Source organism: Mesorhizobium sp. L2C066B000, from assembly GCF_000502335.1.
GTDB lineage: Bacteria > Pseudomonadota > Alphaproteobacteria > Rhizobiales > Rhizobiaceae > Mesorhizobium.
The window spans coordinates 170,852-227,544 of sequence record NZ_AYWZ01000004.1; the positions used below are offsets into that span (position 1 = coordinate 170,852).

55 protein-coding genes and 2 pseudogenes (2 of these 57 running past the window's edge) are annotated in these 56,693 nt (G+C 62.8%); 21 read left to right on the forward strand and 36 right to left on the reverse strand.

All coding sequences use genetic code 11. The features are described from left to right. The 3 genes from X733_RS153020 to X733_RS153010 form a co-directional block, all read right to left on the reverse strand. On the reverse strand, window positions 1–188 hold the beginning of the coding sequence (locus X733_RS153020; protein ID WP_023682726.1) for an ABC transporter substrate-binding protein. The gene continues 610 nt to the left of window position 1, outside the view; 188 of the gene's 798 nt are visible here — the first part of the coding sequence; its start codon is at window positions 186–188; the stop codon falls past the left edge of the window. 76 nt (window positions 189–264) lie between these two features. Continuing rightward, on the reverse strand, window positions 265–1,464 hold the full coding sequence (locus tag X733_RS153015) for a pyridoxal phosphate-dependent aminotransferase (protein WP_023667810.1): 1,200 nt from the start codon (window positions 1,462–1,464) through the stop codon (window positions 265–267). A 155-nt stretch (window positions 1,465–1,619) separates the two neighbouring features. Continuing rightward, a complete protein-coding gene (locus tag X733_RS153010) occupies window positions 1,620–2,381 on the reverse strand; it encodes an HpcH/HpaI aldolase/citrate lyase family protein (protein WP_023686922.1) in 762 nt (253 codons plus the stop codon). Between the two features lie 120 nt (window positions 2,382–2,501). On the opposite strand from X733_RS153010, the pseudogene X733_RS01000000166160 reads away from it, so the two are divergent. Continuing rightward, window positions 2,502–3,592: pseudogene (locus X733_RS01000000166160) on the forward strand (LLM class flavin-dependent oxidoreductase). 23 nt (window positions 3,593–3,615) lie between these two features. Here X733_RS01000000166160 and X733_RS153005 read toward each other — a convergent pair. From X733_RS153005 to X733_RS152945, 13 genes are all read right to left on the reverse strand, one after another. Continuing rightward, entirely contained in the window at window positions 3,616–4,011 is a 396-nt protein-coding gene (locus tag X733_RS153005) for a RidA family protein (protein ID WP_023667806.1), read from the reverse strand. A 54-nt stretch (window positions 4,012–4,065) separates the two neighbouring features. Then, entirely contained in the window at window positions 4,066–5,214 is a 1,149-nt protein-coding gene (locus X733_RS153000) for an acyl-CoA dehydrogenase family protein (protein WP_023818600.1), read from the reverse strand. Then, window positions 5,214–6,026 carry an enoyl-CoA hydratase family protein gene (locus X733_RS152995; protein ID WP_023818601.1) on the reverse strand — a complete coding sequence of 271 codons (813 nt, stop codon included), beginning with the start codon at window positions 6,024–6,026 and terminating at the stop codon, window positions 5,214–5,216. Before X733_RS152995 ends, X733_RS153000 begins: the two co-directional genes overlap by 1 nt. Next, entirely contained in the window at window positions 6,023–6,493 is a 471-nt protein-coding gene (locus X733_RS152990; RefSeq protein ID WP_023667803.1) for a MarR family transcriptional regulator, read from the reverse strand. Before X733_RS152990 ends, X733_RS152995 begins: the two co-directional genes overlap by 4 nt. Beyond that, window positions 6,487–7,260 (reverse strand): SDR family NAD(P)-dependent oxidoreductase, encoded by a 774-nt coding sequence (locus X733_RS152985; RefSeq protein ID WP_023818602.1) that lies wholly within the window; start codon window positions 7,258–7,260, stop codon window positions 6,487–6,489. The genes X733_RS152990 and X733_RS152985 overlap by 7 nt, the downstream gene beginning before the upstream one ends. Further along, window positions 7,257–9,551 (reverse strand): bifunctional salicylyl-CoA 5-hydroxylase/oxidoreductase, encoded by a 2,295-nt coding sequence (locus tag X733_RS152980; RefSeq protein WP_023818603.1) that lies wholly within the window; start codon window positions 9,549–9,551, stop codon window positions 7,257–7,259. Before X733_RS152980 ends, X733_RS152985 begins: the two co-directional genes overlap by 4 nt. A 141-nt stretch (window positions 9,552–9,692) precedes the next feature. Continuing rightward, complete coding sequence (locus X733_RS152975; protein WP_023732280.1) at window positions 9,693–10,292, reverse strand: VOC family protein; 600 nt, start codon at window positions 10,290–10,292, stop codon at window positions 9,693–9,695. Window positions 10,293–10,369: 77 nt separating this feature from the next. Beyond that, on the reverse strand, window positions 10,370–11,200 hold the full coding sequence (locus X733_RS152970; protein ID WP_023732281.1) for an ATP-binding cassette domain-containing protein: 831 nt from the start codon (window positions 11,198–11,200) through the stop codon (window positions 10,370–10,372). Next, on the reverse strand, window positions 11,193–12,071 hold the full coding sequence (locus X733_RS152965) for an ABC transporter ATP-binding protein (RefSeq protein WP_023695186.1): 879 nt from the start codon (window positions 12,069–12,071) through the stop codon (window positions 11,193–11,195). Before X733_RS152965 ends, X733_RS152970 begins: the two co-directional genes overlap by 8 nt. Beyond that, entirely contained in the window at window positions 12,068–12,916 is an 849-nt protein-coding gene (locus tag X733_RS152960; protein ID WP_023818604.1) for an ABC transporter permease, read from the reverse strand. The genes X733_RS152965 and X733_RS152960 overlap by 4 nt, the downstream gene beginning before the upstream one ends. Beyond that, a complete protein-coding gene (locus X733_RS152955; protein WP_023818605.1) occupies window positions 12,909–13,916 on the reverse strand; it encodes an ABC transporter permease in 1,008 nt (335 codons plus the stop codon). The genes X733_RS152960 and X733_RS152955 overlap by 8 nt, the downstream gene beginning before the upstream one ends. A gap of 188 nt (window positions 13,917–14,104) precedes the next feature. After that, window positions 14,105–15,634 carry an ABC transporter substrate-binding protein gene (locus tag X733_RS152950; RefSeq protein ID WP_023818606.1) on the reverse strand — a complete coding sequence of 510 codons (1,530 nt, stop codon included), beginning with the start codon at window positions 15,632–15,634 and terminating at the stop codon, window positions 14,105–14,107. Window positions 15,635–15,746: 112 nt separating this feature from the next. After that, the gene (locus X733_RS152945; protein WP_023748013.1) at window positions 15,747–17,321 is read right to left on the reverse strand and encodes an NAD(P)/FAD-dependent oxidoreductase; all 1,575 of its coding nucleotides are present in this window, start codon (window positions 17,319–17,321) and stop codon (window positions 15,747–15,749) included. 119 nt (window positions 17,322–17,440) lie between these two features. On the opposite strand from X733_RS152945, the gene X733_RS152940 reads away from it, so the two are divergent. Genes X733_RS152940 through X733_RS152920 form a run of 5 tightly spaced genes read left to right on the forward strand, consistent with a single transcriptional unit; the run spans window position 17,441 to window position 24,085 of the window. Next, entirely contained in the window at window positions 17,441–18,232 is a 792-nt protein-coding gene (locus tag X733_RS152940) for a cyclase family protein (protein ID WP_023818607.1), read from the forward strand. Window positions 18,233–18,248: 16 nt separating this feature from the next. After that, window positions 18,249–19,820 (forward strand): NAD(P)/FAD-dependent oxidoreductase, encoded by a 1,572-nt coding sequence (locus tag X733_RS152935; RefSeq protein WP_023699870.1) that lies wholly within the window; start codon window positions 18,249–18,251, stop codon window positions 19,818–19,820. Further along, on the forward strand, window positions 19,820–20,302 hold the full coding sequence (locus X733_RS152930) for a MarR family transcriptional regulator (RefSeq protein WP_023667791.1): 483 nt from the start codon (window positions 19,820–19,822) through the stop codon (window positions 20,300–20,302). The genes X733_RS152935 and X733_RS152930 overlap by 1 nt, the downstream gene beginning before the upstream one ends. A 44-nt stretch (window positions 20,303–20,346) precedes the next feature. Beyond that, window positions 20,347–22,500 carry an indolepyruvate ferredoxin oxidoreductase subunit alpha gene (locus X733_RS152925; protein WP_023699872.1) on the forward strand — a complete coding sequence of 718 codons (2,154 nt, stop codon included), beginning with the start codon at window positions 20,347–20,349 and terminating at the stop codon, window positions 22,498–22,500. Then, window positions 22,493–24,085, forward strand: coding sequence for an indolepyruvate oxidoreductase subunit beta family protein (locus X733_RS152920; RefSeq protein WP_023699873.1), 1,593 nt, complete (start codon window positions 22,493–22,495; stop codon window positions 24,083–24,085). The genes X733_RS152925 and X733_RS152920 overlap by 8 nt, the downstream gene beginning before the upstream one ends. A gap of 133 nt (window positions 24,086–24,218) precedes the next feature. On the opposite strand, the gene X733_RS152915 is transcribed toward X733_RS152920, so the two are convergent. Then, on the reverse strand, window positions 24,219–25,115 hold the full coding sequence (locus X733_RS152915) for a LysR family transcriptional regulator (RefSeq protein WP_023818608.1): 897 nt from the start codon (window positions 25,113–25,115) through the stop codon (window positions 24,219–24,221). A 229-nt stretch (window positions 25,116–25,344) separates the two neighbouring features. Here X733_RS152915 and X733_RS152910 point away from each other — a divergent pair, with 229 nt between their 5' ends. The 4 genes and pseudogenes from X733_RS152910 (at window position 25,345) to X733_RS152900 (ending at window position 28,262) form a co-directional block, all read left to right on the forward strand. Beyond that, window positions 25,345–26,079: an SDR family oxidoreductase gene (locus tag X733_RS152910; RefSeq protein WP_023699875.1), complete on the forward strand. Its 735-nt coding sequence runs from the start codon at window positions 25,345–25,347 to the stop codon at window positions 26,077–26,079. 50 nt (window positions 26,080–26,129) lie between these two features. Further along, window positions 26,130–26,868 (forward strand): annotated as a pseudogene (locus X733_RS01000000166165) (SDR family oxidoreductase). A 32-nt stretch (window positions 26,869–26,900) separates the two neighbouring features. Further along, window positions 26,901–27,500, forward strand: a complete 600-nt coding sequence (locus tag X733_RS152905) for an NADPH-dependent F420 reductase (protein ID WP_023818609.1) — start codon at window positions 26,901–26,903, stop codon at window positions 27,498–27,500. Between the two features lie 129 nt (window positions 27,501–27,629). Further along, window positions 27,630–28,262: a class I SAM-dependent methyltransferase gene (locus X733_RS152900; protein ID WP_023751775.1), complete on the forward strand. Its 633-nt coding sequence runs from the start codon at window positions 27,630–27,632 to the stop codon at window positions 28,260–28,262. A gap of 269 nt (window positions 28,263–28,531) precedes the next feature. Here X733_RS152900 and X733_RS152895 read toward each other — a convergent pair whose 3' ends face one another. Further along, window positions 28,532–29,125, reverse strand: a complete 594-nt coding sequence (locus tag X733_RS152895; protein ID WP_023686902.1) for a DJ-1/PfpI family protein — start codon at window positions 29,123–29,125, stop codon at window positions 28,532–28,534. A 162-nt stretch (window positions 29,126–29,287) separates the two neighbouring features. After that, complete coding sequence (locus X733_RS152890; RefSeq protein WP_023818610.1) at window positions 29,288–29,986, reverse strand: GntR family transcriptional regulator; 699 nt, start codon at window positions 29,984–29,986, stop codon at window positions 29,288–29,290. 175 nt (window positions 29,987–30,161) lie between these two features. Between X733_RS152890 and X733_RS152885 the strand changes: the two genes are divergently transcribed. Genes X733_RS152885 through X733_RS152875 form a run of 3 tightly spaced genes read left to right on the forward strand, consistent with a single transcriptional unit; the run spans window position 30,162 to window position 33,720 of the window. Then, window positions 30,162–31,388 carry an iron-containing alcohol dehydrogenase gene (locus tag X733_RS152885; RefSeq protein WP_023818611.1) on the forward strand — a complete coding sequence of 409 codons (1,227 nt, stop codon included), beginning with the start codon at window positions 30,162–30,164 and terminating at the stop codon, window positions 31,386–31,388. A gap of 59 nt (window positions 31,389–31,447) precedes the next feature. After that, the gene (locus tag X733_RS152880) at window positions 31,448–32,896 is read left to right on the forward strand and encodes an NAD-dependent succinate-semialdehyde dehydrogenase (protein WP_245274426.1); all 1,449 of its coding nucleotides are present in this window, start codon (window positions 31,448–31,450) and stop codon (window positions 32,894–32,896) included. 41 nt (window positions 32,897–32,937) lie between these two features. Next, window positions 32,938–33,720 carry an alpha/beta hydrolase gene (locus X733_RS152875; protein WP_348625861.1) on the forward strand — a complete coding sequence of 261 codons (783 nt, stop codon included), beginning with the start codon at window positions 32,938–32,940 and terminating at the stop codon, window positions 33,718–33,720. Window positions 33,721–34,053: 333 nt separating this feature from the next. Here X733_RS152875 and X733_RS152870 read toward each other — a convergent pair whose 3' ends face one another. Then, a complete protein-coding gene (locus tag X733_RS152870; protein WP_023667777.1) occupies window positions 34,054–34,950 on the reverse strand; it encodes an NAD(P)/FAD-dependent oxidoreductase in 897 nt (298 codons plus the stop codon). A gap of 129 nt (window positions 34,951–35,079) precedes the next feature. Here X733_RS152870 and X733_RS152865 point away from each other — a divergent pair, with 129 nt between their 5' ends. The 3 genes from X733_RS152865 (at window position 35,080) to X733_RS152855 (ending at window position 37,981) form a co-directional block, all read left to right on the forward strand. Next, on the forward strand, window positions 35,080–35,709 hold the full coding sequence (locus tag X733_RS152865; RefSeq protein ID WP_023714935.1) for a TetR/AcrR family transcriptional regulator: 630 nt from the start codon (window positions 35,080–35,082) through the stop codon (window positions 35,707–35,709). A gap of 537 nt (window positions 35,710–36,246) precedes the next feature. Continuing rightward, entirely contained in the window at window positions 36,247–37,422 is a 1,176-nt protein-coding gene (locus X733_RS152860; protein WP_023704688.1) for a zinc-dependent alcohol dehydrogenase, read from the forward strand. Between the two features lie 10 nt (window positions 37,423–37,432). Beyond that, the gene (locus X733_RS152855; protein ID WP_023667774.1) at window positions 37,433–37,981 is read left to right on the forward strand and encodes a hypothetical protein; all 549 of its coding nucleotides are present in this window, start codon (window positions 37,433–37,435) and stop codon (window positions 37,979–37,981) included. Window positions 37,982–38,236: 255 nt separating this feature from the next. On the opposite strand, the gene X733_RS152850 is transcribed toward X733_RS152855, so the two are convergent. Next, window positions 38,237–38,461 (reverse strand): hypothetical protein, encoded by a 225-nt coding sequence (locus X733_RS152850; RefSeq protein ID WP_155924188.1) that lies wholly within the window; start codon window positions 38,459–38,461, stop codon window positions 38,237–38,239. Between the two features lie 1,138 nt (window positions 38,462–39,599). Here X733_RS152850 and X733_RS152840 point away from each other — a divergent pair. Next, window positions 39,600–39,857: a hypothetical protein gene (locus X733_RS152840; protein WP_245260390.1), complete on the forward strand. Its 258-nt coding sequence runs from the start codon at window positions 39,600–39,602 to the stop codon at window positions 39,855–39,857. Between the two features lie 283 nt (window positions 39,858–40,140). On the opposite strand, the gene X733_RS152835 is transcribed toward X733_RS152840, so the two are convergent. Beyond that, window positions 40,141–40,608, reverse strand: a complete 468-nt coding sequence (locus X733_RS152835; RefSeq protein WP_023667769.1) for a hypothetical protein — start codon at window positions 40,606–40,608, stop codon at window positions 40,141–40,143. Window positions 40,609–41,008: 400 nt separating this feature from the next. Here X733_RS152835 and X733_RS0134605 point away from each other — a divergent pair, with 400 nt between their 5' ends. Next, on the forward strand, window positions 41,009–41,620 hold the full coding sequence (locus tag X733_RS0134605) for an EF-hand domain-containing protein (protein WP_245274417.1): 612 nt from the start codon (window positions 41,009–41,011) through the stop codon (window positions 41,618–41,620). Window positions 41,621–41,818: 198 nt separating this feature from the next. On the opposite strand, the gene X733_RS152830 is transcribed toward X733_RS0134605, so the two are convergent. Then, complete coding sequence (locus tag X733_RS152830; protein WP_023667766.1) at window positions 41,819–41,983, reverse strand: hypothetical protein; 165 nt, start codon at window positions 41,981–41,983, stop codon at window positions 41,819–41,821. 1,008 nt (window positions 41,984–42,991) lie between these two features. On the opposite strand from X733_RS152830, the gene X733_RS152825 reads away from it, so the two are divergent. Both X733_RS152825 and X733_RS152820 read left to right on the forward strand, forming a co-directional pair. Beyond that, window positions 42,992–43,651, forward strand: coding sequence for a L,D-transpeptidase (locus X733_RS152825; RefSeq protein WP_023818612.1), 660 nt, complete (start codon window positions 42,992–42,994; stop codon window positions 43,649–43,651). A 10-nt stretch (window positions 43,652–43,661) separates the two neighbouring features. Then, a complete protein-coding gene (locus tag X733_RS152820) occupies window positions 43,662–44,174 on the forward strand; it encodes an OmpA family protein (RefSeq protein ID WP_023714944.1) in 513 nt (170 codons plus the stop codon). Between the two features lie 306 nt (window positions 44,175–44,480). Here the strand turns inward: X733_RS152820 and X733_RS152815 are convergent, their stop codons facing one another. The 10 genes from X733_RS152815 to X733_RS152775 form a co-directional block, all read right to left on the reverse strand. Next, a complete protein-coding gene (locus X733_RS152815; RefSeq protein ID WP_023726223.1) occupies window positions 44,481–45,350 on the reverse strand; it encodes an SDR family oxidoreductase in 870 nt (289 codons plus the stop codon). A 1-nt stretch (window position 45,351) separates the two neighbouring features. Continuing rightward, window positions 45,352–45,516 (reverse strand): hypothetical protein, encoded by a 165-nt coding sequence (locus tag X733_RS1000000170185; protein WP_023695159.1) that lies wholly within the window; start codon window positions 45,514–45,516, stop codon window positions 45,352–45,354. 23 nt (window positions 45,517–45,539) lie between these two features. Beyond that, the gene (locus X733_RS152805) at window positions 45,540–47,306 is read right to left on the reverse strand and encodes a thiamine pyrophosphate-dependent enzyme (protein ID WP_023818613.1); all 1,767 of its coding nucleotides are present in this window, start codon (window positions 47,304–47,306) and stop codon (window positions 45,540–45,542) included. A 9-nt stretch (window positions 47,307–47,315) separates the two neighbouring features. Then, window positions 47,316–47,459 (reverse strand): hypothetical protein, encoded by a 144-nt coding sequence (locus X733_RS1000000170190; protein WP_023818614.1) that lies wholly within the window; start codon window positions 47,457–47,459, stop codon window positions 47,316–47,318. Between the two features lie 132 nt (window positions 47,460–47,591). Then, window positions 47,592–47,780, reverse strand: coding sequence for a hypothetical protein (locus X733_RS1000000169500; protein WP_023707234.1), 189 nt, complete (start codon window positions 47,778–47,780; stop codon window positions 47,592–47,594). Between the two features lie 172 nt (window positions 47,781–47,952). Next, a complete protein-coding gene (locus X733_RS152795; RefSeq protein WP_023699894.1) occupies window positions 47,953–48,198 on the reverse strand; it encodes a hypothetical protein in 246 nt (81 codons plus the stop codon). A 13-nt stretch (window positions 48,199–48,211) separates the two neighbouring features. Next, complete coding sequence (locus tag X733_RS152790; RefSeq protein ID WP_023818615.1) at window positions 48,212–48,427, reverse strand: hypothetical protein; 216 nt, start codon at window positions 48,425–48,427, stop codon at window positions 48,212–48,214. 187 nt (window positions 48,428–48,614) lie between these two features. Next, a complete protein-coding gene (locus tag X733_RS152785; protein WP_023695155.1) occupies window positions 48,615–49,742 on the reverse strand; it encodes an FAD-binding oxidoreductase in 1,128 nt (375 codons plus the stop codon). Window positions 49,743–49,802: 60 nt separating this feature from the next. Continuing rightward, the gene (locus X733_RS1000000171300) at window positions 49,803–51,344 is read right to left on the reverse strand and encodes an amino acid ABC transporter permease/ATP-binding protein (RefSeq protein ID WP_023695154.1); all 1,542 of its coding nucleotides are present in this window, start codon (window positions 51,342–51,344) and stop codon (window positions 49,803–49,805) included. A gap of 94 nt (window positions 51,345–51,438) precedes the next feature. Next, window positions 51,439–52,281: an ABC transporter substrate-binding protein gene (locus tag X733_RS152775; protein ID WP_023818616.1), complete on the reverse strand. Its 843-nt coding sequence runs from the start codon at window positions 52,279–52,281 to the stop codon at window positions 51,439–51,441. Between the two features lie 213 nt (window positions 52,282–52,494). On the opposite strand from X733_RS152775, the gene X733_RS152770 reads away from it, so the two are divergent. Further along, window positions 52,495–53,589 (forward strand): LacI family DNA-binding transcriptional regulator, encoded by a 1,095-nt coding sequence (locus X733_RS152770; protein ID WP_023707239.1) that lies wholly within the window; start codon window positions 52,495–52,497, stop codon window positions 53,587–53,589. Between the two features lie 177 nt (window positions 53,590–53,766). Here the strand turns inward: X733_RS152770 and X733_RS152765 are convergent, their stop codons facing one another. The 3 genes in view from X733_RS152765 to X733_RS152755 are tightly spaced (each overlapping or abutting the next) and all read right to left on the reverse strand, a layout consistent with a single transcriptional unit that may run on beyond the window. Next, on the reverse strand, window positions 53,767–55,185 hold the full coding sequence (locus tag X733_RS152765; RefSeq protein ID WP_023686874.1) for an FAD-binding oxidoreductase: 1,419 nt from the start codon (window positions 55,183–55,185) through the stop codon (window positions 53,767–53,769). After that, window positions 55,182–56,045, reverse strand: a complete 864-nt coding sequence (locus X733_RS152760) for a PfkB family carbohydrate kinase (protein ID WP_023818617.1) — start codon at window positions 56,043–56,045, stop codon at window positions 55,182–55,184. Before X733_RS152760 ends, X733_RS152765 begins: the two co-directional genes overlap by 4 nt. Then, a protein-coding gene (locus X733_RS152755; RefSeq protein WP_023818618.1) for a sugar phosphate isomerase/epimerase family protein crosses the window boundary here: on the reverse strand, window positions 56,042–56,693 show its 3' portion. Its footprint extends 203 nt past the window's final position; 652 of the gene's 855 nt are visible here — the last part of the coding sequence; its start codon lies beyond the right edge, outside the window; it ends in the stop codon at window positions 56,042–56,044. Before X733_RS152755 ends, X733_RS152760 begins: the two co-directional genes overlap by 4 nt.

Consider the following 56,693-nt stretch of genomic DNA (forward strand, 5'->3'; position numbering starts at 1 on the left):
TTGGCCGCTTCGTTGACGATGTCGACTTCAAAGCCCTCGAACGTGCCGCTCTCGTTCTTGTATTCGAAGGGCGGATTGGTCGGGTAGGCGCCGACATTGAGCACATCGGCGGCAAAGGCGGTGGCCGGGCCGGCAGCGATGCCGATCGTGGCGGCGAGAAGAAGCAGGTTGCGACGAGTGAAGCTCATTTTGTGTTCCCTCTGGTTGTGATCGGGCGGGTTTGCTCCCGCACGGTTTGTTGCCGTCCCACCTCCCAGCGGGGCGTCAATTCATGGCGGCGACCATGCGCTCGAGCGCGGTCGCTATCTGGTCGCGTTCACGGCACACGCACATCCGCAGGAAGGCCGCTGCCGAATTTCCAAAGAGGTGGCCGGGAGCCAGCCCGACGCGCGCCGTCTCCAGTATCCTGGCGCAGGCCTGCCGGGCGTCGCTTTCGCCGTCCATGGCAAAGAAGGCATACATGCCTCCGCGCGGTTTCGTCGGCAGGATGATGCCGGGAATCTGGGCCAGCCTGTCATAGGCAAGGTCGAGGCCGGTTTTGATCCGCTGCCTGATCTCCTCGACCAGCGGCTCGCCTTGGCGGATGGCGGCGACAGCGCCTGCCTGGATAGGCGCGGCGGTGCCGCTGTTGATGTACTGCGTCATGGCGCCAAGCTGGTCGGCCACCCCCGACGGATGCGTCAGCCAGCCGATGCGCCAGCCGGTCATCGCCCACGCCTTCGAAAAACTGTTGACCGACAGCACCCGGTCGCCATCCTCGGCGATCTGCAGGATGGAAGGAGCAACATTGCCGTCGAAATAGAGCCGGCCATAGACCTCGTCGGAGATGATCCAGATGCCGGTGCGCCGGCTGAAGTCGAGCAGCGCCTGCATCTCCTCGCGCGACGCGGTCCAGCCGGTCGGGTTGGACGGCGTCGACAGGAAGATCGCGCGTGTGCGCGCATCGCAAGTGGCGAACAGCCGGTCGAGATCGAGATGCCAGTCGCCCTTGAAGTCGAGCGAAAACGGCCTTGGCTCGCCGCCGATCAGATGGATGGCGTTGTGGATGTTGGGCCATTGCGGCGCGACATAGACGACGTTGCTGCCGGTATCGACCAGTAGTTCCAGCGCGAGGTACAGCGCCTGCATGCCGCCGGGCGTGACCGTGGTGCGCGCAATCGGGATCGTCCGGCCGTGAATGCGCGTTTGGTATTCCGACAGCGCCTCGTTCAGTAGGGGGTGCCCACGCATGTTAGGGACGTAGAACGTCTGGCCTTCATCGAAGGCGGCCTTCGCCGCGTCGCGGATGAAAGCGGGCGTCACCATGTCGCCTTCGCCGTACCAGAGCGCGATCACGTCGCCCAGTTCTCGGGCGCGCACGGCAAGGTTGGCAATGTTTTCGGTGTGCAGGTCACGGATCTGGGCACGTACGCCGTCGAAAGCATAACGCGCGCTGGACGATGACTGGGGCAGTATGAACGACAAGGACTGAAACCCCTCCCACCCGGAGCACCGCGACGGACTGCCCGGCAAGCCCCACCGGCACGACAGTCGCCATCGGGTTTGGATGCTATCCAATGTGCTGCGCTTTTCAAGGAAAAAGTTTTAAGCTTAAAAAGTTTTTGCCCGATCCCGCCCGTCTACCGCAGCTCGGCGCGCGCAGCGGTGCAGTTGGCCGCAGCGCCGGCGCCAAGAAACATCGTATCGCTGGCCAGCACGAAGAAGCTCGCGCCGATAGCGGCCCACTGGCTGATCGTCTGTGGGCTGGCGCAAAATATGCCCGATGTCCTGCCATGCGCGACGGTCGCGCGGATGATCCTTGTGATCGCCTCATTGAGCTTGTCCACGCCTTTCGGCCCGATCGCATCGATCGACACGGAGAGATCGCCGGGGCCGACGAAGACCACATCGATGCCGTCTATGGCCGCGATCGCCTCGATGTTGGCCAGCCCCTCCGATGTCTCGACCTGGACCGCGACGACCACCCTGTCATTGGCCGCGGCCAGATATTCGGGAATGCGATAGCCATAGCCTGCCGCGCGGCCAGGCCCGACGCCGCGCTCGCCCAGCGGCGGATAGCGCGAGGCTTTCACCGCCGCCTCGGCCTGAGCAGCGGTCGAGACGCGCGGCACGAGCACGCCTTGTGCGCCGCTGTCGAGCGCCGCCTGGATAGCTTCCGGCGCATGACCGGGAACACGCACCATGGCCGGCACGCGATGCACGTCGGCCGCGCGCACCATGGTTTCGATCGTGTCGCGCGCGATCTGGGCATGTTCCCAGTCGATGCAGACGAAGTCGAGGCCGGTGAGCGCCATCACTTCGACGGCGACGGGATGGGGAATAGCGGCGAAGGAGCCGACGAGATTGGTCTTGCCGATGCACTTCTGACGGAACGCGCTCATATCCATCCCCTTTTCCCCTCCAAATTCATATCCGCAATCGGCGGCGAGGCGAAGCTATTTCAGGCTTGAAATATTTTTGCGCGGGCCTAGCGTGTCGGTCTCCCGCCACGAGTTCCCATGATGATCAAAACGCATCCCCTGCACGGCTCGAACAAACTGAAGCTCGGCGTCTTTTCGACCAATGCCGATGGCGGTCTGGCCATCACCGATGTGCCGGAACGCTGGACGGCAAGCTGGCAGGACAATCTGACGGCGGCGCAGATCGCCGACCGCGCCGGGCTGGAATTTATGCTTCCGATCGCGCGCTGGCGTGGCTTTGGCGGCCGCAACAAGGTGCGCGAATGGTCGTTCGAGACCTTCACCTGGGCAGCAGCTCTGGCGGTGGCCACCGAGCAGATCGGCCTGTTCATGACCGTGCATGTGCCGCTGGTGCATCCGCTCTATGCCGCCAAGGCGCTGGCAACTGTCGACCATATCAGCCAGGGCCGCGCCGGCTTGAACATCGTCTGCGGCTGGAACCCGAAGGAATTCGGCATGTTCGGCACGCCTTTGGTCGAGAAGGGCTACGACCAGGCCGCCGAATGGATCGAAATCCTGGAAAAGCTCTACGCCTCGGACCAGCCTCTGGACTATGAAGGCACCTACTATCGCCTCAAGGAGGCGGTGAGCCGGCCGGCGAGCCTGCAGGTTCCACGCCCGGTGACCATGAACGCTGCTTTCGGTGGCCCGGGCCGGGATTTCGCCGCCGCCCGATGCGATTATCTGTTCACGACCTTTTCGGAAATGAGCGATGCCGGCAAGCATGTCGCCGACATCAGCGAGCGGGCCGACAAGGTTGGCCGCAACGTCGGCGTCTACACGGTGGCGCATGTCGTCTGCCGTCCAACCATGGAAGAGGCGCAGGCCTACTACACNGCTATGCCGTCGATCTGGTCGACCACGATGCGGTCGATGCTCATATGGCAGGCAAGAAGGAGTTCTCGCAGTCGCATGACCCGCATGCCTATGACCGCTACCGGCAGCGTTTCGCCGGCGGCGCCGGCACCTACCCGCTGGTTGGAACGCCGGAGACGATTGCCGCCGAGATGGCGGCAATAGCCGGGCATGGCTACCAGGGCATCGCGCTGTCGTTCGTCAACTACACCCAGGAACTGCCCTATTTCTGCGACCACGTATTTCCGCTGCTGAAGCGGGCGGGGCTGCGCTGCTGATCAATCCGGGAATAACGAATTCGTTAATCCGGAATGACGGCGGTTGCCTGAATTTCGATCTTGGCGCGATCTTCCACCAGCGCCACCACCTGCATGGCGGCCATCGCTGGGAAATGCCGGCCGATCACCTCGCGATAGGCCTCGCCTATACCCTTGAGATTGCCGAGATATTCGGCCTTGTCGGTGAAATACCAGGTCATCGCGGTGATGTGCCGTGGCTCCGCGCCGGCTTCCGCCAGCACGGCGACGATGTTTTGCAGCGTCTGCCGCACCTGGCCGGCGAAATCGTCGGTCTCGAACTGGCACTGCCCGTTCCAGCCGACCTGTCCGCCCACGAAGACGAGCCTGCCGCGCGCAGCAATGCCGTTGGCGTAGCCGACCGGCTTCGCCCAGCCCTCCGGCTGCAGGATCTCGTGCATTTTCAAGCCTCCCCGGTATTCTTAAAGATCAATCTCAAATCAAATACATCGCCGTCAGGCCGCGCCCATCACCTGCCGTGCGATCACCACCTTCTGCACATCGGATGCGCCCTCGTAGATGCGTAGCGCGCGGATCTCGCGATAGAGGCTCTCGACGATATGGCCCTTGCGGACGCCGTCCCCCCCATGCAGCTGCACAGCCTTGTCGATCACCTCTTGCGCCTTGTCGGTGGCGAACAGCTTGGCCATCGCCGCCTCGCGGGTGACACGAGCCGCGCCCATGTCCTTGGTCCAGGCAGCGCGGTAGACCAGCAGCGCTGCGGCATCGATGTCCAGCGCCATGTCGGCGATATGGCCTTGCACCATCTGCAGCTCTGCCATCGGAGCGCCGAAGAGTTTGCGCTCGGCCACTCTGCTGATGCTTTCTTCCAGCGCCCGGCGGGCAAAGCCGAGTGCCGCCGCGCCTACCGTCGAGCGGAACACGTCAAGCACCGACATGGCGATGCGGAAGCCGTCTCCCGGTTTGCCGATCAGCGCCGAAGCCGGCACCCGCACCTGATCGAAGGAAAGCCGCGCCAGCGGATGCGGCGCGATCACTTCAAGGCGCTCGGCAATGCCAAGCCCCTTGGTATCAGCGGGTACGAGAAAGGCGGAAAGTCCCTTGGCACCCGGTGCCTCGGCGGTGCGGGCAAAGACGACGTAGAGATCGGCAATGCCGCCATTGGAAATCCAGGTCTTCTCGCCGGTGAGGATATAGAAGTCGTCATTGCGGATCGCGGTCATTTCGGTGTTGGCGACATCCGACCCGGAGCGTGGCTCCGACAGCGCGAAGGCGGAAATCGTCTTGCCGGCCCTGGTCTTTGCCAGCCATTGCTGCTGGTCGGGTGTGCCGAACAGGCTGAGCGCGCCGGTGCCGAGCCCCTGCATGGCGAAGGCGAAGTCGGCCAACCCGTCATGGCGCGCCAGCGTCTCGCGCGTGATGCACAAGGTGCGGACATCGAGCGGTCCCGGATTGTCGGTATCGAGCGCCGTCGGCTTCAGCCAGCCGTCGCGGCCAAGTTTCGCCACCAGCTCGCGGCAGGCGGCATCGACGTCGTGGTGATCGACGGGAAGGTTTATCGCGCACCATGCTTCCAGCCTTTCGGCCAGTTCGCGGTGGCGATCTTCAAAGAACGGCCAGCGGAGGAAACTCCTGTCTGCCATCAATTCCCCTCGAACACCGGTTTTTCCTTGGCCACGAAGGCCTTGTAGGCGCGCTCGAAGTCACGCGTCTGCATGCAGATCGCCTGCGCCTGCGCTTCTGCTTCGATCGCCTGGTCGAGGCCCATCGACCACTCCTGGTTGAGCTGTGTCTTGGTGATGCCGTGCGCGAAGGTCGGGCCCGAGACGATTCGCGCCGCCATCTCGAGCGCGTCGGCCTCGAGCACTGCGGCATCGACAAGCCTGTTGTAGAAGCCCCAGCGCTCGCCTTCCGCTGCCGTCATCGTGCGGCCGGTGTAGAGCAATTCGGCGGCACGGCCCTGGCCGATGATGCGCGGCAGGATCGCGCACGCGCCCATATCGCAACCGGCAAGCCCGACGCGGGTGAACAGGAAAGCGGTCTTGGCCTCCGGCGTGGCGATGCGGATGTCGGCGCTCATGGCGATGATGGCGCCGGCGCCGACCGCGACACCGTCGACCGCCGCGATGATCGGCTTGCCGCAATTGAGCATCGCCTTGACGAAATCGCCGGTCATGCGGGTGAAGGCGAGCAATTCCTTCATGTCCATCTTGACCAAGGGGCCGATAATGTCGTGGACATCGCCGCCCGAGCAGAAATTGCCGCCATTGGGCAGGAACACCACGGCGTCGACGTCGTCGGCATAGACGAGATCGCGGAACGTGTCGCGCAGTTCCGCATAGCTGTCGAAGGTCAGCGGATTCTTGCGCTCCGGCCGGTCGAGCCGCACCTTGGCGATCCTGCCTTCGACTTCCCAAAGGAAGTGCTTCGGCTTGAGGCCGGCCATCGAACTCATTCGCGTCCCTCCCAGTTGCTGCGGAACGAGGTCAGCATGCCGGTCAGCCGGCGCGCATCCTCCTCGCTGACCTTGGCCAGCAATTCTCCGATCCAACCCTCATGCGCCGCGGCCATTGCGGCAAAAGATTTGGAACCCTCGTCGGTCAGTCGCACCATGGATGTGCGGCGATCGCCATTGCGGCGCGCGCGCGCGACCACCCCTTCCGAAACCAGCCGGTCGACAATGCCGGTGACATTGCCGTTGGATACCAGCAGGAAGCGCGACAGATCGCTCATCAGCATGCCTTCCGGCGCGCGGTAGAGGGCGGCCATGACGTCGAAACGCGGCAGTGTCGTATCGAATTCCTTCTTCAGGCGCTCGCGCAGCTCGGCCTCGATCGTGCGCGAGGCGCGCAGCAGCCTGATCCAGAGACGCAGCCGGTCCTTGCCGGGTCCCGACGGCGCGGGCAATGGGCCGGCTACCATGTTTCGCCTCCTGAGATCGAAATCGCTTGTCCGGTAATCGACGCAGCCGCATCGCCGCACAGCCAGAGCACCGTCGCGGCAACTTCCTGCGGCTGGATGAAACGGCCTTGCGGGTTGGTCGAGGCAAGGCTCGCCCGCGCCTGCTCGACTGAGCGGCCGGTCTTTTCGACGACGCGCTGAATGGAGTCCGCCAGCATGTCGGTCTCTACGAAGCCCGGGCAAACGGCGTTGACGGTCACGCCGGATTTCGCCGTCTCGGCCGCCAGTGCCCGCATCAGCCCGACCACCCCATGCTTGGCCGCCACGTAGGGCGCGACATAGGCGTAGCCTTTCAGCCCTGCGGTCGAGGCGACGAAGACGATCCGGCCCGCCTTGCGCGCGGCCATGCCGGCCAGCGCCGGCTTCACCGTCAGGAAGGCGCCGGTCAGATTGACGTCGAGCGTCCGCTGCCAGTCGGCAAGCGAGGTCCTGTGCGTCGGCGTGCTGCCGGCGATGCCGGCATTGGCGACGACAATGTCGAACGGGCCGCGCACGGCTTCCGCTTGCGCGTAGAGCGAAATCATCGCCGCCTCGTCGGTGACATCGGCTGACATGGCGTGGATGCGGTCGTTCTCGCCGGCCAACTTGGCGAGCTCGGCGTCGCGCCTCCCGCATATGGTCACCTCTATGCCGGCCTCGGCCAGCACGAGCGCGATGGCCCGGCCGACGCCGGAGCCGCCGCCAGTGACTAGCGCATGTTTGCCTGAAATCGCCCAGGCCGTCGTCATACTTTCAGCCCCGCCGCCGCATCGCGCTCGGCCAGCCGGTAGATCTGGTCGCGTCCGGGCAGATAGGGATCCGGCCATTTGACACCACGATCACCGAGCGTCACGGCCGCATGCAGCGTCCAGTAGGGATCGGCGAGATGCGGCCGTGCCAGGGCCACCAGGTCGGCGCGGCCGGCCATCAGGATCGAATTGACATGATCCGGCTCGTAGATGTTGCCGACCGCCATCGTCGCCATGCCGACCTCGTTGCGGATGCGGTCCGAGAGCGGCGTCTGGAACATTCGGCCATAGACAGGCTTGGCGGCAATCGAGGTCTGGCCTGCCGAGACGTCGCATATGTCGACGCCGGCTTCGTGCAGCATCCGCGCGATCTCCACCGCATCGGCCGGCGTCACACCTTCGATGCCGACCCAATCATTGGCCGAAATGCGCACCGAGATCGGCTTTCGCGTCGGCCAGGCGGCGCGCACCGCATGGAAGATTTCCAGGGGATAGCGCATGCGATTTTCCCGCGAACCGCCATACTCATCCGTGCGTTGGTTGGTGACCGGCGTGATGAAGGACGACAGCAAATAGCCATGCGCGGCATGGATCTCGAGCATGTCGAAACCGCAGCGATCTGCCATCTCGGTGGACGCGACGAACTGGTCACGCACCTCGTCCATGTCGGCGCGGTCCATGGCTTTCGGCACCTGATTCTCAGGCGACCATGCAATCGCCGAGGCCGCCATGACCGGCCAATTGCCCGAGGCGAGCGGCACGTCGGTGCCTTCCCACCCGACACGGGTCGAGCCCTTGGCCCCGGAATGGCCAATCTGGGCGCAGATTTTCGCCTCGGTCTCGGTGTGGACGAAATCGACCAGCCGCTTCCACGCCACCTCATGTTCGGACGCATAGAAGCCGGGACAACCGGGCGTGATGCGTCCTTCCGGGCTGACGCAGGTCATCTCGATATAGACAAGCCCGGCGCCGCCCTTGGCACGCTCGGCATAGTGGGCGAAATGCCAGTCGGTCGGGCAGCCATCGACTGCCTTGTACTGCGCCATCGGCGAAACGACGATGCGGTTGTTGAGCTGCATGTCGCGCAGTTTGAACGGCGCGAACATCGGTGCCCGGCGCTGCCTGTTGCCGCCTGCCCCTGCCTGGCGCTGGAACCATTCCTCGGCGCTTTCAAGCCATTTGGCATCGCGCAGCCGCAAATTCTCGTGGCTGATGCGTTGCGAGCGGGTCAGCAGCGAATAATTGAACTGCACCGGATCGAGGCCGAGATAGCGCTCGACCTCCTCGAACCACTCCAGCGAATTGCGCGCCGCCGACTGCAGCTTCAGCACCTCGGTGCGGCGCGCATCCTCATACTTGCGGAAGGCGGCGTCGAGGTCCGGTTCGGTTTTGACATATTCGGCCAGCGCCACCGCGCTTTCCAATGCGAGCTTGGTGCCGGAGCCGATCGAGAAATGTGCCGAGGCCGCCGCGTCGCCCATCAGCGCCAGGTTCTTGTAAGACCAGCGTTCGCACAGCACGCGCGGGAAATTGATCCAGGCCGAACCTCTGATGTGATTGGCATTGGTCATCAGCGCGTGGCCGCCGAGATGTTTCTCAAAGATGCGCTCGCAGACGGCGATGGATTCCTGCTGCGACATGGCGCCGAAGCCGAAGGCAGCCCAGGTCTGTTCGCTGCACTCGACAATGAAGGTCGCTGTCTCGCTGTCGAATTGATAGGCGTGCGCCCACACCCAGCCATGCTCGGTCCTCTCGAAGATGAAGGTGAAGGCGTCGTCGAATTTCTGGTTGGTGCCGAGCCAGACGAATTTGCATTTGCGGGTGTCGATGTCGGGCTTGAAGACTTCGACGAAGGTGTTGCGCGCCCTTGAGTTCAGCCCATCGGCGGCGACGACCAGATCATGCGTCTTCATATAGGGCTGAGGGTCGGCGATATCGCTCTCGAACATCAGCCTCACGCCAAGTTCGCGCGCGCGTCGCTGCAGCAGGATCAGAAGCCGCTTGCGGCCGATGCCACAGAAACCGTGGCCCGACGAGACCGTGCGCACGCCGTCATGGATGACGGCGATGTCGTCCCAATAGGCGAAATGCTTCTTGATCCAGACAGCGCTGACCGGGTCGTTTTTGGCAAGGTTGTCGAGTGTTTCGGCCGACAGCACGACGCCCCAGCCGAACGTATCGTCGGCGCGGTTGCGCTCGAACACCGTGACCTCGTGGGCGGCGTCCCGCAGCTTCATTGAAATGGCAAAGTAGAGGCCGGCTGGTCCGCCACCGAGAACCGCAACCTTCATCCGTGCGATCTCCTCTTCGCTTGCTGCATCTCAAGTATCGCGCCGGAGATAAACTATTTCAAGCTTAAAGTTTCATGTTGGAACGATTGCTGAACACGGGTGGCGCGCCTGCGGGTTGGCCCCGCAAGCGCGCTCTGGAAATTACTTGTCCGGGTTCTTCGGGCTCCACAGCACAGTCTCGGCACCTTTCTCATAGGCCATCCCGTCGGGATAGCTGATCGCCTCCAGCTGCAGCCCCCATGGCGCCTGGAAATAGAGAATGGTCTGGCCGGCCGCCGGACCTTCCTTGACCGGCAGCGGCCCCATCCGCGTCTTCACGCCCTTGCCGTCGAGATAGGCTTTGGCCGCGGCGACATCATCGACGTACAATGCAATGTGGAAGCCGCCGATATCGCTGTTCTTCGGCGTCAAATCCTTCTGGTCGGGCGCGGTGTATTTGAACAGCTCTATATTCGAGCCATAGCCGCAACGCACCATGGTGACCTGCTCGATGACAGCCTTCGGATCGACGCCCAGAAGATCCTGCATGAAGGTGCCCTTGTCATCGGCGAACGGACCGAACGACATCGCCTTCTTGCAGCCGACGACTTCGGTGAAGAAGTCGACTGCCTGCTTCATGTCGGGCACCGTGATGCCGGTGTGGTCGTGGCCGCGCATCCCCGGGATCGCATCGGCCGAAGCCGTTCCCATCGAGCAGAACAGGATCGCGGCAAGCATCGTGCCGCGGGCTGCGTAATTCATATTACCCTCCGTTCGCGGGCTGATTTTGCCCTCATGCACGTCCGAAGCCCGCTGTTCGGCGTGGTGGGTGAACAGTCCTATGCCGGCGCTTTCGTTGCTGGCCGCAACCAGTCCGCGTCGATCTCAGGCAGTGGGATGGCGGCAAGCAGGTCGCGCGTGTAGGTCTCCCTGGGATTGTCGAACAGCGCATCGGTGGCGCTCGCCTCGACGATCCTGCCCTCGCGCATGACGATCACTTGTTGGCACAGCCGCCGGATGACCGACAGGTCGTGGCTGATGAAGGCGACCGTCAGCCCCATCTCCGCGGCCAGTCTCTCCAAAAGGGTGAGGATCTGCGCCTGCGTCGATACGTCGAGGCCGGAGACGATCTCGTCGGCCAGCACGAATTTCGGCGACAGCGCCAACGCGCGCGCAATTCCGACGCGCTGGCGCTGCCCGCCCGACAGTTCATGACGATAGCGACTAGCGAAGCTTTGCGGCAGGCCGACGCGATGCAATGCCTCGGCGACGCGTTCCTTGAGCCTGTCGCCAAGCCCATTCTGCTTGAGCGGCGCGGCAATGATGCCGGCGATGGTGCGACGCGGGTTGAGCGACGACATCGGGTCCTGGAAGATCATCTGCAGGTCGCGGCGCAGAGGTCGCAGCTCCGCATCCGGCAGATGGGCGATATCGCGGCCCTCGAAATGGATGCTGCCGACGCTCGGCTCCAGAAGTCTGACAAGCGTGCGGCCGAGCGTCGATTTTCCGGACCCGGATTCACCGACGATGCCGGTCACCGAACCTCTCGGCAGATCGAAGTCCAGGCCTTTCAAAATCTCGGCCAGCGGCGCGCGGCCGATCAGCGGCTTGCGGGTCATGTCGGGCAGCGCCACCTTCAGCCCGCGCACGGAAAACAGCGGCTCAACCATGCGGCCGTCTCCACGCCTGGTCTGCCGCGCCGATCTCGGCGGCAAGCCCGGCCAGCACGGTCTCGTCCACCGGCTTCAGCGAGGCCAAGGGATGGGTGTAGCGTGGCGTGGCGGCTATCAATGCCCGCGTATAGGGATGCTCAGGCGCGGCGAAGAGAGCGGCTGTATCAGCCTCTTCCACCACCTTGCCGGCGTAGAGCACAGACACTTGCTGGCTGATCTTTGCAACGACGCCGAGATCGTGGGTGACGAACAGGATCGCGGTGCCATGCTCGCGTTGCAACTCGGCGATCAGGCGCAGGATCTGCTTTTGCACGGTCACGTCGAGCGCGGTTGTTGGCTCGTCGGCAACGATCAGCCGTGGCTCGGCGGCGAAGGCGGCGGCGATCAGCACACGCTGGCGCATGCCGCCGGACAGCTCGTGCGGATAGCATTTCAGCACCCGGTCGGGATCGCGGATCTGCACCTCATCCAACAATTGCCGGATACGCTTGTCCGCCTTGTCACCGTTCCAGCCGAGAATGCGCACCAGCCGGTCAGTCATCTGCGGACCGATGCGGCGCGACGGGTTGAGCGCAGTCAACGGATCTTGCGGGATCAGCGCCGTGCGAGCGCCGATCAGCGTGCGCCTTGCCTTGGGCTGCAGCCTGCCGAGGTCTTCGCCTTCGAGCTGCATGGCGCCTTCGACGATGCGCACGCTTGACGGCAGCACACCGAGCACCGCCTTGCCGATCATCGTCTTGCCGGCGCCGCTCTCGCCAACAAGAGCACGCACCTCACCCGGCTGCACGGAGAGCGACACCGACCGCAGCACGCGCTGGCCGTTCGGCAGCACGGCGCTCAGATTGGCAATATCCAGGCAAGCGCTCATCGCAGCACCGGATCGAAGCGTGTCTTCAGCGCCTCACCGAACTGGCTGAACGACAGCACGGTGAGGATCAGCGTGACAAGCGGAAACACCAGCACCCACCAGGCCTGATGGATCGACAGCCGGCCCTCGGCGATGATGCCGCCCCAGGTCGGATCGTCGGTCGAGATCGACAGATTGACGAAGGACAGGATGGCCTCCACGATGACGGCGATGCCCATCTCCAGCGACAGCAATGCCACGATCGACGGCACCACATTGGGCAGCACCTCGCGCAGCATGATGCCGATGCGGCCATAGCCGGCGATGCGGGCGTTCTCGACATAGTCCATGCGCGACTGGCCCATCGCTTCGGCGCGGATCACCCGGCAAAAGCGCGTCCAGTCGATTATGACGATGGCGAGGATGACGGAACTGAGGCCGGTGCCGAGCACCGCGACCAGCAGGATGGCGAACAGCACCGGCGGGAATGCCATCCAGACGTCGACGATGCGTGAAATGATGCGGTCGGCCCAGCCGCCGAAATAGCCGGCGACCAGTCCGAGCGTCGAGCCGACAAGGCAGGCGGCGATCGCCGCCGCGAAAGCGACGATGAAGGCGATACGGCCGCCGAAGATCAGCCGGGAGAGGAGATCGCGGCCGAGGCTGTCGGTGCCCAGCCAATAGCCGGATTCCGCACCACTCATCCAGAATGGCGGCAGCCGTTCCAGCATCAGGTCTTGCGCCAGCGGGTCCTGCGGTGCGACCAGCGGCGCGAAGATCGCGGCCAGCAGCGCCAGCAGCAGCCAGCCGCCGGCCAGCCACAGCCTCGGGCCGAGTCCGCGCCGGGCGATGCGTGTCTCATCCATGGCGCAGCCTCGGATTGAGCAGCGCGTACATCATGTCGACGCCAAGATTGATCAGTACGAACAGCAGCGCGAACACCAGCACGATGCCTTGGATCAGCGGCAGGTCGCGGTTGATGACGGCATCGATCGCCATGTTGCCGAGCCCTTCGTAGGAAAACAGCCGCTCGACGATGACCGTGCCGCCGACAAGGAAGGTGAACTGGACGCCGACGAGAGTCAGTGTCGGCAAGGCAGCGTTCTTCAGCGCCTCGCGCAGGATAACCTGCGTTTCCGAAAACCCCTTCACCCGGGCCAGCACGACATAGTCGAGGTCAAGCACTTCCTTCAGCGACTGTTTCAGCAACTGCGCGATGATTGCCGCCAGCGGCAATGCCAAGGCTACTGCCGGCATCAGCATGTGTTTCAGCAGATCCCAGGTCAGGTCGAAGCGCAGCCGAAGCAAGCTCTCGAAGAAATAGAACTGGGTGAGGAAGGGCAGATCGAGCTGCGGCGACACCCGGCCGGAAATGTCGAAGATCGGCACCAGCACGCCGAACAAAAGGATCAGCACGAGGCCCCACAGGAAATCGGGAATGGAAAGGACGGCGCCGCTGGCGATATCGATGCTGGCTTCGACCGCCGTGCCGCGCTCGCGCGCGCCGAGGACCGCCGTCGTGCCGCCTAGCGCCATCGCCATGATCAGCGCAACGATGGCGAGTTCCAGCGTTGCCGGCAAGCGGTTGAAGACGAGGCTGAGCACATCTTGCCGGAGCGAAATCGAGGTACCGAAATCGCCCCTGACAACACCGGAAAGCCAGATGAAGAATTGCTGCACGATGGTCTTGTCGAGCCCGTAAAGTGCACGCAGCCGGTCGATGTCGGCATTCGTCGCACCGGGCGGCAGCATCATGGCGATCGGGTCACCGGGCGCAACGCGGATCACGACGAAGACGACGACGGCCACGCCGAACAGCGTAATCAGCATCGTCAGCAGACGGATCAGGAATCGTTGCAGGAGCATTCTGGTGTAGGCCCAGTGCGTTTCTAACGAAGAGCCCCCTCATCCGTCCGCTTCGCGGCCACCTTCTCCCCGAGGGGAGAAGAGGTCACGGACGGCTGAGCTGGTCTCTTCTCCCCAGGGGGAGAAGGTGGCCCGAAGGGGCCGGATGAGGGGGCCGCTCAGCGAAGAGTGGCGCTCACAAGCCGATATCAGGCCGGGGTCATCAGCGCCGGCAGCAGCGCGCCGGACACATGCTGCACCACGTTGACGCCCTTGGCATGCACGATAGGTTGCGCATACTGAATCAGCGGCAGCACATAGGCCTGCTCGGCGATATACTTGTCGACAGCCTTCCAGCGGGCGATGCGCTTGGCCTCGTCCTTCTCGCCCCAGAGCGGATTGATCATGTCGATCAGGTCCTGGCTGTCCCACACCGAGTGCGGGCTCGGCCCATACATGGCAAAACCGGTCGACGTTGTCGGATCGCCGATGGCATTGCCCCAATTGTAGAAAGCGGCCGGCGCCAGCTTGTCGGCTGCTCTGAGTTCATAGTGTTTGGCGATCTCGTAGACCTCGATCGTCGCCTCGATACCGACCTTGCGCCACATGCCGACGATCGCCTGGACCATCTCATAATCCTTGGGCTTGAAGCCCTTGGTCGTCTGGATGGTGAACTTGACCGGTTTTTCCGGCGAATAGCCGGAGGCCGCGAGCAGTTCCTTGGCCTTTTCCGGATTGTGCTCGACCTTGATCGAGGCATCGAAGGCGGTGTACTCCGGGGTCTCCAGCGTCGCGATCGGCTGGCCATAACCGCGCAGCAGCCGCTTGACCAGAAGCTCCTTGTCCACCGCCATGACGGCGGCCTGGCGGACGTTCTTGTCCAGCATCGCTTCAATGTCATTGAAGAAGATCATGCCGATGTCGGAAACAGGCTTGCACGAGCCGGCAAGCCCGTCCTTGGCGATCAGCCGGTCATACTCTTCATAGGGGACCTCCAGCGTCACCTGCGAGGAACCGGATTCGATCTCGGCAACGCGGCTCGCCGCGTCGGTGACGAACTTGATCGTCACATTCTCGAAGGCCGGCTTGTCGCCCCAATAGTGCGGGTTGGCCTTCAGTCGGAGGAAAGCATTTCGCTCGAATTTTTCCACCATGTACGGGCCGGTGCCGAGCGGCGCCTTCTCGAAGCCTTCGGCGCCGACCTTCTCGTAATAGGCCTTCGGCAGGATGTAGCCGGTCAGGAACGACATCCACTTGAAGTAAACCGGATCGAACTGCACGACGTCCCCGGTGATCTTGTTGCCGTCGATCTTGAAATTGTTGACGTTCTTCCAGACGAACTGGATCGGATTGCCGGTCTTTTCGTCGCCCGCCCGCTGCAGCGACCAAACCACGTCCTCGGGCGTGAACGGCGAGCCGTCATGCCAGGTCACGCCTTCGCGCACCGCCATCGTCACCTTGGTGCGATCCTCGTTCCAGCCCCATTCGGTGAGCAGGCCAGGCGCAAAGGACAGGTCCGGCTTTTGCGGAATGAACTGGTCGAACACTGACTGGTAGAGGCCCTGGATCGTCGGGTTGACGGCCGAGGGTCCGGTGGTCGGATCCCAGGACGGCAGGTTGACGTTATAGGCGATGGTCAGCTCGCCCGCTGCCGCCTTGGCGATCTCAGGCAGGCCGATCGCCGCCACCCCAAGTGCCGCGGCACTGTATCCCAGCAATTCTCGTCTGTTGATTGTCATGGTCGTTGCCCTTGTTGGTTTTGTTGTCTTTGCGCGGCACTATCAGTTTATCGATCCGGGCTTCGTGGGCAGCAGCGCCTTGCCTCTCGTCGCCTTCATGAAATCTTGCGAGCTACCTCCCGCCAAGCTGTTGCGCGAGCATGAAGCCGGAGGCCGCGCCGGTGCCGGCGCCGGGCCATGTCGCGGCGCCTATGAGATGCAGATTGCCGACCGGCGTGTTCCAGCCGGCATAACCGCGCGCCGGGCGGAACAGGAAATTCTGTGCCAGATGGTGGCTGCCGCAGACCTGGTCGCCACCGCCGAGATTGGGGTTCTCACGCTCGAGGTCGATTGGCGAGAACACTGCACGGCCGAGGATTTTCGGGCGCAGTCCGGGTGCGTATATCTCGATGATGTCGAGCACGCGCTCGGCGTAGGCATCCTTGACCTGATCCCAATGCGCGGGCGCGATCCTGCCTGCCGCATCGCCCAGGATTTCGGCAGGCAGCATGCGCACCTGCACCCACAGCACATGCTTGCCCTGAGGCGCGCGCGACGGATCGATCGCGGTCGGCTGGCCGACGACCAGCACCGGTTCGTCCGGCAGCATGCCCGCCATCGCCTGCTGATAGGTGCGCGACATCGCGTCGAGCGACGGCGACAGATGCACATAAGCGAACTGCCGAAGCTCCGCGCCGGCGCGCCAATCGGGCAGGTCGTCGAGCGCCAGATGGATCATCATCGTGCCCGGCGCGTGCCGGAATTTCTGCATCGCCGTGTCGAAGCCGGCGTCGCCGGAACCGTTGGGCAGCAACTTGCCGGTCAGCGCCCTGGGCGCGACGCCGGCAATCACTGCCTTGGTGGCCGTATGTGTCTCACCTGAAGCGAGTCGCACGCCCGATGCCTTGCCGCCGGCAACGGTGATCTCGGCAACTTCCGCCCCGGTGACGATCGTGCCGCCCGCCGAGGTGACCATACCTGCCAGCGCCCGGATGATCGTGTCGGCGCCGCCCTTGCCTAGCACCATGCCAAAGCTCTGGTTGGCGATCGATTCCAGATAGGGGAACACGGCGCCGCCGGCGATGTCGGGTGCGAAATCGAGATGCATGCCCCAGGTGGCAAGCGTTGCCCGCACATAAGGCGACTCGAAGGTCTCCTCCAGCCAGGCGCGAGGTGACGACAGCAAAAGCCGGCCGGTATCGAGCGCGCCTGACATGCCCTTCTTGCGCCACAGGTTCCAGGCGGTGCCGGCAAGCGCGCGGGCACTCATCGGCGATCCCAGCAGCCGGAACAGATGCTCGGCCTCAGCAGGAAAGGCGGCAACGAGCTTGCGCCACGTCGCGGCATCGGCGGCGGAGAACGCGGCCAGCCGCGTGGCAGTCCTTTCCAAGTCATTGCTGACGCCGAACCAGCGTCCGTCCGGAAAGGCGCTGGCGAAACAGTCGGCGACCGGCGCGAACTCAAGACCCTGCGCTTTCAATTCATTTGCATATTTCCGGTGGAAGGCGGAGCCGGCAAACAGGCTCAGATTCATTGCACCGAAATCGTGCCGGAACCCTGGGAGGGTGTATTCGTGGGTCTGGACGGCACCGCCGATTGCTGCGCTGCGCTCGAAAATCCCGGTTTTCCAGCCTTTCAGCGCCAGATGCGCGGCGCATGCCAGACTGTTGTGGCCCGCCCCGACAAAGATGGCGTCGAACTCGCTCACGCCCCGTTCCCATTTCCTTTATGCTTAAAGATAATTGCAGATGCATATGTTTTCGTCTAGTAGGATATTAAGGGCCGAGACGAGCCTTGATCTTCACCAGAAAGAGGGAACTTCAGACCATGGACACGCAAAAACTCCTCGGCGAAGTCGCCGGCCAGCTGCTTTCAGGCGCCATCAGGGTGGTCGACCTCTCTGCGCAACTCGGACCCGACACGCCTCTTATCAAGCTGCCGCCGGAGCTTGCCGTCGACACGCCAAAGGTCGAGATCCATAACATCTCCCGTTATGACAAGAACGGCCCGTGGTGGGCATGGAACTGGCTGAAGCTTGGGGAGCATTCGGGCACGCATTTCGATGCGCCGCAGCATTGGATCAGCGGCAAGGACTATCCGGACGGCGCCACCGACACCATTCCGGCGCAGAATTTCATTGGTCCGGTCAATGTCATCGACTGCTCGAAGGAAGCCGCCGCTGACCACGACTTCCTGCTCACCGTCGACCACATCAAGGCGTGGGAAGCCAAGCATGGCGCCATCAACGCCGGGGAGTGGGTGGTGATGCGCACCGACTGGTATAAGCGCAATGGCTCGGAAGCCGAATTCCTCAACGCCGACGAAACCGGCCCACATACGCCAGGTCCGACAGCCGAAGCCATCCAGTTCCTGATCAGCAAGGATATCAAGGGCTGGGGCTCAGAGACGATCGGCACCGATGCCGGCAAGGCAGGCGGGATGGAGCCGCCATTTCCAGCCCACACGCTGATGCACAAGGCGAACCGCTATGGCCTCGCCAGCCTCTGCAACCTCGACCAGTTGCCTCCAAAGGGCGCCATCCTGATCGCCGCACCGCTCAAGATCGAGCATGGCACCGGCAGCCCTATCCGCGCGCTGGCGCTTGTATCCAACGGCTAGGTGAAAGCACGCCAAGGTGAGCCAGCCGGATCACATCATCGTTGGCAGCGGCATCAACGCGCTGGTCTGCGCGGCGATGCTCGGCGGCAAAGGGGCGCGTGTGCTCGTCCTCGAGCGCAATGACCGCATCGGCGGCTGCGTGCGTACCGAGGAGATCACCGCTCCCGGCTTTATCCATGACGTGATGGCAACCACCTTCGTGCTGTTCATCACCTCGCCGGCTTTTGCGGCGTTGGGCGGCGATCTCGCCAGGCACGGGCTGGAATTCTGCCACACCGGCACGCCAACTGGCGTGCTGCGGCCGGACGGCAGTCATGCAGTGCTCACCACCAACCGCGCCGCCAATGTCGCGGCAATCAATGCGATTGCCGCCGACGATGGCGACCGGCATGCGGACGATGTCAGCGGCATCGAGCGCAATGCCGGCCTGTTGTTCGGCCTGCTCGGCGGCAGCCTGTGGTCCTATCCGACGGCGAAACTGCTGGCCGGCGATGCCTGGCGGCGCAGCCCACGCGGCCTTGCCGCCTTTCTCGGCGAAGCACTGGTGCCGGCGCGCAGCTGGCTGGAAAGCACCTATCGGTCCGAGACAATCCGCGCGCTGTGGGCGCCCTGGGTGCTGCACGCCGGGCTCGGACCGGAAGACGCCTTCTCAGGGCAGATCGCCAAGGTCATTGCCTTCGCGCTGGAAGCGGCCGGGGCGCCGATCGTCAAGGGTGGAGCGAAGACCCTGCTCACCGCCTTCGAAGCTCTGATAAGGGAACGTGGTGGCGACATCCGTACCGTCGCCGATGTCGCCTCGATCGTCCAGAGCGGTGGCCGCGCGACCGGCGTACGGCTCGCCTCGGGCGAAACGATTACAGCAAACAAGAGCGTCATCTGTTCGGTCACGCCGACGCAGCTTTACCACCGGTTGCTCGGCAGCGAGGCTCCCAAGGCCGATGTCGAAGCGACACAGAAATATCGCTACGGCAAAGGCAATTTCCAGATTCACTATGCGCTGAACAAGCCGCCGGCATGGCGCGGTGCTGGCCTGGACCAGGTGGCATTGTTGCACCTGACGCCGGGGCTCGATGGCGTCTCGAAAGCCTGCAACGAGGCGGCGCGCGGCATGCTGCCCGAAGTGCCGACCATCTGCGTCGGCCAGCCGCATGCGCTCGATCCGTCGCGCTGCCCGGAGGGCAAGGCGATCCTGTGGCTGCAACTGCCCGAGGCGCCCAGGCACATCAAGGGCGACGCCGCAGGCACGCTGCATGCACCGGCTGACGGACAATGGACCGAGGCGCTGCGTGAAGCCTACGCCGACCGCGTCGAAACCATTCTCGCCAGCCACATCGATGGCTTCAAGGGCAGCGTGATTGCGCGCCGCGCCTATTCACCGGCCGATCTCGAAGCGATGAACATCAATCTGGTCGGCGGCGACCCGTATGGCGGGTCGTCCACCATCGACCAGTCGTTCCTGTGGCGGCCGTTCAAGACCAGCCGCAACCATCAGACCGGCATCAAAAACCTCTATCACATCGGCGCCTCCACCCATCCGGGTGCAGGGCTCGGCGGCGGCTCCGGCTTTCTTCTGGCGGGCAGGCTGTGATGGAGCAGAAGGTCGCAGAAAAACGCCAGCGCATTTCGACGCTTGGCCAGATCGGCCTGCAGCAATTCGCGCCCTATCTGATGAACCGCATCATGGGGCGCTACAACGCCACCTTGCGCGACGATTTCCGCAAGCAGGGCCTGACCATTCCGCAGGTCCGCACGCTCGCCGTGCTGTCGGTCACCGACGGTGTCACCGTCAACGACCTCTCGGTCTACACCGTCATCGAGCAGTCGACCTTGAGCCGCACGCTCGACACGCTGGAAGGGCAAGGCTTCGTGCGGCGCGAGCAAGGCGTCACAGACAGCCGCATCCGCCATGTCTTCCTGACCGATGACGGCCGCGCCGAGTTCGCGCGCGCCTGGCCGGCAATGCATGACGCGTTCGAGGCGATGTTCGACGATGTCGACGACGCCGAATACGCGGCGCTGATCGCCACATTGCAGAAGATGCTGAAGAACATTCGCAAGCACGACATCTAGACGTTAGGCGCCGGCCGCACCGCCGGCAACGGAAGGTTGGAAAAATGGCCGAACGCTCTTTTGCCAAGGAAGTCGAAAAACTCAGGCTCGGCGCCGGCGAGGAATTTGCGGGCGAAGGCATTCTCGCCATCACCAAGGCGCTGCTGCAATGCGGCGTCGGCTATGTCGGCGGATACCAGGGCGCGCCGATCAGCCATCTGATGGACGTGCTGGCCGACGCACAGGAGATTCTGGGCGAACTCGGGGTGCATTTCGAGGCGAGCGCCTCGGAAGCCACCGCCACCGCCATGCTGGCGGCCTCGGTGCATTACCCCATTCGCGGTGCGGCGACCTTCAAGTCGACCGTCGGCACCAATGTCGCGTCCGACGCACTGGCCAACCTCGCCTCCGGCGGCGTCACCGGCGGCGCGCTGATCATCGTCGGCGAAGACTATGGCGAAGGCTCCTCGATCATGCAGGAGCGCAGCCATGCCTTCGCCATGAAGAGCCAGGTCTGGCTACTCGACCCGCGCCCCAATTTGCCGTCGATCGTCAAGGCGGTGGAGGATGGTTTCGAGCTGTCCGAGGCATCCAACACGCCGGTGATGCTGCAGGTGCGCATCCGCTGCTGCCATGTGCATGGCCATTTCATCGCCAAGGACAACAAGCGCCCGCCGATGACGGTGGCCGATGCGCTCGACGCGCCGCGCCGCGACACCGGCCGCATCGTGTTGCCGCCCGCCTCCTTCCTGCACGAGAAGGAGAAGGTGCAGAAGCGCTGGCCGGCGGCGGTGGAGTTCATCGCCAAGAACAAGATCAACGAATTCTTCGGTTCGGACCATGGCTCGGTCGGCATCGTCATGCAGGGCGGCATGTACAATTCGGTCATCCGCGCCTTGCAGCGGCTCGGCCTTGCCGACACCTATGGCGAGACGGATGTGCCGCTCTACGTTCTCAACGCCGTCTATCCCCTGATCGATGACGAGTTCCTCACCTTCTGCGAAGGCAAGCAGACGGTGCTCGTGGTCGAGGAGGGCCAGCCCAACTACATCGAGCAGGCCTTTGCCGCCATGCTGCACAAGGCCGGGCGCGGCACCAGGCTGGTCGGCAAGGAGTATCTGCCGATGGCCGGCGAATATACCGGCCAGGTCATGCTGGACGGCATCGGCGCCTTCCTGCGCGCCGAGGCCCCGCATCTCTTGCCGGGTGAGGTGCGCGCGCCCAACAAGGTCGGCGACGGCGTTGACGCCGCGGACCTGATCAACGTCGTGCCGGGACGTCCGCCAGGCTTCTGCATCGGTTGCCCGGAGCGGCCGATTTTTGCCGCGACAAAGCTGGTCGAGCAGGAACTCGGGAACCACCACATCGCATCCGACATCGGCTGCCATTTGTTCTCGATCATGCCGCCTTTCGAGCTCGGCGCCACCACCATGGGCTACGGGCTGGGGCCGGCATCGGCATCGGCGTTCAATTCGCCCGACGCCAAACGGCGGTCGATCTCTTTCGTCGGCGATGGCGGCTTCTGGCACAATGGCCTGACCTCCTCGATCGGCAACGCGGTCTTCAACAAGAACGACGGCGTCATCGTCATCGTCGACAATTTTTACTCCGCCGCCACCGGTGGGCAGGACATCCTGTCGTCGCGTGCGGGCAACAAGACCAAGTCGACCAAGCATCCGATCACCGAGGCGGTGAAGGGCATGGGCGTCAAATGGCTGCGCCATGTCGACCGCACCTATGACATCACCAAGATGCAGGACACGTTACGTGAGGCGCTGACGACGGACGAAAAGGGTCCCAAGGTCATCGTTGCCTCGTCTGAATGCATGCTCAATCGCCAGCGCCGCGAAAAGCCGCTGGTCGACAAGGCGATCAAGGGTGGGACTCGCGTCGTCAAGCCGAAGTTCGGCGTCGATGAGGATATCTGCACCGGCGACCATGCCTGTATGCGGCTGTCCGGCTGCCCGTCGCTGTCGGTAAAGTCGCTCGACGATCCGTTGCGCGACGATCCGGTGGCATCGATCGACCAGAGCTGCGTCGGCTGCGGCAATTGCGGTGAAGTGGCGGATGCAGCGGTGCTGTGCCCTTCCTTCTACCGCGCCGATGTCGTGCACAATCCCCGCCGCTGGGATCGTTTTCTGGAAGGCACGCGCCGCGCCGTGATCGGCCTGCTGCAGCGGCGCCGTGAAAGCCGCAGGTTGACGTTCGCCGATGCTTGACCAGGCTTCGCCCTTGCGCCCGAAATCCGATGCCGCCGATACCGAGCCGGTGATCAAACTCGCTTTGCTCGCGGTCGGCGGCCAGGGCGGCGGCGTGCTCGCCGACTGGATCACCGATGTCGCCGAGCGCAATTCCTATGTCGCGCAATCGACCTCGGTCGCCGGCGTCGCCCAGCGCACCGGCGCTACGATCTATTACGTCGAGATGGCCCGCGACACCGGCCGGCTGCCGGTCTTTGCCCTTTCGCCTTCGCAAGGCGATGTCGACATATTGATCGCCGCCGAGCTGATGGAAGCCGGCCGCGCCATCATCAGGGGCTTCGTCACGCCCGATCGCACCACGCTGATCACCTCCTCGCACCGTATCGCCGCGGTGTCGGAAAAGATCGAGCCGGGTGACGGCCGGGCCTCGTCTTCCAAGGTACGCGCGACGGCGGAAGCTGCATCGAAACGCTTCATCGCCTTCGACATGGAAAAGATCGCCGCGGACAATGGCTCAATGATCTCGGCCAGTCTGCTTGGCGCGCTGGCCGGCTCCGACGCATTGCCGTTCACGCGTGAAAGCTATGAGCAAGCGATCGGCGCCGGCGGCCGGGGTGCGAAAGCCAGCCTTGCTGCCTTCGCCGTCGCCTACGACCGCGCGCGCGGTACGACGGCCCCCGCGCCACAGCCGGCAGAACCGGCCACGGTCGACCCCGCTCCGGGTTCAGGGCGTGTGAGCGGTCCGCCGAACCTGCTGCAGGGTTGGCAGGCGCTGGCCGCCCGCATCGACCTGATGCCCGCGGCGGTGCGCGACATGGCGCTCCGGGGCCTGAGAAAGGTCGTCGACTACCAGGACATCTCCTATGGCGGCGAGTATCTCGACCGGCTCGACCAGGCGGTCGCGCTGGATAGCGCTGAACATGCCCATGCATTGTCCATCGCTGCCGCCAAGCATCTGGCCAACGCGCTGTGCTACGACGACATGATCCGCGTCGCCGATCTCAAGACACGTTCGACGCGTGACCGGCGGGTGCGCAAGGAGGTGGGCGTCAAGGACGGCTCCATCCTGCAAGTGACCGAATATTTCCATCCGCGCATCGAGGAGTTCTGCGGCACCTTGCCGGCGGGGTTTGGCAGCTACATCGAGAACCGGCCGAAACTTGCCGGCTTTCTCGACCGGCGCATCAATCGCGGCCGGCGCATCCGCACCGACAGCTTTGCCGGCTTTGCGGTCCTCTGGTTGATTGGCGGCCTGCGCCGCTGGCGGCGGCGCCTGTTGCGCCACAAGGTCGAGACGGCGCATCTGGAGCGCTGGTATGCGCTGGCGCTCAGCCACGCGCCTCAGGACTACGCGCTCGCCGTCGAAATCTTGAACTGCCGCCGGCTGATCAAGGGCTACAGCGACACCCACCTCCGCGCCCAGTCCAAATTCGATCGCGTGCTGTCGGCGCTCGATCTGGTCAGGAGCCGCGATGACGCTGCCGACTGGATCAGGCGGTTGCGCGAAGCTGCGCTGAAAGACGAGAAAGGCGACATGCTCGATGGCGCGCTGAAGACGGTGGCATCGTTGTCTGATCATGGTGTGGGAAGAGGTCGAGCTTAGGCTGGTACCTCTACGCTACTGCCGCCGTTTCCCTACTCCCACTGGATTCGCGGATTGAACACGCCGCTTCAAGCGATCGCAGCTCGGCTTCCACCCGGATTGCGGGAAGCGTTGCCGGCGGATCTGCCGGGCGTCAGTCGCGCGATATGGACAGCCCCGAGAGAAGCGGAGCGTACGCGGCGAGCCTGCGGGATACGAACTCTGTGAAGAGCCGCACCCGCTTCGTCTTGCGTGTCTCGCCTTGCGTGAGAAGCCAGAGTGTCCCATGCATGGGCACGTCGATCCCCGGCACCCTCACCAGCAGGGGGTCGGTATCTCCGACGAAGCACGGCAGTTTCGTTATCCCAATCCCCTGGTGCGCCGCGATGATCTGCGTCTCGGCGTCAGGTGTCCTGAACGGTACTCCCGTGACGTGAACTTCTCCCTCGCGCGCCCAGTCCGGAATTCCATGATTGTCTATGCCTATCCATCGGATGGGATCAAGCGTGCCCGCACGCCACGCGGCTAGTCGATCGCGAGACATGTAGACGCCGCTGAACAGCTCCGGTCCCTTCAGGCCGTGAAGATTGAGCGGCAGGGTCTTGCGGTCGGCGACAATGCGGATCGCGACGTCGGCCTCTCGGTTGGTCAGATTTGCCAGCTCACCGGACGACAAGATTTCCATCTCGATGTCGCGATGCAAACGCGCGAAGTCGGCGAGATCCGGCATGAGCAGGTGTGTGGCGAGGAACGGTGGAAGCGTCACCCGCAAAAGCCCGCGCGCGCTCTGGTCACGACCGAAGACTCGCGTCTCCAGCTGGTGCGACGACGCTTCCATCTGGGTCGCGAGATCGAGGACCTCTTCGCCCGCAGCCGTCAGGCGGTAGCCGGAAGGCAGCTTTTCGAACATCTGCGCCCCGAGGCGTTCCTCGAGCTGAGCGATGCGTCGCAGCACGGTCGAGTGGTTCACACCGAGGTGTGCGGCGGCGGCACGCACCGAGCCTACGCGCGCGGCAGCAAGAAAGTAGCGAACGTCATCCCAGTCGATCATGGTGCATTCCTGCGCAGCGAAGTGCGGCTTGCAAAAGCGCATACTAACACGATCAGCCGTAAGTTCGTGCGGTCATCGTGGCGTTCAATCATCTACTGGATCGTTTTCGCACCAGCGATGTGCGCGATTGCGCACTCACCGCCCGACTTCGGCGAACCCATCTTGAGGCTCTCGCGGGACTTTCCCGTACAGCCAAAGACACGAGACGGCGAAACGAAGGATGCATGACATGAACAGACTGAATGGAAAGACCGCTGTGATAACCGGCGGCGCTACGGGCATCGGCCGCGCCGCAGCCAAGCGCTTTATCGAGGAGGGCGCCTTCGTCTTCATCTTCGGCCGCCGGCAGGAAGCGCTCGACGCCGCCGTGGCTGACCTTGGGCCTAATGCCCGCGCGGTTATGGGCTCGGTCTCGGATGAGGCCGACCTCGACCGACTCTACGCTGCGGTGAAGGCCGAGCGCGGAAGCCTCGACATCGTCTTCGCCAATGCCGGGGCGGGAAGCCCGCTTCCGCTCGGCCAGATCACCGCCAGGCACATTGACGAAACCTTCGACACCAATGTGAAGGGTACGATCTTCACGGTCCAGAAGGCGCTGCCGCTGATGAGCCAGGGCGGTTCGATCATCCTGACCGGGTCGAGCGCCGGCACCACGGGCGCTCCGGGGTTCACTGCCTATAGCGCGAGCAAGGCGGCAGTGCGCAACCTGGCGCGGACCTGGGCGGAAGACCTGAAGGGCACCGGCATCCGCGTAAACGTGCTGTCGCCCGGAGCGACGGCGACCGAACTCGCGAAGGAGGCGTTAGGCGAGGAAGGCCAGAAGGCCTACGGCGCGATGACCCCGCTCCAGCGCATGGCCGATCCGGCGGAGATCGGGGCCGTGGCCGCCTTTCTCGCGTCGCCGGACAGCAGCTTCATGACCGCCAGCGAGGTCGCCGTCGACGGCGGCCTGGCTCAACTCTGACCCCCAGCGCGGTCCGTACCTGGCCCGTGCGCAACGAAAGACAAAGAATTATGAAAAAACTCGAAGGCAAGATCGCAGTCATCACGGGCGGAAGCAGCGGGAGCCAAGCGCTTCGTAGAAGAAGGAGCGCGCGTCGTGATTACCGGGCGAAGAGAGAAAGAGCTGAACGAGGCCGCAGCCTTCATCATGAAAAGCGTTACGACGGTCGTGGGTGACGTGTCGCTCCTGGAAGATCTGGATCGCCTCTATGCCGTCGTGAAGGAGAAACATGGTCATATCGACATTCTCTTCGCCAACGCCGGCGCGGGGACGATCGCACCGCTCGCCGTCGCTACCGAGGCACATTTTGATCAGACCTTCGATGTGAACGTGAAGGGTCTGTTCTTTACCGTGCAGAAGGCCCTTCCCCTGTTCAAAGACGGCGGTTCGATCATCCTGAATTCTTCAGTGTCGAACGTGTTGGGGCTTCCAGGGTTTAGTACCTACGCCGCGAGCAAGGCGGCTGTACGCAACTTCGCGCGCGCTTGGACACTGGAATTCAAAGACCGCAAAATCCGCGTCAATGCAATGAGTCCGGGACCAATCGAGACGCCGGCCTTGGAGACAACGACTGGCCTTACTCCTGAGCAAGCCGAGCAAGCGGCCGCCCAGTTTGCGTCACAGATCCCAATGGGTTGCAGGGGCAAACCAGAGGAAATCGCTGCTGCCGTCACGTTCCTCGCCTCCGATGAAAGTTCTTTCGTCACCGGCGTGGATCTCGCCGTCGATGGGGGCATGGCGCAAGTCTGACCCCGGCATTAGCACCAGATCGGAGAAATACTATGAACTATGCAATCGTAGGATTCGGCAATATCGGACGGGCCCTTGCCAAGGCGTTTGCCCGAAACGGCATCGAAGTTTCCGTTGCAACCACACGCGACCCGGAAAGCTTTGCCGCCGATGCGGCCGCGATCGGACCCACCATCATCCCCAAAAAACTGGCGGAAGCCATCAAGGCGGACATCATCTTTTTGGCTGTCCGCTTCGAGGCGCACCCGAATGTTGCGAAGGCGCTCCCCACCTGGCAGGGGAAGACGATCATCGATGTGACCAATGCCTATGGCGTGCCCCCTGAGGAACTGGGAGGACAACCTTCTTCCAAGTTAATCGCGCAGGCCTTCTCTGGCGCAAAACTGGTCAAGGGCTTCAACCATCTGATCGCCCCGGTGCTTGATCAGGATCCGGCCGTACATGGTGGCCGGAGGGTCGTGTTCTTGGCAAGCGACGATGATGCTGCCGCAACACAGACTGGGGAGCTTGCGGAAAATCTCGGTTTCGCGCCGATTAAGCTTGGCGGGGTGTCGGAAGGTGGCCTGCTGGTCCAGGCGCGCGGAAACAGCTGGGGTCATCTGATCTTCAAGGACTTGGTCAAATTCGACTGACGAGCGCGACGTCCCCGGCAAAGAGACGACGCACGCGATCGGAACTCGGATCGGATCAAGCCCGATCCGATCCGAGCAAATGGAGAAATCAGTATGAGCACCCAGAAGAATATCCACTAGGAAATTTCGATGTACGACCAATCCAAGGTGTCCGATTTAATCCGGTTCGCACGAATCGAGGCGGGCTCCACCGTGATCGACGTTTACCCTGGCGACGGAGACTGGACGCGCCTCTTCTCCGACATCGTCGGATCAGAGGGGCGGGTCTACAGCTTCGTGCCGGCCGAAGTCGCCCACTTCAAGAACGATCCGGTCGGCCTCATGCGGACGCTCGCGAAGGAGCCGAGCCGAGAGAACGTCGAAGCCGCCTCGGCGGATCTCGTCGCGATGCCGAAGGTCACGCCGCCAGCCGATGTCCTATGGCTGCACCTGTTTTACCACGATCTTCACACCGCCCTGGTCCAGAAGAAGGGTGCGACGGCGGCCGACTTCAATCGAGCTGTCTACAAGCGGCTGAAACCCGGTGGGTCCTACGTTATCGTCGACCACGCCGCCGCCACTGGGTCGGGCACGAGCGACACCCGGTCGCTGCATCGGATCGACCCTGCATTCGTCCGCGAGGAGGTGGAGGCGGCCGGCTTCGTACTGGACGCGGAAAGCACCGTGCTCGCGAACAAGGATGACCCGCACTCGATCAAGGTGTTCGATCCCGCGATCAAGGGCGAGACCGATCGCTTCGCGTTTCGGTTCGTGAAGCCCTGACAGCTCCCGGGCGCCGACTTCATGTCGACCGCCCCATTGAGTCCACCAACTCGGGTTCGGACCCGTCAAGCTGGGAAAGGTCAACGAGGATGGCGCGCTGTGCACGCACGCGATGCGGCAGCGCCTTGAAGGCGTCCGAGGTGATGATGGCCACAGGTTCTGGAGCACACCTGCCGCAGGTTCCTGATCTGAACCTGATGAAATGACGGAAGTCGCCGCGCCGTTTAGGGAGCCGGCGCATCCCCTCAGGATGCGCCGGGACAAACGGTTCAAGAATGGTGGATTTCCGTTCCCAGCACCTTCAGGCATTCACGGATGAATGCCGCAAGCGCGGTCCAGCCTTTGGCTGAAACCATGGTCCCATCGACATAGGCGTCGGTGGGAGACAAATCGATATAAGTGCCGCCGGCAAGCGTCACCTCCGGCTCGCAAGCGGCGAGCGCCGCCACCTTCTTGCCGCGCACGACGCCGTCCACCGCGATCAGAATCTGGACGCCATGGCAGATCGTGAAGATCGGCTTTTTTGCCTCGTGGAAATGGCGCACCATCGCTTGTATCCGCTTGTCGGTGCGGATGTATTCGGGGCCACGACCGCCGGCGCAATAGACAGCGTCGTACTGGCTCAGCTGCCTCTCGGCGTCGGCGAAGGTCTTGTTGATCAGCGCATTGTGGCCGGGCTTTTCGGTGTAGGTCTGATCGCCCTCGAAATCGTGCAGCGACGTCTTGATCATGTCTCCGGCGCTTTTGTCGGGGCACACGACATGAACGGTGTGTCCCACCGCTTCCATCGCCTGCTGATAGACGAAGATTTCATACTCCTCGGTGAAATCACCGGTCAGCATCAGGATTTTTTTGGCTGGCATGTCTTTTCCTCTCGGCTTGTTTCAGGGGCGAGGTGCACTGCGCGCCTCCTTCCCGGTATCGAAATCGGCTCAGAACGGGGGGGGTAGAATTCGTAGGCGGCAGGCTGGGCGAACAGCGGCGCGCCGCGCTTGAGGGTGCCTCGGGCAAGCAGCATCGCCAGGCTACTCGAACGCAGGCAGGAGCCTGTCCCGCGAATTTTCGATGTGCGCACGCATGCCTTTTTCGGCGGCGTCCGGATCGCCCGCGGCAAAGGCAGCGAGAATAGCCTCGTGCTCGTCGAGCGCCTCTTCGGTCACCCTGGAGTGATACATCAGCCGGAAGATATGGAAGTGGGTATGCTGGTGATTCAGTGTCTCGCGAATGAGTTCGTTTTGGGCGAACTCGACGATCTTGTCGTGGAAGATCGCATCCTGACGGGCGAAGTTCGAATAGCGCAGGCGTTCGTCTTTCCCCACCCGCCGAGCCATGACGCCGGCCGCCTCCTGCAGCGCGGCAAGGCGCTCGCCGTCCATTGTTGCGGTGGCTTTGGCCGCGGCGGCAGGTTCAAGCAATAGACGCAGCTCGTAAAGCTCGTCGAAGCGCCGGCGGGTGATTTGTGGGGCGGCGCGATAGCCGATCAGGTGGGTTTTCAGAACCAGCCCTTCCCCCTCCAGCCTGCCAAGCGCTTCACGAATGGGGGTATGCGAGACGTTGAATTCCTTGACGAGATTGTCGACGGTGATGCGCGATCCCGGAGCAATCCTCAAAGACATGAGCTGCGCGAAGATTGCTTCGTAAACGTCGCCAGCCAGACTGTTGGCGCGCTGAATACGACCGGTCGCACGGGCTTCATTGTCAACCGTCAGGTCCGTGTTCTGCATCGTTTGCCTCTTGACAGAACCACCCACTAACATGATGCTCCGCGAAACTCAATCCTATATCCTATACGATTTTATTAGAGGGGTATCGCATGATCATGACCTGCAGCGCCGAGGTCGGCCTCTGGCACGAAGCCAAGCCTGTCGGCTTCCAATCCGTCTTCGCAGGATCTTGTGCATGAGCTTGTTTGCAGCGGCGCGCCTGCCGAGCGAGATTCTATTTGGCAAAGGCCAGCGCCATGTCCTGCCTGCCATTGCCGCCAAATATGGACGGCGTGCGTTCGTCTGTACCGATGAGCGCTTCGCGGCGACGTCGCAGTTCGCCGAGATTCTGGCTGGCTTGCACAAGGCGGTGATCGAGGCGCTGGTCTTCGACCGAACGCTGCCGGATGTGCCGCGCGACAGCGTCGCCACCTGCATTGCGCAGGCGAAGGATTTCAAGCCGGACATGGTGATCGGCATCGGGGGCGGCAGTTGCCTCGACATGGCCAAATGCGCTGCACTTCTGCTCAGCCACGGCGGCAAGCTCGAGGACTACTATGGCGAGTTCAAGGTACCCGGCCCTACCCTTCCGGTGATCGCAGTGCCGACGACGGCTGGAACAGGCTCCGAGGTGACCCCCGTCGCCGTGATCTCCGACCCGGATCGGACGCTGAAAGTGGGTATCGCCAGTCCGCATCTCATCGCAGCAGTGGCGCTTTGCGATCCGGATCTGACGGTGACCTGTCCACCATCCTTGACGGCGATCGCCGGCGCCGACGCGCTGACGCACGCAATCGAGGCCTTCACAGCGGCCAAACGCGGCGCCGACCCTCATTTGCCGCAACAGCACGTGTTCATCGGCAAGAGCGCTCTGACCGATCATTTCGCGCTTTTGGCCATCAGGCTGCTCGGCCGCAGTCTGGAAAAGGCATATCGCGACGGATCGGACGAGGATGCGCGCGCCGACGTGATGATGGGAGCGCTGGCCGCCGGTTGCGCTTTCGGCACGGCGGGAACGGCCGCCGCCCATGCGGTGCAGTATCCCGTCGGTGCGCTTACCCACACCCCGCATGGTCTGGGGGTCGCCACCATGCTGCCCTATGTGATGGCCTACAACCTGGCCGCAGCAGCCGCGGAGATTGCGGAAGTCGGCACTGCTCTTGGCCTTTCCCTTCAGGGCGGCGGCGCCGACGCCTTGGCGCACGCCACCATCCGGGAGGTGAGCCGGCTGTTTGGCGCCATCGGCATCACGCCGACATTGGCCGAACTGGGTCTTCCCGAAGACAAGATCGACTGGACGGCTGAGCAGGCGCTCGGCATCGACCGGTTGATCAAGAACAATCCGCGTCCGTTCGACCTCGCCGCGATGCGACAGCTGGTCAGGGCTGCCTATGACGGCGACATGTCCGCCACCATGATGTGATCGACCCAGGAGTTCATCCAATGAACATTGCCGCAGGCATATCCGACGAGGATCAAGATATGTTCGACTACGCCACGGTCTCGCACGGTCTCTACATTGGCGGACGCTGGCGCCCCTCATCGGAGGGCCGCGTGATCGAAGTGGTCGATCCCTCGACTGAAGCCGTGATCGCTGCGGTTCCCGATGCAACGCTCGCCGACGCCGCCGCCGCCGTCGACGCTGCTGCGAAGGCGGCGGCCGGCTGGCGCGAGACCCCGCCACGCAGGCGATCGGAAATCCTGCGGCGCTGCTTCGAACTGATGACCGAACGGATGGAGACGTTGGCCGCGCTGATCTCGCTGGAGAACGGCAAGGCGCTGCGCGATGCGCGCGGCGAAGTCGCCTATGCGGCGGAGTTCTTTCGCTGGAACGCCGAGGAGGCGGTCCGCATCAGCGGCGAGTTCGGCCTTGCACCCTCGGGCGCGAACCGGATCATTGTCGACTACCAGCCCATCGGCATTTGCGTGCTCATCACGCCATGGAATTTCCCAGCTGCCATGGCGACACGTAAAATCGCCCCGGCGCTGGCGGCCGGCTGTACGGTGATCCTGAAGCCCGCCAGCGAGACGCCGCTGACGGCCTATGCGCTTGCGGCGCTCTACGAGGAGGCCGGCGTGCCGCCCGGCGTCGTCAACGTGCTGACGACCTCGACCCCCGGGCCGGTGACGGCGGCCATGCTGGCCGATCCGCGCGTGCGAAAGCTGTCCTTCACCGGCTCGACCGGCGTCGGCCGCGTGCTGCTGGCCGAAGCCGCGAAACACGTCATCTCCTGTTCCATGGAGCTTGGCGGCAACGCACCCTTCATCGTCTTCGACGACGCCGACCTGGAAGCCGCCCTTGACGGTGCGATGGTTGCCAAGATGCGCAACGCCGGCGAAGCCTGCACGGCCGCCAACCGGCTTTACGTCCAGGCCGGCATCCATGATGCCTTCGCGGAAGGCTTGAGCAAACGCATGGCGGCACTCAACGTGGGCCCGGGCACAGACTCAGACACAGAATGCGGGCCGATGATCACCAGGAAGGCTGTGCACAAGATCGACCGGCTTGTGCAGGACGCCGTTGCCCGCGGCGCCAAAATCCTGTGTGGTGGCGGCGTATCTGAAGGAAGAGGCTTTTTCTATCCGCCAACGGTGCTCAAGGACGTGCCGGCCGACGTTGCCATGGCTCACGAGGAGATCTTCGGTCCCGTGGCGCCGATCAGTCGCTTCGAAAGCGAGGCGGATGTCATCTCCAAAGCCAATGACACCGAATACGGTCTCGCTGCCTACATCTATACGCGCGACCTGGGCCGGGGGATGCGCGTGGCATCGAAGATCGAGTCCGGCATGATCGCGCTCAACCGCGGCCTGATGTCGGATCCGGCGGCGCCCTTCGGCGGAGTAAAGCAAAGCGGGTTGGGGCGAGAAGGCGGCCAGAAGCATGGCGTTGCCGAGTTCATGGAGGCCAAGTACATCGCCGTGACCCTGTGAGCGGACATCACGCCAAAGATCCGTTTCGCATTCGCGATCATGTGGTCGAGTTCGACGACATGGTCGCCGAGATCGTTCGCAGAAGCGAGGAGACCAGGGCGAATGTTCCCATGGTCGCCGATGTCGCCTACGGGGCTGACGCCACCGAAACCGTGGATCTGTTCTTTCCCGAGGGCAAACGGGACCGCCTGCCGGTGCACATGTTCATCCACGGGGGCTATTGGCGCATGTTCTCCAAGCGCGACTATTCCTACGTCGCCGAGACCGTTACGAACGCAGGTGCGATCGCGGTCATTGTCGACTACGCGCTGATGCCGACCGTCAGGATGGCCAGGATCGTCGACCAGGTGCGCCGCGCCAAGCGATGGGTATTTGACAATGTCGCACACCATGGCGGCAATCCCGGCCTGCTGACCGTTAGCGGTCATTCCGCCGGTGCGCATCTGGCAACAATGCTTTTCGACGGTGACGAGCGGGCTTCCGGCATCAAAGCTGCGCTGCTGCTTGGCGGCCTTTACGACCTGAAGCCATTGCAGATGTCGTTCCTTGCCGCCGAGATCGCGATCACCGACGAGGAGGCCCGCCGATTCTCGCCCATCGATCACAGTTTCGATCCATCCGTGGACGTAGATATCTTGGTCGGCGCCGATGAAACGCCGCCGTTCCACAGCCAGGCCGCACTCTTCACGGACCACCTTGACACACAGGGACTGACTGTTTCGCGCACCACCCTTGGCGGGGCCAATCACATGAGCAGCGTCCGTGACCTTGGCTTGGCTGGTACCGAGGCCGCGTCACTGCTGGCCCGCGTCGTGGCCGCCTGAGAGTTCCGCCAGAAGCGCTGCTGGGCGCGACCGTTCTTCGCAGTAGCGTCGCAGCATCGAGGTGCCGACCGCGGTGGCGAATCTTCCGCCACCGGTCGCCATACCGTAAGCCCGCCGGCGATGTCGACGTCGACGTGGTTCATGCTTTCCAGCGTGATTGAGCTTGATAACCGATGTCGGCGATCGCCGTCATGCAGGCAGCCCAGTTGAGTTCTCAAGGCTGGCCGGCCAAAGACGCCCCTCAGGGGAGAGCGGGCCGACGTTCCGCAACACCGGCCCGCAACCTTCAGAATACGATAGCCCGCGGCACCCCGGAGAAGGGAATCTGCGCTCTCACACCAGCATCGACTGCTGGGCGAAGATGCCTGCCATCGCGCCGTGCGATATTGCCAGGGTGACCGATGGCGGCGTGAGGGGGTTGGCGAGGTCGCCCGCGGCGTAGATGCCGGGCATGCTGGTTTCGCGGCGCTCGTCGACCTTGAGGATTACGCCGAGGGGCGTATCGACCGTGGCGAGGCCCAGTGATTCATGCAGGCTTGCGGACGGCTTGTTGCGCGGATGCGCGAACAGGATGTCGACCGCGACCTTTGGGCCGGTATCGAGCTTGACGGTGGCGTTATGCCCCCCGTGATGGGCGATCTCGCTGATCCGGCCGTCGACGACAGGTATGTTGCGGCGCGCCAGACCGGCCCGGATATCGGGCGGAATGTCGTGACCATCAGCGAAGACCGTCAACCTGTCGGTCCAATCGTGGAACAGCCTGACCTGATTCATCGACTGTGGGCCGGACCAGACGAGGCCCCAATGCTGGCCGGCGACTTCAAAGCCGTCGCAATAGGGGCAGGGCACGATGGACGTGCCCCAACCTTCGGCAAAGCCCGGAACATCAGGCATCTGGTCGGCGACGCCATAGCTCAGGATCAGCCGGCGCGCGCCGAGGCTTCCGCCATCGCCAGTGAGGACGGAGAAATCGTCGATGGCCCCGGAGAGGCTGTCGGCCCGGGCATTGACCAGCTTGATCGTGGGATAGCGCGCCAGCTGCCGCCGCGCCTCGGCCAAGATGTCCAGCGGTGGCTTGTGATCGTGGCCGAGCAGGCCATGCGAGTGGCCGGCGAAGCGGTTGCGCGGCAGGCCGGTATCGAGAACGGTGACCTTGCGGCGGGCACGACCGAGTTGCAGGGCGCCGGCGAGACCGGCAAAGCTGCCGCCGATGATGATGACGTCATCCATGATGGGCTCCGTTTTGTGGATGAGGGGCTGGTTGGACCTGGTTGAAACCTACCCATCGGCTTGCGCATTTCAGAAACTACATGGTATCGTAATCCGAGAATTTGGATACTGTCAAGGACTGGAATTGTCGTGACCGAAAATAGCCAGGGCCGGCGCGGCCGGCCCGCCAACGAGGCGCTTGGCCAAACGATACTCGACGCTGCGTCCGAGCTCTTTGTGGAATTGGGTTTTCAAGCGACCACATTGGACAAGGTCGCCCAGCGGGCGAAGATATCCAAGCTCAGCATCTATCGGCATTTCGAGAACAAGGAGGCGCTGTTCAGCGCGGCCATCTCGGCCGGCTGCCATCAGTTGTTTGCGCCACTGGCCCTTCTTGAAGGCGTCGGCGGTTCGGTCGAAGATCAGCTCATGGCGGTGGGATCATCCCTGCTTCGGACGCTGTTGAGATCAGACGTCCGCAGTGTCGAAGCCATGGTCATGGCCGACCAGACGAATCCAAGGTCGTTAAGCGAGCTCCATTTCGAAGCCGGCCCCGCCCATGTCATCGCCCAAATCGAGGTCCTGTTGCGTCAGTTGCACGCGAAGGCGGTTCTGAACGTGCCCGATCCTCTCCGGTCCGCCCGCTTGTTTGCCGCGCTTTTCAAAGGATCCGATCTTTTGATTATCGCACGCTTCGATGAGGCGAGAGCGGCGGACGACAACGAAATCGAATCCTATTGCCGGTCGGCCGTCGCCATGTTCATGGCTGCGCACGCCTAGCAGTCTGCCCTGCCCGCTAATCATTGTATTCTGCGAATACTCCGCTAGAGCCGCCGTCGCGATGGCGCCCATCCACCTCGTGTCGATCGCGTCGGGGTCGGACTACGCGCCCGCCGGTGAGCGGCATCTCCGACCTGCTCCGGTCACACAGCGCTGACCCTTGAGCGCCTCGGCCGACTTGTGAGGGCGAGGAAGAGAATGCCGGTTATGGCCGCGAGAATCGAGCAGATGACGTGTCAGCCGCCGCGAAGGACACCTGCGGACGGAACGTTTTTTGGTACACTTGAGTACGTCCATTCGTGGGTCGGGCTCCAGCGGCTCGTGCCCGACGCGCCCCGGGGAAGGCCGCTGGTGCCCGCGACAGATCCTTCCAAGGTGCGGGTCTGGAATGGCCGAAAAATTCTCTCGAGCTCCCGGAACATCGGTCCGCCCCTGTGGTTCGACAAGCAGCGGCACAGTCGATCCAACCAGGCATCGGCCCGCTTAGGACAGGCGCGAGGTCCCTACCCACAGATCTTGCGAAAATAGGAGCAAGCTATGCGAGCGTTGGTCTGGCACGGCAAGGAAGACATACGCTGCGATCAGGTTTCGGACCCGGAAATTGAGGATGAACGTGACGCGATCATCAAGGTGACGAGTTGTGCCATATGCGGCTCCGACCTTCACCTCTACCACAACTATGTGCCAGCCATGCTGCCCGGCGACATCATGGGCCACGAGATGATGGGAGAGGTCGTCGAGGTCGGCAAGGGCGTCAACGGCGCTCTGAAGGAGGGAGACCGCATCGTCGTGCCGTTCACCATAATCTGCGGTGAGTGCGACCAGTGCAAGCGACAGAACTTTTCGGTTTGCGAACGCACAAACCGCAAGAAGAATCTCGGTGACAAGGTGTTCGGGCACACCACTGCGGGTCTGTTCGGCTACACTCATTTGACCGGCGGCTATCCCGGGGGACAGGCGGAATACATGCGTGTGCCGTTCGCCGATGCCACGCACGTAAAGGTGCCTGACAACCTTACCGACGAGCAGGTTCTCTTCCTCGGCGATATTTTTCCTACCGGCTGGCAGGCGGCGGCACAGTGCGACATTGAGCCCACCGATACGGTTGCGGTGTGGGGCTGTGGCCCAGTCGGGCAGATGGCCATACGCAGCGCCCTGCTGCTCGGCGCGAAACAGGTGGTGGCGATCGATTGCCTGCCGGAACGGCTTTCCATGGCCGCGGCCGGCGGCGCCATCGCCATCAATTTCGCCGAGGAAAGTGTCGTCGAACGACTGCGGGAACTCACCGGCGGAAAGGGCCCGGAGAAGTGCATCGATTGCGTCGGCATGGAAAGCCACGTCTCGCTGGCCCAGCCCGATACCGTCTACGATCGCGCAAAGCAGTTGATGCTGATGGAAAATGATCGACCGCACGTTTTGCGTGAGATGATCTATGTCTGCCGGCCGGCCGGCGTGATCTCGATCCCCGGCGTCTACAGCGGGCTGGTCGACAAGATTCCGATGGGACAGGCAATGAACAAGGGGCTCACCTTCCGAATGGGGCAGACCCATGTCAACCGTTGGACCGAGGATCTGTTGCGCCGCATCGAAGATGGCCAGATCGACCCATCCTTCGTCATCACCCATACCGTGGGGCTCGAGCAGGGACCGGAGATGTACAAGGTGTTTCGCGACAAGCAGGACAGCTGCATCAAGGTTGTACTGAAACCGTAGGGAAATCGTCATGAACGTGATTGCCAAACTTACCAACATCACCCGATCGCCTGGCGATCCCAAAGTGCTGAAGACTGGGCAGAGTGCGGTCGGGGCCTCCGATGGCCTTGCCCGCAAGCTCGGCTGGTTCAGCATCGCGCTTGGCGTCGCCGAGCTGGTTGGCGCCGAGCGGATTGCGGGCGCGCTCGGCATGCGCGGCAAGGAAGACCTGATCCGCGCTTATGGGGCGCGGGAAATAAGCAGCGGCATACTCTCGCTTTCAGTGGACAAGCAGGCCGGGCTTTGGAGCCGGGTGGCCGGCGACGGCCTGGATATCGCGACATTGCTGACAGCGTATCGGCCTGGCAACCCAAAGCGCGATAATGTGGGCCTTGCGCTTGCGATGGTCGCCGGCATCACATTGCTCGACATCATCGCTGCGAAAAGCGTGACCGCGCGCCACTCTCGGAGCGGGACCAAGCCACGCGACTACAGCGATCGAAGCGGCTTTCCCGGAGGCACTGCCGCAGCCCGCGACCGTGCCCGCTCGCAGCGCAGCCAGGAGGCCGGCGCAGCCTGATAGAGATTGCCGAACCCTGGCGCCATGCGACCTGGACAGGTGGCATCTCGTCAGGCCGTAACGCCAGAGGTGGTTGCTCTCGGCGAGCCGAGTTTGCTGGAACAGAGTGGACCGTCGAGTGGCCGTTCTCGCCGTCCCCTGGATCACCGCCGCGGATGGTTGTGTGGCCGGTGCGTTAAAGGCAGGAAGCAAGCAGCGATGCGACCATGCGTCTAACCTTCCATGTCTCTTACCTTGGCCAGGTTCCGGCGATCCTCAGGCCGAGCCGCGTTCGGGAAGCTCGGTCTCTTCCGCCACCCCTTTCCGCAGGTCTCGGCGCGAGCGTTCCGCTTCGTCGGAATTATTATCGTCGTCTGTCCGCTCGAGTTCGCGATCGATTGTCTCGCCCGACCCCTCTGCCGGATCCTGTTGCGGAGATGTGTTCGGGCCGGTTTCGATTTTGCCGTCGCCGGGAACGGTGCGGTCGCGAGACTTCGTCATCTTCAGCTTCCCTTTCATCTGTCATCTGTCTCGGCATCTCCGAAGGCATCAATTTCGGCCGCTTCCCTGCCGAACCGGATCGTCGACGCTTTGTTCCGGGAAAGCCCCCGCAGGTTCGTGCTGGTCCGCCCGGGGCATTGGTCGATGCCCTTGCCGGGAAGCATCCTATGCCAACGAGGTCGGCGGCAGCCTCATCGCTGTCGTTATCAACATGTGGGCTGTGAAGGCGTTTTCGGCCCGGACACGCGAGCACGCCAGGCTCGCGGCGAGTTTTCGAACCGAAGCAGATGCGCAGCGTAACAGCTGGATGTATACGGAAAAGGCTGCCTCATCCACGACATCGCGCTTTCGGTAATGGCCGGCGGCATGCTCGCCTGGGCGGTCCGGCAGCTGGTAGCGAACTGGTCATAGGCCTTTGCAAAGCCGCGTCGATGAAGCGGGTGCGGTAGCGCTGGTCGGTGTAGCGTCGAGGCATCTGTCAATCGGAGACAAGCGCGACCACTTTTGGGACCTCACTGTTTTTTCCACCGGGACTCGACATCTCACTATCATAGTTGATTGTGGCTGCCGGTGACCCTGCGTAATGGATAGCCATTCCAACTCTCCAACAGGAAAACGGTATGTTGTATCCGGGTCGGTTTTTGGGGCCAAGCGAGATTGAGATGCTCGCCCAGGTTTGTCACACGGTCTGCAAAGAGCGCGCCCTACCTCTTGCTTCGCAGAACGGAGAGCGCATAGCTGCCCATATACTCAGGCTGTTTATGAATGGCTTGATTGAGCAGAATGAACTGCTCGATGCTGAGAGGAACTGGGCTCTTCGGCTTGACCGTTCGGTCCAGCAGACGATGTCAACTACGCGCACATGAGAGGCCGCGGGACCCAGTTTGGTTCTTACAGCCGAACACCCGCCGCTATCTGAGATATGTTGCGGGGTTTTCTTCGCCGCGGAGTGATCCGATACAGTGCGCGGAAATCATGGCAATCCTGTTCGCAGTGATTCTATTGAGCGTAATCGCAGTCGCATTCTTGGTCGTCGGAAAGCCGCCAAGGCCAGTTGGGAACAAACCTGACGTTTAAGCGTTTGTAGAGCCCTTCCACCGGGCAACTCACCGAAATGCTTCTTGCCGTGCATGATGCGATGTCGACGGCCGTTTTGGCGGGCAGGAGCGCCAATGCGGAAATAGTAGGCGTGGTCGACCTCACCAACAAAGCTGAGGTCGACATCGGCATCACCAGCTTGGGAAGAGCCATCCAGTTCGTGGCCAACGCCTCGGTGCTTGGATACGACATTCGCGGCGCCATGGTCTTCTATGGCGCGCCCGGTACCCCGAGCCTAAGGGCGAGAGAGTGCGAGCGCTTGTGGGCGCAGTTTGGCGGCGCGCTTCTACAGCCGTAGCTCTATCAGGACGTTCGCCCCGCCCGTTCTTGGTATGAACGCGTACGGAACTGAGGCGCTACCCAGCCGCAGCGGGAATGGCTCAGTGGTAGCTCTAGCTGGCGACCGCACCAAGCAGCTTTTCGGTGATGGGCTTTGAGCGGCTGAGCCAGCGTGAGAACGTTCGGCCGCATATCTGCCGGTGCCTGCTTTCATGTGACTGGGCGGGGCTATTGGGGAGCCGGGTTGACCACTGGGCCCTTAGCCGAGGGAAGCACAGTACGGCAACCTCGCCTTTTGCTGGCTAACATCCTTCCGCTCTCAGGGACCGAACCATGCGCACAACAACAGGGTCATACGGTTTCTTTTCGGATTTCCGATAATTCATTGTGAAAAGCGCGGCACGCTGGTTGCAGACCATAATTGCACGGACGTAGCGAATCTCGCCATTCTTGACCCCGGAGTAGCTGGCCCATTTCGGGGCTAGGCGCCGATAGGTCAGTCGCCAACCGGCCTTTTCGTCCTCGATCATGCGATGTTCAATCTCGGCGCGAAAACTTGCTTTGCCCAGTCGCGCGCCCCAAACGACCAGAAACGCGTCTCTTGGGCCCTGAAAAGCCGCGCCCTGCTCCGAATTCTGGGTCAGGACGAAATTCGGAGGAATATCGAAACTAAAGCCAAGCTGTCGGACGCCGAAGGGCTGCCACGCCTCGGCCTGAAGCAACGTGGTCCAAAAGAGAAAAACTGTAAGTCCCAGCAGGAGGCGTCGCATTGCTCTGATTTAGCGCTGGCTAACATGGTGTCCAGACGGACAGAGGTCCGTGACATAAAAAATATGCTTCATGGCCGCGCAGCATATGGACGCGGGATTCGCGATTGACGGCGTGCGGTCGAAACGGCTTCCGTCCCACGAAAGGAGAGGACACAGAGGGAATTGGTGCGTCGGTATGATCGATTGGCAGAAAATTGGCGAGGCCGAATGTCCAACGTTCATTGCCCGCAAAAATGGGCGCCGGCTTCCTCTTGTGCCTAGGGAAGAAGAGCCGAATTATTCCCTGGCGAAGACCCTGATCTACCTCAGACGGGGCATGCCTCAGTAACTTCGCCGTGACCTGATCCCTTCGGGGAACAATCACATCGAGCTCCAGTTTGGCCTTCAAGCGAAAGCACTGATGGAGCATGCCATGAGATTTCCACACAGCAAGACGGCCGCGGCCGCCGTTTTCATTGCCCTGACCTCCCCCGCACTCGCCCAGACAAGCGGAACACCATCACCCTCGACACCTGCACCCGCTCCGGCAACCGAACCGCCGGCCGCCGGACAGTTGCCGGATGCGACCGGACAAGCGGATGGACCAACACGCGAAATGATCCGCCAGATGGTTGAGCAAGCTGTCCGTGACCGACTGCAGCAGGATCGCGGTTCCGAAGAGGGTTTCCGCGAGGAAGATAGTCGCAACTATCAAGGCGATCGCAACGAGGATGCTGACCGCCACGATGAAGATGGCGACCGTTGGCAGAACCACGGTGACCGCGATCGTGGACACAGAATGGCTGGACGCTGGCATCATCAGATGATGCGCGGTGCCGGCATGCGACTGATGTTCGGGCTGTTGGACACCGATGGCGACGGATCGGTGTCCGAGGACGAGGTTCAACGCGCGGTGGGCAGGATGTTCAGTAGCGTTGACGAGAATGGTGATGGCAAGATCGATGTGAACGAGATCCAGTCCTTCATGCATGGCTCCAGCATGCATGGCACTGATAGCGAGGACACGCCGTAGCTGGCTTCAAAGGGAATGCCCTCCCTCGGACAAAGCGGGCGCGTGGCGGCCGATCCCGAAGCGGTGTCTCTTGGCTGTTAGGCGCCCGGCCAGCACCCTTTAGGCTTGAGCTATTCCCGCAGTCCGCGAGACGCCAGCCGTGACAAAAAAGGCTTCGCATTGCTGATCGAGGAACGATCGCAGCCGACCAACGCAGGGTCACTCGGGCGCCCGGTCTTCCAGCAGAACGAAGGATGCGGCGATCAAGTCGTCGCCATTGATACGTCCTTGGCTGTCCTCCAACATAGTTGCAACCTTGTGGAAGGCCATCATTTCACCCGCGTCAATCTGCGCTTCACGCATCTTGGCTGTGAGATCAGCCACGCGATTTCCTAACGAATGTGATTTTGCAGTCTCGCAATTCGACATGATTAGTCATCCTTTGCCTTGGGTTTCACGCTGCCGAACGCAATGCTTCAGCGGATGTTCCGAATTTGGCCATCAGTCTTATGGGATAGGACTTGCGTCTGATTGCGGTTGGAAGAAGCCCGAACGGCGGAACAGGCAGCCGGACGCCGAATTGGAAACCGACCGTCGATCGAAGTCCCTTGTCGCCGGTTGAGATCCCGCCATCTTCACTGTCGAGAGGGTGGCGGGATCGCCTTCCGAGGAGCGAGCACATATGAGGTAATAGATATTTGGCAGATGTACTCACGGCCATCCTGCTCGCTTCTTTTGTCTGCGCATGTTCATTCTTTTCGGGAAACCCCATCTCTCCAACAACACGCAACACCGCGTTGCTACCCATGATGATGCGATGACAACTGCATCAATAAAGCAAAGCCTCTTCGCCTAAGGTGCGATTGCCGCGGGCTTTTTCGACTTGAAGGTCGTCCAACGCGCCCGGTGGTCAGGCCACGGTGTTCAGCGGGAGCCAGGTAGACTCATCGCGAAAATCCCGCAGCGAGGCACGTCGCAAGTCCTCCTCGCCGCGCGCGGATACTGGAATCCGCCTGGCTCGTTGTGACAGGCATGCGAAGATGAGTGTCGGCGCATGGACGCGGAAAAACCCGCCAGCGTGAGCCAGCGGGCCTTGTGATGGGATGGCCCGCGCGTGCGGTCAAGGCTGCGCGGGCCGACCATGATGAATGAGGGGACATCTTGGTCACCGGCACGACCGATGAAGAACGAGCCGGGTGTGACAGAACACCCTTGGAGCGAGGATGTTCCCGTCCGCACAAAAAAGCTCGCCGGCGTGAGCCGGCGGGTAGTCGCTATTTTGCCGTCAAGCGGACAGACCGCTTGCGGCCCACCCACTGCACCATTTTTCCACTTTGAGCCGAAATCATTCTCAACTATGGTTCGCCAGGCTTAAGGCATGGGGGATTGCCGATGGTTTTATCACGCAGGGGTGTCGTGCTCGGCGGTCTGGCGCTGGTCGCGGTCGGTGGAACCGGCAATATTGTTCAAGCCGCGGGGGCAAAATCCTTTTTCGCCGGTACCGCCAGCGATAACGATTTCGTCTATCGCAAGACCAACTTCGCCAAGATCGACAAGAGATGGCATCGCCAGATCGTCAAGTATTTCAGCAGCGAGCCGGTCGGCACCGTCGTGGTCGATACCCGCCACCACTTCCTCTACCTCATCATGGAAAACAAGACTGCCATCCGCTACGGCGTCGGCGTCGGCAAGGAAGGCTTCAAATGGTACGGCCGCGCGACGATCGATCGCCGCGCGCTGTGGCCGCAATGGGTCCCGCCGCCAGAAATGCGCAAGCGCAAGCCGGACCTGCCGCCCATGGTCGCAGGCGGCGCGTCCAACAATCCGCTCGGGCCGCGCGCGCTCTATCTGTACCGCGACGGCGCCGACATCGGCTACCGCCTGCATGGCACGCTCGAGCCGTGGAGCATCGGCACCGACGCTTCCAGCGGCTGCATCCGCATGTTTCCGGAAGACATCATCGACCTCTACCAGCGGTGCCCGATCGGCACCGCTGTGGAGGTCCTGCCGCACATCGCCGACCAGGCGCCCGCTTCCACCACTGTCGAATGATGGGCGCATCATGAACCGCATGATTGAAAACACGTGCCGGCTGCTCGCCGCCGGCCTGCTGGTTCTGACCGCATCCTGCTCGACCAGCAACACGCTGGCCCCGTCGACGCCTGACGTCACCAACGCCGAGATTGCCGGCTTCCAGAACGTGCAGCCGGGCAGCGAGGAGGATTTTATCCTCAATGTCGGCCGCCGCACCTACTTCACGAAAGGTTCGGCCGCGCTCGATTCTGTCGCCAAGGCCACCCTCGACACCCAGATCGCCTGGTTGACAAAGCATCCGCGCTGGCTGCTCAAGCTGCAGGGTTTCGCCGACGATCCAGGCGCAAGTGAAACGGCGCTGTCGCAGCAGCGCGCCGATGCGGTGATGGACTACCTCGCCGCCGGCGGCATAGACCGGAACCGCATGTGGGCCAAGGGCTACGGCAAGGACAGGCTGGTCCGCGACTGCCCCGACTCCGCCTGCAGGTCGCAGAACCGCCGCGTTGTGTCTAATTTGCGCGATGAGAGGGACGAGTCGTAGAGGCTGCTGTTTTGCTGGTCGCCAAATCAGTCTCACAACGCGACGGCGGCATGGCTGCAATGCGCCTATCGGGGACATTCACCCAGCGTTTGCCCCTCCCCGAAAGCTGACGCTCCGGTTGAACCCGGAGTGAAGTCAGCTTCCCGTCTACCAACCTCCGGTTCAGGGTCTGGTGGGAGGCTTCGGCATCCGCCTCGACCAGTTTGCGGACGTGGCGGTTGTCCGCGATCCTGATCGCGCATGAGCCTCGCCACATGTCGGTGTGCTACCGGGAGTGGGCGCCGTGGAGCTGGCAGGTACGCTCGCTCAAAGCATCGGCCGTCCACCGGTGACCTCGTAGAGTGCGCCGGTGGTGTAGCTCGATCCTTCCGAGGCAAGCAGCACATAGGTCGCTGCAAGCTCTGCCGGTTGCCCGGGACGCTTGAGCGGTGTGTTCTTCCCGAACTCCTTGACCTTCTCAGAGGGCATTGTCGACGGGATCAGCGGCGTCCAAATCGGCCCGGGAGCGACCGCGTTTACCCGAATGCCGCGTTCAGCTACCAGTCCTGCAAGTCCGGCGGTGAAGTTGGCGATCGCTCCTTTGGTAGTGGCGTAGGCAAGCAGTGCCGGCGATGGACTGGTCGCGTTGATCGAGGATGTGTTGATGATGGTCGAGCCGGGTTCCATGTGCTTCACTGCTTCCTGGGACAGATAGAACATCGCATAGACATTGGTGCGAAAGGTGAGATCCCATTCCTCCGCGCTGATGTCCTCAAGCTTCTCGAACGACGCCTGGTGGGCTGCATTGTTGACGAGGATGTCCAGGCGCCCGCATTCATCGATAGCTCGCTGCACAAGCGACCGCGCGAAGATTTCGTCCGAGATGTCGCCGCGTGCGAGCACCGCCTTGCGCCCCGCTTCCTCGACCAAGCGCGCCGTCTCCTGCGCATCTTCGTCCTCTTCAAGATAGGAGATCATGACGTCGGCGCCTTCGCGTGCAAACGCGATAGCCACCGCCCGGCCGATGCCCGAGTCCGCGCCGGTGATCAGCGCGACGCGGTCCATCAGCTTACCGCTGCCGCGATAGCTCTCCTCTCCGTGGTCGGGCCGTGGATCCATCTCGTCGGTGTAGCCGGGCATGTCCTGCTGCTGTTCGGGAAGCGGCGGCTGAGGATATTTCTGCTGGGCATCCTGCATGTCAGCTCCTTTTTTGGCTGGAGTTGCGGTTGTGTCGATCCGGTTCCGTGATCGGTCCCTTGGCGGCTTTCGAGCCACCGCCCCATTCCTCGGCCTTGCACGCTTGGTCGCCGCCCATGAGGTCCGGCGAACTGCGATTTGCGGTGCCGCTGTCGGTCTTGTTCAACTCGTGCTCCTTCTTGCGTGTCGTCAGTCTTTCTCGCCGGCGGTAATCATCGACCTCAGCGGCTCTTGCGCCACATTCGCCTCGATTTCCGCGCGTCCGGGAGTGTCCGATAGCGCCTTGCGGAAATTTTTCACATAATCCGGTGGCATCTTCGGTGGCATCATCGGTTCGTACGGGTCGACCACGGCCTCGATGACCACCGGACCCTCAGCAGCCAGGGCAGCGTCGAGAACACCTTCCACCTCCTCGGCGCGAGAGACGCTGTAACCAATGCCGCCCATGGCTTCGGCGGCCATGGCGAAGTCGATGGGCTGGAGTTCGCAGGCGAATTGCGGGTTACCGAGGAACATCATCTGCTCCCAGGCGATCTGATTGAGCATGCCGTTCTTGAGCACGAGCACCTTGAGTGGGACCCGGTACCGAACTGCCGTCGAGAACTCGCCGAGTTGCATCGCGAGACCGCCGTCGCCGACGACCGCGAAGACCGGCCGGCCGGGAAAGGCCAGGCCCGCGGCGATCGCATAGGGCAGTCCGCATGCCATCGAGGCCAGCGCGCCCGAGACGCCGAAGGCCTGCCCGTCACGCAGCTCGATATGGCGGGCCGCCATCTCGGTGTTCTGGCCGGAATCGGCAACCAGGATCGCATCATCGGGCAATCGTTTCCCAAATGCGCGTGTAACCACCTGGGGCTTGAGCGAAGTGGCGGCCTTTTGCTCCGACTGCGCCATCATCTCGCGCCAGCGTCGCATGCCCGCCTGCGCCTTCTCGAGGAAGCTGCGATCATCCTTGCGCTTCAGGCGCCTGTTCAGCAATCGCAGCGTCACGGCGGCATCGCCGGCAAGGCCGGCCTCAACGGGATAGCGCAGGCCGATGCGCTGCGGGTCGCGCTCGATCTGCACCCCGCGCGCCTGTCCCGGCTTCGGGTAGTATTCGATGTAGGGAAAGGTCGAGCCGACGACGAGCAGCGCGTCACATTCCTCCATGATTTCCTGCGACGGCAGCGTGCCGAGAATTCCGATGCCGCCAGTCGTCAGCGGGTGATCGTCGGGCAAGGCAGCCTTACCGAGCAAGGCCTTTGCGACGGGGGCACCAACCAGCTCCGCCGTCTCTTCCAACTCGTGCCTGGCACCAAGCGCGCCCCGACCGGCGAGGATCGCGACCTTCGTCGCGCCGTTCAGGATCTCGGCGGCTTTCGCAAGTTGTTCTTCGTCGGGAAGCCTGCTTCCTTCGAACCAACGATCCGGCGTATGCGACGGTTTGTTGCGCTTCGAGCGCTTGGCCTGGTCGAGCGTGTGCTCCTGCACATCGCTGGCGATCGACAGATGCGCAACACCGCGACTTGCCAGCGCCGACCTGCAGGCGAGACCGGCCAGGCTTTCCATATGCGCCGCGTCGGAGACCTGCGCGTTGAAGACGGCGACATCGCTGAAGACGCGCGTCAAGTCGACATCCTGCTGGGTGAAGGTCTCGATGAGGTCGTGGAACTGCATGCCGGTAATGGCGAGCACCGGCGCTTGGTCGAGCTTGGCATCGTAGAGTCCCGTCAGGAGGTGTGTGCCGCCAGGGCCGGAAGTTGCGAGGCAGACACCGAGCTTGCCTGTCCATTTTGAGTAGGCGCACGCCATGAACGCCGCGGATTCCTCGTGCCGCACCTGAATGAAGCGGATACGGTCCTGCCGCCTGCGCAGCGCCTCCATGATGCCATTGATGCCGTCGCCCGGCAGGCCAAAGATGATATCGACGTTCCAGTCGATCAGCGTCTCGATGAGGATGTCCGCGGCGGTCGGCATGTCTCAGTCCTACCGCGATGCGGATCCCGCCGCCTGGCTGCTCTTGTTCGCGGTCTTGTCAGTCTTACGCTGGTCCTTGTCGCCGCCGCGATTGCCGCCAAGCAAGTCGTCGGAAGACTGAGCGGTCTTGCCGTCTTCCAAATTAGTGGCCATGCGCAAAGCTCCCTTCATCCGGCCTGCCTAACCAGAAAGTCGGTGAGATGTTCCGTGCCCGAAGGCAAGGCCGCCTAGTCAGGTGCCGAAGGCAAAGGTCTCAGTACCACCCGATGAGGCGCTGTTCGGCAGTCAGCGGCTGAACAGGCGAGGTGCGATCGAACAGACGAAGGCATCGAACTGCTGCGAGGCCGAGGATTGCATGTAGTGGCCGAGGCTGTCTGATCGCCAAAAGCTCTCGCGGCAGAGCTGGCCGATGTTCAGGTCGCGTCTTCGCAGGTCCCTATAGCCAGAGCGCAACGCCGCCCGGACCGTCCCCATAGGCGAACTCCTCGCACCCCTCGTCGACGATTTCTCGCGCGGGATTCCGCCTCAGTGGCGAAAGGACTCGTTCGTCGCGCACACCGCGGCGGGCGATGTGCGCCTCGACCATGCGGTGCCTGGCGTGCCGGTAGTCTGGCATGGCTCCTCGATAGCCTTAAAGACGACAGGCTTAGTCGTCCTGCCTGCGCTTGTGGTGCTCGCTCTCCTGGTTTTCGCCGCGGATCATCTGGCGATCATCCTTGTCGGTCAATTCCACGCCCTCGTCGCGCAGATTGGCGCCGCCTTGCCGCGCCTCGCGCTCCTGCTTGGTTCTCTTCAGCTCATCCTCGGCATTGAAATCGTCGCCGGCATTGCTGGTGTTCTCGCGCTTTTCGATGATGCGCAGCTGCTGCTCGTGGGTCTTCCGGCCGGCCATGGCAAGGCGCCTCCTACTTGTTCGTGCGTCCGGTCTGGTCAGGATTGATGCCGCCCTGAGGCGTGACATCGTTCTCGACATCGCCTTCGAACGTATTGTCCCCATCGAGAGCATCGTTCTCGTCGAGCATATCGCCGCCCTTGACCGCGCCCTTCGAGGTGCCGATTCCCGGGTTGTCTCGCAGATCCTTGTCCGAGGGCTGTTTAGTCTTGGGGTGTTGGTTGGTCATGGAATTTCTCAGCGCTGGTTGAGCTTGGACGAACGACGGTCCTGGCGCTGTCCAACTTCAACGTGGAGAAAATGTTCCGGAACAAGTTGGCTTGTCAGGTGCGCGTAAGCGGCCAGGCGGCCGCCGTCTCGGCTAGCGAAACTCCAGGCATGCCACATTACATCCCATTCCGAGGCGAATTGGCAGGCTAAAGTGAAAATCGAGACGGTCGAAAGCTTGCAAGGAGTGGGTGCTCTGTTCCGGTGGCGATCTCGGTTGCAAGCAGTTCGCCGGCAATCAAGCCAAGTGTTGCGCCGCTGTGGCTGAAGGCGACGTAATACCCCTCGATCTCCCGCAACTGGCCGAAGACCGGCTCGCCGTCTCCGGGGATCGGCTTGGGCCCGACACCGTAGCTCTCCAATTCCAATTTCGGATGACCGTCGAGAACATTCGACGCTTCGTCGAGAAGCCCTTGGATGGTCGATGCTTTTACGCGATAAGTCCCGTCCGGATTGACTACCACCTCTTCTTCCGACCAGGCAGAATCGAGCGCGAGGGCGCCATCAGGCGTCGGCCGGATGGCGACGCGCGGCGTGTTGAGCACGGCGCGTAGAGGCAAGTCGACTGGCTTGGTCCTGACCAGCAGCGCGATTGGTGTCCCATCGGCAATACGCTGACCGGCCACGGCGACCATTCGCGGCACATCCGCACCGGTCGCCAGAAGCACCGCGTTGGCGGCGAAGCTGATCCCGCTGGTGGTGGTGACGCCGGTGGCGCGGCCGTTGGCGACGGTGACGGTAGCGCTTCCGGCCTCGGTGACCACCTGGCCGCCCCGCTCCACGAATTCCGCGATCAATATTTCGATCAGCGACGGCAGGTCGACCCAGCCCTCGCCCGCGTTGAAGATCGCGCCTTGAGGCGTGACAGCGCTTGCGCAGACACCCGGCGTGACCAACCTTATGGCGTCCGCGGACAGATGCTGCGCATCATAGCCGAGACGTTTTTCGTGAGCGAAGACATCGGCGATCTCGTTTGAGGCATCGTCCGCATCCCACGTCAGGCCACCGTCGAAACGCAGCCAGGCGGCATCCGGGCATCGCGCCGACAAACTGCGGTAGCGGTCGATACCGATCATGCGCAGGCGATGATATTCAGCCGAGCGCCTGCGCGCCGAATTGATCCAGGCGAGCGAGCGGCCGGAAGCTCCCTTGGCGAGCGGTCCATCATTGACCAGCACGGTCTCGATGCCGAGCCTTGCAAGATGAACGGCCGAGGAGACGCCAAAAATGCCGCCGCCGACAACAACGACCTTGGAAACCTGATGTGATGCAGCCATGAGATATCTTTCACTGGTGGAGGTTGGTTTGGGCGGCCGTCTTGAAGGGCTCATGCGTGATCAAAGCACTTCGGCAAGGAAGTGCTTCAGACGCGGGCTTTTCGGCGTGTCGAAAATCGCGGCAGGCGTGCCGGCCTCGATGATGCGGCCTTCATCCATGAAGACGACCTGATCGGCGACCTTGCGGGCGAAGCCCATTTCATGCGTCACCACGACCATTGTCATGCCGCGCCGGCCGAGATCCGCCATGAGGTTGAGCACACCCTTCACCAGTTCTGGATCGAGTGCGCTCGTTACCTCATCGAACAAGATGACCTCCGGGTCCATCGCCAATGCACGAGCGATTGCCACACGCTGCTGCTGGCCACCGGAAAGGCTCCCTGGACGATGGTGTTTGCGGGTCGCAAGCCCGACGTCGGCAAGGCGCGCCTCGGCGATGCGCTCAGCTTCCTGTACAGGGAGCCCCTTTACCTTGGTCAGCGACAGCATGACGTTTTCGAGCGCGGTGTGGTCGGGAAACAGATTGAACTGCTGGAAAACCATGCCGACACGCCGGCGCAGTTTTTCAGGCTTCATCGCCAGGATGCTCGCACCATCGAGCAACACCTCACCGCCCTTGGGCTCGACCAGGCGGTTGAGGCAGCGCAGCAGGGTCGACTTGCCCGAACCTGATGGGCCGATCACGCATGTGACCGTGCCAGGCTTGACTGCCAGGCTGACGCCTTTGAGAACATCGAGGTCGCCATAGGCCATGTCGAGATCGGTAATGGCGAGACTGCCGCCCTTGAAGCGGGGCAGCGCTGAGCGGGCATCAGAGCCGGCCTCCGAAAGTGCACTGCCGGTGGCGCCCTCCAGTTCGCTCACTTCGGCCAGGCCGCTGATGACGAGGCCTGCCTTTTGCTTTCCGACCCGCAGCGAGTTGTCGATGTAGTTGACCACATGGGTCAACGGCACGGTGATGACGAGATAGAACACGCCGGCCAGAAGCAATGGCGAGAGATTTCCGGTGACCACTGCCTGGTCCTGACCGACACGGAAGATCTCGCGCTCCGAGGCGAGCAGACCGAGGAAGTAGACAAGGCTTGAATCCTTGACGTTGCCGATGAACTGGTTGACGAGGGCCGGCAAGACGCGGCGGATGCCTTGCGGGATCACGATCAGGCGCATGCCTTGGCCGTAGCTCATGCTGAGCGCCCTGCAGGCCTCCATCTGCCCGCGCTCGACGCTCTGGATGCCCGAGCGGAAGATTTCGCCGATATAGGCGCCGGCGATCAGGCTCAGCGCAAGAATGCCGAGCGGAAAGGGCGAAGGGCCGAAGATTTCACGGCCGATGCGGGCAAAGCCCTGGCCTATCAGCAGGATGGTGACGATCGCCGGCAGCCCACGGAATATATCCGTGTAGACCCGCGCCGGAATGCGCAGCCAGCGCGATTGCGAGATGCCCATGACCGCCAGGATCATGCCGAGGATGACACCCAGCACCGTCGACGCGGCGGCGAGGATCAACGTGTTCTTCAATCCGATGGTGATCATGCTGGGCAGCACGTCCGCCATGGCCTGCCAGTCGAGGAAACTGCGCCGCAGGTTTTCGAGCCAGTTCATTCGCCCCCCTTTCGGTTGCGCTATTCACATCGTCCGCATCAAGGACGGCGGCGTAATCCGGCCGCCGGCATGAGAGCCAGCGGCCGGGTACGGTCTACTTCTTGGGAAGATACTGGTCGGGCATCGGCGAGCCGGGGAACCACTTTTCATAAAGCGTTTTCCAGGTGCCGTCCTGCATGGCCGCGTGAAGGGCGGTGTTCAGCGCATTGCGGAGCTTGTCGTTGCCCTTGCGCAGGACGAAGCCGGCCGGCGCGTCAAAGGAAGGAATATTGACCGCGATCTTCAGGTTCGGATAGCGAACGCCATAGTCCTTGGCAGCCTCGTAATCGAGGAAGTGGGCATCCACGGTTCCGTTGTTAAGCGCCGAAACGGCGGAGTTGTTGTCGGGGAATTTGACGAGATCGGTTCCGACAAAATTCTTCGCCGCGTAGATTTCCTGGAGCGTGCCTTGCACGACGCCGAGACGTTTGCCCTTGAGCCCGTCCGCCGACGTGATCGCCTTGTCGGCAGTAAGCACGGACAGATAGCCTGCGATATACCCGTCGGAAAAGTCGACGGTCTTCTTGCGTGCTTCCGTCGTGCCGATTGCCGCGACCGCGACATCGAAACGCTCGTTTGCAACCGAAGGCATCAGCGCCGAGAATTCCTGGCCGGTGAAGATCACCTGGTGGGGCTTGAAGCCAAGGCGGCTCGCGACGTTGCGGAACAATTCGATGTCGAAGCCGGTGAACGACCCATCGGCCTGGGTGAAAGCGTAGGGTTTGGCATCGCCCATGGTTCCGACGCTGATGACCTTCGCATCAATGAGGCCATAGGGATTGTCATCCGCGGCGGCCGCTCCTGAAACCAGCCCGGCGCCGACGCACATCGCCATAAGAGCCATTGCGCCGGTTCTGACCGGGCACATCAACGACTTGAGAATTTCTTTCCTGCTCATGTCTTTCTCCACTCTGAAGGTCTGTTCTTCTTGGTATTTCCGTCGAGCCGCCATCTGGCGCGCCGACATGCCCTTGCCGAAATCACGGTCCGTCATGCCTCTCGGCTCCACTCCTTTTAAAGAGACCGGTCTCATATTGCGTGAGACCGGTCTCTTTGTTAATCGTTATCGCCACGTTGACCTCCCGTCAACAACTCTTGTAGTCGTCATCCGATGAAAAGAACCGCCCCCAAGACCCCGTCGATAACGGTCAGCGACGTCGCCCGCGCGGCCAACGTTTCGAAAGCGACAGCCGCGCGCGTGCTCGGCGGATACGGCGTCGTCAGCGACATGATCCGCGCGGAAGTCATGGCCGCGGCCAAGGCCTTGGACTATCGTGCGAACGAGCTCGCCCGCAGCATGACGACCGGCCGCTCCGGCATCATCGGCGTGGTTGTCGGCGACATCGAGAACCCGTTCTTCAGCCTCGCGGTACGCGGCATCAGCGACGCGGCAAAGGCAGCCGGGTTCAACGTCATCCTGGCCAATTCCGGCGAGAAGATCGAGGCGGAAAAGGCGGCCGTGAAACTGCTCATCGGCAAGCGCGTCGACGGGCTGATCGTCACGCCGTCGGAATCGCGCGACATCGCGCACCTGCGCGATATCCACCGCTCGGGCCGACCGCTTGCCCTGCTGGATAGGGCGCTGGCAGATCTGGATGTCGATACGGTCACGACCGACGATCGCGGCATCGCCATGCTGGCGACCCGCTTTCTAGCCGATGCCGGCCACCGCAACATCGCCTATGTGACCGCGGTCGACGCCGAAGGGCACGAGTACCGCGATCTCGGGCAGATCTACACCTCGTCGGTCCGTGAGCGCATCGACGGTTTCCTCACCGTGTGCCGAGAGGCCGGACTTGATCGGCCAGAACGCTTTGTTCGCCTTGGCGCGACAAGCCCCACCGAAACGCGCAGGGTTGCCGGCGAGATGCTGTCGGCGCCGGATCGGCCAACGGCGATCCTCGCCTCCGACAGCGTCATTGCGCTGGAGATCTTCAAGGTGACCCGCGAGCGCGGCCTGCGGGTTCCCGACGACATTTCGCTCATCACTTTCCATGATGCGGACTGGACGAGCGTCACCACGCCGCCCATCACCGTTATCGACCAGCCCGTCTACGCGCTTGGCAAGAGCGTCGCGGAATTGCTCATCCGGCGATTGAAGGGAGATTCCCGCCCGGCGGAAAAGCTCATTTTGCCGACCGCCATCATTGCACGCGGATCCGTTGGCCCGCCCTCGAATGGAAAGCCGCAAGTGCGCCAAGCATAGGTGTGACGGCGATACGGCCCACATGAATACGTTAGAACAAGGTCGACGCACTCCGCTTTAAGAATGTACGTCGATCAACCCAGCAAGCACCCTGATCGCAATGCCGCGTCCACCGTCATCGGGACGGCACGTGCCGGCTCATGGTTTGAAGAGCGTGACGATGAGCCAGATGCCCGGCTACTTCTTGGGCCTGCCTGGCTTCAGGGCTGCCAGAAGATTGGTGATCCTGCCCGCCTTTCGGTTGCGGATCTCGGCCTCGTTCTTGCGGCGGACCGCGGCGCGGACAAGCCTGGCGCCGAGATAACGCAAAGGCTCGGGCGGCAGCGACATGCGCCGCTCGATGCCGACCAGACCACTTTCGCTCCAGCGATCCTTTCGCTCGAGCACCAGGCTCGCCAGAATGCGTCCGGCTATCGGCGTCTGCGCGATGCCGGTGCCGTTAAATCCCATGCCGTAGAAGATATTGGGATGATCGCGCAGGTGGTCGAAGACAGGAACGTGTTCAGGCACGCAGTCGATCGGCCCCGACCAGTCATATTCGATCGCCACACCGCGCAGCGAGGGGTAGACCCGATGCAGCTCTCGCATATTGTCGCGACCGTGCTCCGGGCTGCGGTTGAAGCTGGCGCCGAAATTTCCACTGAAGGCGACGTTGCCGCTGCCACGACCGAAGACCACCCTGCCCCCGATGGTGCGCTGGTAGTAGAGCACCTGGGCCTGGGAATCGCAGATCGAGGCACCGTCGCGCCAACCGATGCTGTCGAGCAGTTCGGGAACGGCGGCAGTGGCAATCACCTCGCTGCCGACGACATAAAGATGTCGCCGCAGTTCCGGCAGCGCGGAAAGCCAGGCGTTGGCGGCAAGCACGATTTTGTCAGCCCGTACCGCGCCATGCGCCGTGCGCACCGTGCATGTCATGCCGGGTTCGATGGCGAGGACCGGGCTGCGCTCATGGATGATGACGCCGCGTGCCAGTGCCAGCTTGCGCAATCCGATGGCAAGTTTGGCGGGATGGACCGTGCCGGCAGTGGTCTCGACGACGCCGACATAGGAGGCCGATGAACCGGTGCGGCGTTGAATGTCCTCGGCTTTCAGCGGGCTGAAACGGTTTTCTCCAACAACCGCCGTCAAGGCCACGGCGGTCTCCCAGGCGCCTTCCTGCGCAATGGAGCTTGCTGTCCACAACCATCCGTCCAGCCTCAGGTCCATGTCTATGGTGCCGTTTTGCTGCAGCGTCTTCAGCTCCGCGATCGATGCCACCGTGTCGGCGCACAGCAGGCGCGCTTCCTCGAGACCGACGACCGCACTGATCTGGTCGATTTCGGCGAACCATGAATGGACCTGACCGCCGTTGCGCCCCGAGGCCCCCGATCCGCACAGATCGGCTTCAAGGATCACCACCCGCGTTTGCGGCGCAAGTTCAAGGATCCGCAGCGCCGTCCACAGACCGGTATAGCCGCCACCGACGATCACCACGTCGGCGCGCTCGTCGCCTCGCAATGGCTCGGTCGCAGGGGCGGCGGCAATGTCCTGCAGCCAAAACGACCGGTCAGATGCAAGCGCGACCGCAGGCTGCCGCAAACGAATTGTACTCACGCTTGGGCTCCCTGCGCATCGACAATGAAGCTGGCATATTTGGCTGGCAGCCAATCGGGTATCGGACGCGGTCTCTGGGGAAACCCGCCAAGATGGGTGCAGGTCTGCGCCGCCGCGATCGACGCCCTGTGCAATGCCTCCAGGGCGCCGAGGCCGCCGAAATGGAAGCCGGCGAGGAAAGTGGCAATGAAACTGTCGCCGGCGCCACACGTATCCACGACATCGACAAGCGTCGCCGGCGCATGCACGACATTCGTGCCATCGTCGAAGTAGGAGCCGCGTCGACCACAGGTCAAAACTACCTGCCTTGCGCCGGCCGCCCTGAGCGCGCCCAGCGATGGCTCGATGGGAACATCGACATCGTCCGGTCCGGACGCAAACAAAAGCGGGACACCGTCGAGCGGCAGCGCCATATGGGCGGTCGATAGATCGATGCTGAACGGCACATGGTCCGTCACCAATCGTTGAACAAGGTGCTTGTTGGCGTTGGTGCCGAGATGCACCCAGTCGGCCGCGGCGATGACCGCATAATGCGCGGGCGCCGGCATGTAGTTTTCGCCCACACCGAAGGATTCGTGCAGGAACTTCCGGTCGCCGGATTCATCGCGCAGCAAGGTGACGGCCGTATCGCCGGGACGCCGTTCGACGTCGTCCGGAGATAGGCCGGCACCTTGCAGTTCGGCAAGCACCACGTCGCCTTCGGGATCGTTCCCGACGGCGCCGAAATAGCGCGCGGACCAGCCGTTGCGCCGCCATTGCGCCGCGACATTCAAGGCATTGCCGCCCACCGTCATCAAGTTGTTGGTCAAATAGGCATCAAGGCAATTGTCCCCGACCGCGATAAGCGTTTTCGACCTCATGCCGGCACCGTTGCGCGATCGATATACGGCGCGATGGCGCCAAGGCAGCGTGTCCAGGCTTTTACCGGATCGAGCGCGTAGGAGCCGTTGCCGAACGGCTCGAAGGTGAACTTACCGGCATAGCCGAGGCGCGCGAGTTCGCTGACATAGTGGTCGAGCGGCAGCGTGCCCTCCCCCCACACCAGATGCCCGCCTGGCGTGCCGTCGACCAGATGAACATGCGCCAGCCGCGAGCCGAACAGGTCGACATAGCCGGCCACGGTGTCGCCGGCCGTGGCCATGGCGACAGTGTCGAGCACGATATCGATATTGCCGGCGCCCACCTCATCCAGCATTTGGCGCAGGCCTGCCGCATTATTGACGAGGTTGCTCTCGAACCGCTGCAACGGCTCGAGCAGGCAGCGCACCCCGTTTGCGGCGGCGCGCCGGGCGATCTCGCCGATCGAACCGACCGCGCGGTCCCATGCCGGTTGCCGGGGTTCGCTCTCGTAGCCCCGGCCGGGCGTCAGGAAGAGATAGCGGGCGCCAAGCGCCGCGCAGATGTCGGCTGCACGCCGAAACCGCTCGATGCTGTCCTGGCGCAGTGCGGCGTCGCCGGAGGCAATGTTGATTGGATACAACACCTGCTCAGGCGTAAAGCACCAGGCC

Coding starts and splice junctions, on each gene's coding strand:
- X733_RS1000000169500 (WP_023707234.1), bottom strand. CDS start 47,780: ATGGGGACGGTCCGGGCGGCGTTGCGCTCTGGCTATAGGGACCTGCGA.
- X733_RS152885 (WP_023818611.1), top strand. CDS start 30,162: ATGAGCTTGTTTGCAGCGGCGCGCCTGCCGAGCGAGATTCTATTTGGC.
- X733_RS152775 (WP_023818616.1), bottom strand. CDS start 52,281: ATGAGCAGGAAAGAAATTCTCAAGTCGTTGATGTGCCCGGTCAGAACC.
- X733_RS152870 (WP_023667777.1), bottom strand. CDS start 34,950: ATGGATGACGTCATCATCATCGGCGGCAGCTTTGCCGGTCTCGCCGGC.
- X733_RS152980 (WP_023818603.1), bottom strand. CDS start 9,551: ATGAAGGTTGCGGTTCTCGGTGGCGGACCAGCCGGCCTCTACTTTGCC.
- X733_RS152920 (WP_023699873.1), top strand. CDS start 22,493: ATGCTTGACCAGGCTTCGCCCTTGCGCCCGAAATCCGATGCCGCCGAT.
- X733_RS152985 (WP_023818602.1), bottom strand. CDS start 7,260: ATGACGACGGCCTGGGCGATTTCAGGCAAACATGCGCTAGTCACTGGC.
- X733_RS1000000171300 (WP_023695154.1), bottom strand. CDS start 51,344: ATGAACTGGCTCGAAAACCTGCGGCGCAGTTTCCTCGACTGGCAGGCC.
- X733_RS152795 (WP_023699894.1), bottom strand. CDS start 48,198: ATGGCCGGCCGGAAGACCCACGAGCAGCAGCTGCGCATCATCGAAAAG.
- X733_RS152950 (WP_023818606.1), bottom strand. CDS start 15,634: ATGACAATCAACAGACGAGAATTGCTGGGATACAGTGCCGCGGCACTT.
- X733_RS152880 (WP_245274426.1), top strand. CDS start 31,448: ATGTTCGACTACGCCACGGTCTCGCACGGTCTCTACATTGGCGGACGC.
- X733_RS1000000170190 (WP_023818614.1), bottom strand. CDS start 47,459: ATGGCCACTAATTTGGAAGACGGCAAGACCGCTCAGTCTTCCGACGAC.
- X733_RS152905 (WP_023818609.1), top strand. CDS start 26,901: ATGAACTATGCAATCGTAGGATTCGGCAATATCGGACGGGCCCTTGCC.
- X733_RS152910 (WP_023699875.1), top strand. CDS start 25,345: ATGAACAGACTGAATGGAAAGACCGCTGTGATAACCGGCGGCGCTACG.
- X733_RS152860 (WP_023704688.1), top strand. CDS start 36,247: ATGCGAGCGTTGGTCTGGCACGGCAAGGAAGACATACGCTGCGATCAG.
- X733_RS152835 (WP_023667769.1), bottom strand. CDS start 40,608: ATGCGACGCCTCCTGCTGGGACTTACAGTTTTTCTCTTTTGGACCACG.
- X733_RS152955 (WP_023818605.1), bottom strand. CDS start 13,916: ATGCTCCTGCAACGATTCCTGATCCGTCTGCTGACGATGCTGATTACG.
- X733_RS152930 (WP_023667791.1), top strand. CDS start 19,820: ATGGAGCAGAAGGTCGCAGAAAAACGCCAGCGCATTTCGACGCTTGGC.
- X733_RS152825 (WP_023818612.1), top strand. CDS start 42,992: ATGGTTTTATCACGCAGGGGTGTCGTGCTCGGCGGTCTGGCGCTGGTC.
- X733_RS152770 (WP_023707239.1), top strand. CDS start 52,495: ATGAAAAGAACCGCCCCCAAGACCCCGTCGATAACGGTCAGCGACGTC.
- X733_RS153005 (WP_023667806.1), bottom strand. CDS start 4,011: ATGCACGAGATCCTGCAGCCGGAGGGCTGGGCGAAGCCGGTCGGCTAC.
- X733_RS153010 (WP_023686922.1), bottom strand. CDS start 2,381: ATGAGCGCGTTCCGTCAGAAGTGCATCGGCAAGACCAATCTCGTCGGC.
- X733_RS152855 (WP_023667774.1), top strand. CDS start 37,433: ATGAACGTGATTGCCAAACTTACCAACATCACCCGATCGCCTGGCGAT.
- X733_RS152790 (WP_023818615.1), bottom strand. CDS start 48,427: ATGACCAACCAACACCCCAAGACTAAACAGCCCTCGGACAAGGATCTG.
- X733_RS152760 (WP_023818617.1), bottom strand. CDS start 56,045: ATGAGGTCGAAAACGCTTATCGCGGTCGGGGACAATTGCCTTGATGCC.
- X733_RS152990 (WP_023667803.1), bottom strand. CDS start 6,493: ATGGTAGCCGGCCCATTGCCCGCGCCGTCGGGACCCGGCAAGGACCGG.
- X733_RS152965 (WP_023695186.1), bottom strand. CDS start 12,071: ATGAGCGCTTGCCTGGATATTGCCAATCTGAGCGCCGTGCTGCCGAAC.
- X733_RS153000 (WP_023818600.1), bottom strand. CDS start 5,214: ATGGCAGACAGGAGTTTCCTCCGCTGGCCGTTCTTTGAAGATCGCCAC.
- X733_RS152915 (WP_023818608.1), bottom strand. CDS start 25,115: ATGATCGACTGGGATGACGTTCGCTACTTTCTTGCTGCCGCGCGCGTA.
- X733_RS0134605 (WP_245274417.1), top strand. CDS start 41,009: ATGGAGCATGCCATGAGATTTCCACACAGCAAGACGGCCGCGGCCGCC.
- X733_RS152840 (WP_245260390.1), top strand. CDS start 39,600: ATGTCGACGGCCGTTTTGGCGGGCAGGAGCGCCAATGCGGAAATAGTA.
- X733_RS152960 (WP_023818604.1), bottom strand. CDS start 12,916: ATGGATGAGACACGCATCGCCCGGCGCGGACTCGGCCCGAGGCTGTGG.
- X733_RS152970 (WP_023732281.1), bottom strand. CDS start 11,200: ATGGTTGAGCCGCTGTTTTCCGTGCGCGGGCTGAAGGTGGCGCTGCCC.
- X733_RS152805 (WP_023818613.1), bottom strand. CDS start 47,306: ATGCCGACCGCCGCGGACATCCTCATCGAGACGCTGATCGACTGGAAC.
- X733_RS152975 (WP_023732280.1), bottom strand. CDS start 10,292: ATGAATTACGCAGCCCGCGGCACGATGCTTGCCGCGATCCTGTTCTGC.
- X733_RS152895 (WP_023686902.1), bottom strand. CDS start 29,125: ATGCCAGCCAAAAAAATCCTGATGCTGACCGGTGATTTCACCGAGGAG.
- X733_RS152815 (WP_023726223.1), bottom strand. CDS start 45,350: ATGCAGGATGCCCAGCAGAAATATCCTCAGCCGCCGCTTCCCGAACAG.
- X733_RS152925 (WP_023699872.1), top strand. CDS start 20,347: ATGGCCGAACGCTCTTTTGCCAAGGAAGTCGAAAAACTCAGGCTCGGC.
- X733_RS152785 (WP_023695155.1), bottom strand. CDS start 49,742: ATGGCTGCATCACATCAGGTTTCCAAGGTCGTTGTTGTCGGCGGCGGC.
- X733_RS152820 (WP_023714944.1), top strand. CDS start 43,662: ATGAACCGCATGATTGAAAACACGTGCCGGCTGCTCGCCGCCGGCCTG.
- X733_RS152890 (WP_023818610.1), bottom strand. CDS start 29,986: ATGCAGAACACGGACCTGACGGTTGACAATGAAGCCCGTGCGACCGGT.
- X733_RS152995 (WP_023818601.1), bottom strand. CDS start 6,026: ATGAGTTCGATGGCCGGCCTCAAGCCGAAGCACTTCCTTTGGGAAGTC.
- X733_RS152900 (WP_023751775.1), top strand. CDS start 27,630: ATGTACGACCAATCCAAGGTGTCCGATTTAATCCGGTTCGCACGAATC.
- X733_RS152940 (WP_023818607.1), top strand. CDS start 17,441: ATGGACACGCAAAAACTCCTCGGCGAAGTCGCCGGCCAGCTGCTTTCA.
- X733_RS152850 (WP_155924188.1), bottom strand. CDS start 38,461: ATGACGAAGTCTCGCGACCGCACCGTTCCCGGCGACGGCAAAATCGAA.